Source organism: Streptomyces sp. NPDC002209, assembly GCF_042890265.1.
GTDB lineage: Bacteria > Actinomycetota > Actinomycetes > Streptomycetales > Streptomycetaceae > Streptomyces.
On record NZ_JBIARX010000003.1, the window covers coordinates 460,301 to 502,468 of the forward strand.

Annotated in this window: 33 protein-coding genes, 1 tRNA gene and 1 rRNA gene; 13 read left to right on the top strand and 22 right to left on the bottom strand. The window is 72.3% G+C overall.

Translation table 11 applies throughout. The features are described from left to right. The first annotated feature begins 295 nt into the window (after positions 1-295). A complete protein-coding gene (locus tag ACFYXK_RS09335) occupies positions 296-472 on the top strand; it encodes a hypothetical protein (RefSeq protein WP_389410530.1) in 177 nt (58 codons plus the stop codon). Positions 473-633: 161 nt separating this feature from the next. Here the strand turns inward: ACFYXK_RS09335 and ACFYXK_RS09340 are convergent, their stop codons facing one another. Then, positions 634-951, bottom strand: coding sequence for a hypothetical protein (locus ACFYXK_RS09340; RefSeq protein WP_389410531.1), 318 nt, complete (start codon positions 949-951; stop codon positions 634-636). 825 nt (positions 952-1,776) lie between these two features. Here ACFYXK_RS09340 and ACFYXK_RS09345 point away from each other — a divergent pair. The 4 genes from ACFYXK_RS09345 (at position 1,777) to ACFYXK_RS09360 (ending at position 4,485) form a co-directional block, all read left to right on the top strand. Next, positions 1,777-3,357, top strand: a complete 1,581-nt coding sequence (locus tag ACFYXK_RS09345) for an FAD-dependent monooxygenase (protein ID WP_389410532.1) — start codon at positions 1,777-1,779, stop codon at positions 3,355-3,357. A gap of 33 nt (positions 3,358-3,390) precedes the next feature. Continuing rightward, positions 3,391-3,477 carry a putative leader peptide gene (locus tag ACFYXK_RS09350; protein ID WP_311318651.1) on the top strand — a complete coding sequence of 29 codons (87 nt, stop codon included), beginning with the start codon at positions 3,391-3,393 and terminating at the stop codon, positions 3,475-3,477. A 61-nt stretch (positions 3,478-3,538) separates the two neighbouring features. After that, entirely contained in the window at positions 3,539-4,102 is a 564-nt protein-coding gene (locus ACFYXK_RS09355; protein WP_389410533.1) for a cysteine dioxygenase, read from the top strand. Continuing rightward, positions 4,093-4,485, top strand: a complete 393-nt coding sequence (locus ACFYXK_RS09360) for a rhodanese-like domain-containing protein (protein ID WP_389410560.1) — start codon at positions 4,093-4,095, stop codon at positions 4,483-4,485. The genes ACFYXK_RS09355 and ACFYXK_RS09360 overlap by 10 nt, the downstream gene beginning before the upstream one ends. Positions 4,486-4,696: 211 nt before the next feature. Here ACFYXK_RS09360 and ACFYXK_RS09365 read toward each other — a convergent pair whose 3' ends face one another. The 3 genes from ACFYXK_RS09365 to recA all read right to left on the bottom strand — a co-directional run bounded on the left by ACFYXK_RS09365 (position 4,697) and on the right by recA (position 9,091). Beyond that, positions 4,697-7,237: an FtsX-like permease family protein gene (locus tag ACFYXK_RS09365; protein WP_389410534.1), complete on the bottom strand. Its 2,541-nt coding sequence runs from the start codon at positions 7,235-7,237 to the stop codon at positions 4,697-4,699. A gap of 96 nt (positions 7,238-7,333) precedes the next feature. Further along, a complete protein-coding gene (gene recX / locus ACFYXK_RS09370; RefSeq protein WP_389410535.1) occupies positions 7,334-7,978 on the bottom strand; it encodes a recombination regulator RecX in 645 nt (214 codons plus the stop codon). 3 nt (positions 7,979-7,981) lie between these two features. Then, positions 7,982-9,091 (bottom strand): recombinase RecA, encoded by a 1,110-nt coding sequence (gene recA / locus ACFYXK_RS09375; protein ID WP_383509656.1) that lies wholly within the window; start codon positions 9,089-9,091, stop codon positions 7,982-7,984. 295 nt (positions 9,092-9,386) lie between these two features. On the opposite strand from recA, the gene ACFYXK_RS09380 reads away from it, so the two are divergent. Together ACFYXK_RS09380 and ACFYXK_RS09385 are read left to right on the top strand one after the other, a co-directional pair. Then, positions 9,387-10,208 (top strand): TIGR04222 domain-containing membrane protein, encoded by an 822-nt coding sequence (locus ACFYXK_RS09380; protein WP_389410536.1) that lies wholly within the window; start codon positions 9,387-9,389, stop codon positions 10,206-10,208. Between the two features lie 65 nt (positions 10,209-10,273). Further along, positions 10,274-11,032 (top strand): Clp protease N-terminal domain-containing protein, encoded by a 759-nt coding sequence (locus tag ACFYXK_RS09385; protein ID WP_389410537.1) that lies wholly within the window; start codon positions 10,274-10,276, stop codon positions 11,030-11,032. Here the strand turns inward: ACFYXK_RS09385 and ACFYXK_RS09390 are convergent. Then, entirely contained in the window at positions 10,983-12,101 is a 1,119-nt protein-coding gene (locus ACFYXK_RS09390) for an AI-2E family transporter (RefSeq protein WP_389410561.1), read from the bottom strand. The two genes, ACFYXK_RS09385 and ACFYXK_RS09390, sit on opposite strands and share 50 nt — an antisense overlap. 213 nt (positions 12,102-12,314) lie before the next feature. After that, a complete protein-coding gene (locus ACFYXK_RS09395) occupies positions 12,315-12,509 on the bottom strand; it encodes a DUF3046 domain-containing protein (RefSeq protein WP_030650223.1) in 195 nt (64 codons plus the stop codon). A gap of 82 nt (positions 12,510-12,591) precedes the next feature. Between ACFYXK_RS09395 and ACFYXK_RS09400 the strand changes: the two genes are divergently transcribed. Then, entirely contained in the window at positions 12,592-13,581 is a 990-nt protein-coding gene (locus ACFYXK_RS09400; RefSeq protein WP_389410538.1) for a hypothetical protein, read from the top strand. On the opposite strand, the gene ACFYXK_RS09405 is transcribed toward ACFYXK_RS09400, so the two are convergent. From ACFYXK_RS09405 to ACFYXK_RS09420, 4 genes are all read right to left on the bottom strand, one after another. Further along, the gene (locus ACFYXK_RS09405) at positions 13,550-13,858 is read right to left on the bottom strand and encodes an AzlD domain-containing protein (RefSeq protein ID WP_389410539.1); all 309 of its coding nucleotides are present in this window, start codon (positions 13,856-13,858) and stop codon (positions 13,550-13,552) included. The two genes, ACFYXK_RS09400 and ACFYXK_RS09405, sit on opposite strands and share 32 nt — an antisense overlap. After that, on the bottom strand, positions 13,855-14,553 hold the full coding sequence (locus ACFYXK_RS09410) for an AzlC family ABC transporter permease (protein WP_389410562.1): 699 nt from the start codon (positions 14,551-14,553) through the stop codon (positions 13,855-13,857). Before ACFYXK_RS09410 ends, ACFYXK_RS09405 begins: the two co-directional genes overlap by 4 nt. Before the next feature lie 84 nt (positions 14,554-14,637). Beyond that, positions 14,638-15,900, bottom strand: coding sequence for a DUF2716 domain-containing protein (locus ACFYXK_RS09415; protein ID WP_389410540.1), 1,263 nt, complete (start codon positions 15,898-15,900; stop codon positions 14,638-14,640). A gap of 9 nt (positions 15,901-15,909) precedes the next feature. After that, a complete protein-coding gene (locus tag ACFYXK_RS09420) occupies positions 15,910-16,746 on the bottom strand; it encodes an AraC family transcriptional regulator (RefSeq protein ID WP_389410541.1) in 837 nt (278 codons plus the stop codon). A 97-nt stretch (positions 16,747-16,843) separates the two neighbouring features. Between ACFYXK_RS09420 and ACFYXK_RS09425 the strand changes: the two genes are divergently transcribed. From ACFYXK_RS09425 to ACFYXK_RS09440, 4 genes are all read left to right on the top strand, one after another. After that, positions 16,844-21,433, top strand: a complete 4,590-nt coding sequence (locus tag ACFYXK_RS09425) for an ATP-dependent helicase (RefSeq protein WP_389410542.1) — start codon at positions 16,844-16,846, stop codon at positions 21,431-21,433. A 171-nt stretch (positions 21,434-21,604) separates the two neighbouring features. Further along, a complete protein-coding gene (locus ACFYXK_RS09430) occupies positions 21,605-22,294 on the top strand; it encodes a hypothetical protein (RefSeq protein ID WP_389410543.1) in 690 nt (229 codons plus the stop codon). Positions 22,295-22,430: 136 nt separating this feature from the next. Continuing rightward, the gene (locus ACFYXK_RS09435) at positions 22,431-23,228 is read left to right on the top strand and encodes an Fpg/Nei family DNA glycosylase (RefSeq protein WP_389410544.1); all 798 of its coding nucleotides are present in this window, start codon (positions 22,431-22,433) and stop codon (positions 23,226-23,228) included. A 36-nt stretch (positions 23,229-23,264) separates the two neighbouring features. Further along, positions 23,265-24,035: an SDR family NAD(P)-dependent oxidoreductase gene (locus tag ACFYXK_RS09440; protein ID WP_389410545.1), complete on the top strand. Its 771-nt coding sequence runs from the start codon at positions 23,265-23,267 to the stop codon at positions 24,033-24,035. On the opposite strand, the gene ACFYXK_RS09445 is transcribed toward ACFYXK_RS09440, so the two are convergent. The 9 genes from ACFYXK_RS09445 to ACFYXK_RS09485 all read right to left on the bottom strand — a co-directional run bounded on the left by ACFYXK_RS09445 (position 23,983) and on the right by ACFYXK_RS09485 (position 38,301). Beyond that, on the bottom strand, positions 23,983-24,231 hold the full coding sequence (locus ACFYXK_RS09445) for a hypothetical protein (protein WP_389410563.1): 249 nt from the start codon (positions 24,229-24,231) through the stop codon (positions 23,983-23,985). The two genes, ACFYXK_RS09440 and ACFYXK_RS09445, sit on opposite strands and share 53 nt — an antisense overlap. Positions 24,232-24,421: 190 nt before the next feature. Next, positions 24,422-24,802 (bottom strand): helix-turn-helix domain-containing protein, encoded by a 381-nt coding sequence (locus ACFYXK_RS09450; RefSeq protein ID WP_030301503.1) that lies wholly within the window; start codon positions 24,800-24,802, stop codon positions 24,422-24,424. A gap of 109 nt (positions 24,803-24,911) precedes the next feature. Further along, positions 24,912-25,412, bottom strand: coding sequence for a CinA family protein (locus ACFYXK_RS09455; protein ID WP_389410564.1), 501 nt, complete (start codon positions 25,410-25,412; stop codon positions 24,912-24,914). Between the two features lie 86 nt (positions 25,413-25,498). Next, positions 25,499-26,155, bottom strand: a complete 657-nt coding sequence (gene pgsA / locus ACFYXK_RS09460) for a CDP-diacylglycerol--glycerol-3-phosphate 3-phosphatidyltransferase (RefSeq protein ID WP_266636184.1) — start codon at positions 26,153-26,155, stop codon at positions 25,499-25,501. After that, positions 26,152-27,648, bottom strand: coding sequence for a 30S ribosomal protein S12 methylthiotransferase RimO (rimO, locus tag ACFYXK_RS09465; RefSeq protein WP_383509694.1), 1,497 nt, complete (start codon positions 27,646-27,648; stop codon positions 26,152-26,154). Before rimO ends, pgsA begins: the two co-directional genes overlap by 4 nt. 115 nt (positions 27,649-27,763) lie before the next feature. Next, on the bottom strand, positions 27,764-28,660 hold the full coding sequence (locus ACFYXK_RS09470) for a RodZ domain-containing protein (RefSeq protein ID WP_389410565.1): 897 nt from the start codon (positions 28,658-28,660) through the stop codon (positions 27,764-27,766). 217 nt (positions 28,661-28,877) lie between these two features. Next, the gene (locus ACFYXK_RS09475; RefSeq protein WP_389410546.1) at positions 28,878-31,652 is read right to left on the bottom strand and encodes a DNA translocase FtsK; all 2,775 of its coding nucleotides are present in this window, start codon (positions 31,650-31,652) and stop codon (positions 28,878-28,880) included. Positions 31,653-31,820: 168 nt separating this feature from the next. Beyond that, entirely contained in the window at positions 31,821-32,498 is a 678-nt protein-coding gene (locus ACFYXK_RS09480; RefSeq protein WP_383509703.1) for a two-component system response regulator, read from the bottom strand. Between the two features lie 277 nt (positions 32,499-32,775). Beyond that, entirely contained in the window at positions 32,776-38,301 is a 5,526-nt protein-coding gene (locus tag ACFYXK_RS09485; protein ID WP_389410547.1) for a HAMP domain-containing protein, read from the bottom strand. A 228-nt stretch (positions 38,302-38,529) separates the two neighbouring features. Between ACFYXK_RS09485 and ACFYXK_RS09490 the strand changes: the two genes are divergently transcribed. Continuing rightward, positions 38,530-41,055: a SpoIIE family protein phosphatase gene (locus ACFYXK_RS09490; RefSeq protein ID WP_389410548.1), complete on the top strand. Its 2,526-nt coding sequence runs from the start codon at positions 38,530-38,532 to the stop codon at positions 41,053-41,055. On the opposite strand, the gene ACFYXK_RS09495 is transcribed toward ACFYXK_RS09490, so the two are convergent. From ACFYXK_RS09495 to rrf, 3 genes are all read right to left on the bottom strand, one after another. Continuing rightward, positions 41,052-41,654 carry an HdeD family acid-resistance protein gene (locus ACFYXK_RS09495; protein WP_389410549.1) on the bottom strand — a complete coding sequence of 201 codons (603 nt, stop codon included), beginning with the start codon at positions 41,652-41,654 and terminating at the stop codon, positions 41,052-41,054. The two genes, ACFYXK_RS09490 and ACFYXK_RS09495, sit on opposite strands and share 4 nt — an antisense overlap. A gap of 175 nt (positions 41,655-41,829) precedes the next feature. After that, positions 41,830-41,905: transfer RNA gene (locus tag ACFYXK_RS09500), tRNA-Thr, on the bottom strand. A gap of 5 nt (positions 41,906-41,910) precedes the next feature. After that, a 5S ribosomal RNA gene (gene rrf / locus ACFYXK_RS09505) occupies positions 41,911-42,027 on the bottom strand. Between the last annotated feature and the right edge of the window lie 141 nt (positions 42,028-42,168).

Below are 42,168 nucleotides of genomic sequence, written 5' to 3' on the forward strand. Positions count from 1 at the left end.
GTGGTCTTCCTGGAGCAGGACGGCGGCACTCCTGCGCACCGATGTAGAGTTCGTGCCTCGTTGCCAACGCGAGGTGGCCTCCCTCGATGCGGAAGTGACCGCTCGTGATGAACGCGCTGCCGCCTCAGTCGCCCCCCCCCGCTTCCGACCATCACCCGTCAGCGGGTGGGGACCTCCAAGCCCCCCGTTACCGTTTTCATGTCTTCGCAATGGGGCCTTCGGGGCCGGCATGACTTCCCCCCTGCACCGAGGCGGCCGTGTTGATCGACCCGAGCCTCGCCGGAACCTTGCCGCCGTGCTCGACCAGCGGAAGCTGCTGGCGGAGCGGATCGAGGACTCCCTTCCCGAAACGTCAGATGTCCAGGCTCGGCGCCTCGACGTGGATCGAGAAACGCGGGCGCCCACGACAGCGGGCGTCGCTGCCGCCCTGGTGGCGCCTGGGCAAATGAAAGAAGAGGCCGCCGATCAATGATCGGCGGCCTCTTCTGTGATCGGTGAGGCTGGTAGCGCGGGTGAAGAACCGCACACATGGTCGGCCAGGCCGTCAGGAACCGACCGGCCGTGCGTCCGTGCGGTGAGCAGCCGCGCGACCACCCGCCCAGGCCAACGGGACTCGGCGGGTGGCTTGGCCTACTAGTAGGACCTGGTCCAGAAAGAGCCGCCCACGACAGTGGTCATCGGCGGGCAGAAAGCGAAGGACAGATTATTGCTGCTCCAAGACCCCGAATCGCGCTCGATGATCGCGTCGCCGCTCCAGGGCGCGCACTTGGCGGTCGCCTTCCACCTGCCGCCATTGCCACTGTCGCAGTAGGCTGCCCAACCATTACCGTCGGAAGCCTTGAAGCTCGTGCACCCCTCCGGCCAGCCCGTGGCGGCCGCGGTGGCCGTACCCTGGAGTCCGATTCCCGCCATCGCCGTGGCGGCGAGCAGAGCAACAAACGCCTTCTTCATTTCAGCTGATCCTCTCTCGGTCTATTCGGCAGCACTCAGGTGTTATTGCGGGGTGACGAATCAATTCCCGCAGAACTTGCCCGGTAGGATCCCTGGCAGTACGCGACGGAGGTCCCAAACTGCTTCCACGGCCCGTAGAACCACTCCACCCTCCCCGTCTCCCCGTCCTTGCATACGGCCAGCGCCCGGTAGGAGCCACCGTTGTGGCTGCTACACCAGGCGACCGCTCCCCAGTCTCCGGGAGCCTCATAGTGGCACCCTCCCGGGTGCGCCTGAGCGGCAGCCGATGCCGTGGTCGCGGCTCCGAGCGAGAAGATACCGGCCAGCAGCAGTCCGGCCGCCGGCGCGGCGGCAGCACGAAGGCGAGTTCTCTTCAGCAATTCTCCACCCACTTCCTCAATGACTGACGCTTTAAGCATCAGCCAAAAGCCCACGGGGATTACCGACATCGATCTCAATGCCACACTCCCCCTTCTGCGCGGAGGACACTTTCCACCCCCTGCACATCCATGACAATTCCATGCCCACCAAGACCAGGTCAACCGAATACCGACCTTTTTGAGGTTCGCTTGAGAATCGAAAATGAAAGGACTAATTCCGGCAATCCAAAGGCCGATAATTGCCGCACATTTACAGCCTCCACTGTCTGATACCGCATGGTTCTGACTGATCGTGCGCGAGGTCTTCAGCATTCCGCCGAAAGTGGCTCACATTCGGAATCTTTGCTTCCCTTTATCGCCCCGCCGGTGGGTGTCACTTGACGCAGGCACCTCCAGTGGGTTGCATACGTTCTGTGATCACATACCGGACATCGGGAGCCGCATCATGGACCCGGTGATCGTCGTCGGCTCGGGGCCCGTCGGACTGTCCCTGTCCCTGGCCCTGGCCGGCTCGGGCGTGCCCAGCGTCGTGCTCGACGAGGGACCCGGCAAGGACCTGCCCCGACCTGCCCGTACGGTCGTCCTGCACGAGGACACCTCGGCGATGGTCCACCGGCTGGGCTGTACGACGCTGCGCGACGAGGGCGCGCTCTTCGCCGCCTGGCGCACCATGCGGCGCCGCACCAACGACGCCCGGCGCATCACCTTCGAGGACCGCCAGGCCCCCCTGCACCTGCCGCAGCACGCCCTCACGCGCGGGCTGCGCGACGCCGCGGCCGCACATCCGCTGGTCCAGCTGGTCGCCGACAGCAAGCTGGACTCCCTCGAACAGGACGACCGCGGGGTCACCGCGCACACCCGGGGCGCCGAGACCACGTGGTGGCGCGGGAGTTACCTGGTCGGCTGCGACGGAGCCCGCTCCACCGTGCGCAAGCTGCTCGGCATCCGCTTCCCGGGCCGCACCGCCGTCGAACGGCACGCCGTGGCCGCGCTGCGCACCGACCTCCCCTGGCCCGGCGAGGCCCTGCTGCACCGCGCCCCCGCGCCCGGCGTGCCCGAGGTCAGCGCCCGGCCGCTGCCCGACGGGGTGTGGCGGCTGGACTGGCTGCTCCCGGCCCGCGGGGAACTGGTCACGCCCGACGCCCTCGTCACCCTGATCCGCGACACCCTGGCGGTGTGGTGCGGGGGCGCCACACCCCCGTACGACCTCCTCGACACCGGGGTCCACACGCTGCACCACCGGCTCGCCCGGCGCTGGCGCGACCGCCGCGCCTTCCTGGCCGGGGACGCCGCCCACCTGCTGGGCGCGCTCGGCACGCAGGGGGTCGACGAGGGGCTCCGGGACGCCGAGAACCTCGCCTGGAAGCTGTCCCTGGCCTGGCACCAGGGCGCCTCCGAGGCCCTGCTCGACAGCTACGAGGGCGAGCGCCGCACCGCCGTCGCGGCCCGGCTGCGCGCAGCCGACCAGGCCATGCCCGTACTGCGCGGGGGCGGCGGGCTGCGGACGTACCTGCCCGGCGCCACCCGCTCCGGCGAGCTGCTGCTGACCGACGGCCACTTGGGGCGGGGGCCGCTGGGCGCGGCACCGACGTACGCCCCGCCGGTGGCCGTGCGCGAGGTGCCGACGGACACGGAGCCGGGCGGTCAGGTGGCCAACGTTCCCGTCACCGCGCCCGACGGTTCGACGGTGCCGCTGCGCGACCTGCTGGGGCGGGGGCGCCTGCTGGTGGTGCTGGTCGCCCCGGGCACCGGGGTCTGGGACCGGCGGCACTGGCTGGGCGCCGGGCTGATGCCCCGGCTCGCGGCGGCGGTGAGCGCCCTCCCGGTCCGTACCGAACTGCTGGTCGCGGACGGCTACCCGGGGGCTCCGGCGCACACCGTCCTGCTGGTCAGGCCGGACGGGCACCTGGCGGCGACCTTCGCGGGCGTGCGGCCCGCCGAGCTGTACGAGGCGGCGGACACCGTCCGGCTGGGGGCGCCGGCCCCGCTCGAGTCGTCTTCGACTCATCCGGCCGTGATCGATTGACCGGTCTCCGGTCCGCATGCTTCACTCGCCGACATGACCGGCAACGACGTACGCCTGTGGCGGAGGGTCCATATGGACCTGCTCCGCTACGCGGGCTGCGTGTGTCGCCCTTCCTGCTGATTCGCCCATTCCTCCGCGCTCCGCGCGCACTTTCGCGAACCCCCAGGACGGTCACGCCCCCATGTCTGCGCCCCTTGCACCCAGTGCACCCAATGCGCCCCTCTCACCTCCGCACGCCCCCGCACGCGCCGGTGGCGTGACGGCTGCGGAACTCCTCGACTTCGCCCTGCGTACCGCTGCCGACCCGGCGGTCATCGACTCCCTCCCCCTCGACCCCGAGGGCCGCACCTGGATCCGCCTCGACGGGCCGGGCGGCAGCGAGGCCTGGGTGATCGGCTGGCCGCCGAGCACCGGCACCGGCTGGCACGACCACGCCGAGTCGCGGGGTGCGTTCGCCACCGCCCGGGGCCGGCTCCGGGAGCACTCCCTGGCGGTGCGCCTGCCGTCGGAGGGCTGGCGGAGCCTGGAGCTCGCCGCCGACCTGGACCGCAGCCGCAGCCTGGGCGCGGGGACGGGCCGGGCGTTCGGCGAGCACCACGTCCACGAGGTGCTCAACGAGTCGCGGACGGAGCACGCGGTCTCGGTGCACGCGTACTACCCGCCGCTGCCCCTGATCCGCCGCTACAGCCGCACCGGCCAGGTGCTGACGCTGGAGCAGGTCGAGCGCCCGGCGGACTGGCAGTGAGCGCCCCGATCGGCATCGACGCCCTGCTGGAACGGGTCCGCTCGGCGTACACCCGCATCGACCCGGCGCAGGCGTACGCCGCGTTCCGGGCGGGCGACGCCCTCCTGGTGGACATCCGCTACCAGGCGCTGCGCGAGCGCGACGGCCTGATCCCTGGTGCGCTGGTGGTCGAGCGCAACGAGCTGGAGTGGCGGCTGGACCCCCAGGGCTCGCACCGCGCCGCCGAGGCCACCTCGCACGACCTCCGGGTGGTGGTGATCTGCAACGAGGGCTACGCCTCCTCCTTGGCGGCCGCCTCCCTCCACACCCTGGGCCTCCACCGCGCCACGGACCTGACCGGCGGCTTCCAAGCCTGGAAGGCCGCAGGCCTCCCCGTCACCTGACCCCGACCCCGGCCCCCCTCCGGGACCTTCCCCTTCCACCCCGTCCGGCGCTCGAGGACCGGGTCCGGGCGGAGCCCGGGGAACGGTGGAAGGGCGGGCAGGTGACCAGCGCCGCAGGCCACGCCCACCACCCGGCCCGGGGGCCGCACCACCGAAGCGGTGCGCCCCCGGGCCGACGGCGGCGGGCGGCGTGCCCGAAGGCGGCGGGCCGCTACCGCGAGGTGGCCACCTCCACCGGAGGGACCCGCAGCGCAACCCGGCCCGGCAGGGCGGTGGCCGCGAGGGCCAGCAGCCCCGCCACCCCCAGCACCCCCACGTACACCACCGGCAGCACCGCCGGCGCAGCCGACCCCGTCATGCCCACACTGAACGCGGTCAGTACGGCCAGCGAGATCCCCGACCCCAGCACCGCCCCGATCAGCAGCACCGCCAGCGCCTCCGTCCGCAGCATCCGCAGCACCTGCCGCCGCTTCGCCCCCGCCAGCCTCAGCATCGCGAACTCCCTCAGCCGCTCCGCCGTCGACATCGCCAGCGTGTTGACCACCGCGATCGCGGTGAAGGCCAGCACCAGCCCCATCGCCAGCAGGTTGATCTCGGCGCCGGCCTGCTGCCGCTCCGCCCGCGCCTCGTCCGCGTCGCGCGCCGACAGCACCCCGACCCCCGGGAACTCCCGTACCGCCGCGGCCAGCTGCTGCCGCCCGGTCCCCGGCTCCGCCGCCACCAGCACGCTGCTCGCGAGCGGGTTGTCCACGTGCGCCGCGACCAGGTCGTGCGGCAGTGTCAGGTCCCCGAAGCCCAGCCCCCGCGCGTACACGGCCGAGACGGTCAGGGTGACCGGCGTCCCGTCGCCCAGCGCCAGCTTCAGCGGGCTCCCCGGCTTGAGCCCCAGCTGATCGGCGGCCAGTTCGCTCACCGCCACGTTCTTCTCGCCGAAGCCGTCCAGGCTCCCGCTCGTCACACCGGGGTCCCAGGTCCGGGTCAGCCCGGCCGGGGTCACCCCCTGCGCGCCGTACTTCGTCAGCCCCACTCGTACGGACGTGTGCACGATCTCGGTGGCCGCCGTGACCCCCGGGGTCCGGCGGATGTGCTCCGCGGCGGCGCCGGTGACACCCGGACCCTGGGCGGCCAGCACCCAGCCGGCCCGGACCCCGTCGCGGGCCTGCGTCCGGGCGGCGTTGCCCAGCGTCGGCGTGATGAACAGGACGGTGCAGGTCATGCCGATCAGCAGGGCGAGGGGGGTGACCGCGGAGGCCATCCGGGTGGCGTTGCCCCTCAGGTTCGCGGTGGCCAGGTGACCGCCCGCGCCGGCCAGCCTCAGCGGCCCGGCGAGCAGCGCGGTGGCGCCCCGTACGAGCAGCGGGCCGAGCAGCGAGACCGCCCCGGCGAGGACCACGACCGCCAGGAAGGTCACCGGGGTCGACGCCGGCTCGGTGCGCAGCACACTCAGCACGGCCACCAGCACCACACCGCCGGCGAGCAGCAGCATTCCGGTCGCGATCCGGATCCACCCGGGCCGCCCCCGCTCGACGGCGGCTTCGGCGAGCGCCTCGGCCGGGCGGATCCGGGCGATCCGCCGCCCCGTGATCCGGGCCGCGGCCCAGGCTCCGAGCAGGCTCGCGCCGACGGCGGCGAGCATCGGGAAGATCCCGGCGGTGCGCTCCAGGTTGGCGGGCACGACCCCGCTCGCGATGAACCGGCCGTGCAGCCAGGCGGCGAGCGGGAGTCCGGCGAGCGCCCCGGCGACACCGGCGGCCAGGCCCACGACCAGGGCCTCACGGCCGATCATGCGGCGCAGCTGCTTGGGCGTGGCGGCAATGGCGCGCAGCAGGGCGAGTTCGCGGTGGCGCTGCTGGACGGAGAGGGCGAAGGTGCCGACGACCACGAGGATCGCGACGAGCAGCGAGGTGCCGCCCATGGCCCCGCCCATGGAGACCAGCTTGATGCGTGCGCCGGCTGCGTCGAGGAACTCCACGGGCCCGCGTGCGTCGCCCACGGCGACCTGCGCGCCGGTGCCCCCCAGCGCCTGCTCGATGCGCGCGGCCAGCGCGCCGGGGTCGGTCCCGGCCGCCGGCAGTACCCCGATGGCGGTGACCTGTCCGTCGCGGGCGGCGATCCGCTGCGCCTCGGCGTCGCCGAAGAACAGCGCGTTCTGCCGTGCGAGATCTCCGCGGGCTGCCTGCGCGATCCCGCTGACGGTGTACGTCTTCGGCTCGCCGGTGGCCTGCACGGTGAGCGGGGCGCCGGTCTTCAGCCCCGCGCGGGCGGCCAGTTCACGGTCGACGACGACCTCGCCGCCGCCTTGGGGGGCGCGGCCCTCGGTGAGGGTGAAGGGGGTGAGCGCGGCGGAGGTCCAGGCGTGCCCGTACGAGGGCTTCGCACCGCCGGGGGCCTTGACCAGCGGGACGGCCTGGAAGCTGAGCTCCGGTACGGCCCGCTCGACGCCCGGCACGGACCGGACCGTGTCCACCGTGGAGGCGGGGAGCCACGCCCGCTCGGCGACGGGCTTGGCCTTGTGCTTCGTCTTGGCCTTGCCCTTCTTCTCCTTGACCGTGGTCTGGTGGACGTTCTGGTCGGCGGAGACGACGACCGGCGCGGCCGCGTAGCGCTCGGTGGCGATCTTTCCGCGGAGTCCGGTTTCCAGGAGCGTGCCGCAGGCGGTGATGAGGGCCGCCGCGCACAGGAGTGCGACGAAGGCGCCGAGGAAACCGGCCTTGCGGTCCCTGACGGTCTGGAGGGCGTAACGCAGCATCATGCGGGCAACTCTGCCGCCGTGCCTGCCGGTTGGCAGTGAAGCACCCTGGCGTCTGCACCCGGGGGCTATCCCCACCCCCGGGTCCGGCGGCACGGCTCAGAACCCGGGGTACCCCAGGCCGTCCGCGTCCGTGCCGTCGTCGCCCTCTTCTTCCAGCGCGCGCCGGACCACCCGCAGGGCCATGCCCTCCGGATACCCCTTGCGGGCGAGCATCCCGGCGAGCCGCCGGATCCGCTTGTCCCGCTCCAGGCCCCGGGTCGCGCGGAGCTTGCGCTCCACGAGCTCCCGGGCGGTCTGCTCCTCCTGGTCGGAGTCCAGCTGTTCCAGGGCCTCCTGGACGAGGGTGGCGTGCACGCCCTTGGTGCGCAGCTCCTGGGCGAGCGCCCGGCGGGCGAGGCCCCGGCCCCGGTGCCGGGACTCGACCCAGGCCCCGGCGAAGGCGGCGTCGTCGATCAGGCCGACCTCCTCGAACCGGGAGAGGACCTCCTGCGACACCTCCTCGGGGATGCCCCGCTTGTCGAGGGCGTCCGCGAGCTGGCGCCGGGTGCGCGGCATCCCGGTGAGCAGGCGCAGGCAGATCGCCCGCGCCTGCTCCTCGGGACTCTGGGGCGGCAGTTCCTGGCGGCCTTCGCCACGGCCTTCGCCGCGGCCTTCGCGTCGGCCGTCACGGCCGCGTGCGCGGCTGCCTTCGCGACGGCCCTCCCGGCCGCCGCTCCCGCCGCCCCTTTCCTGCTCCTGCACGGGTCAGCTCTTGGCGACGGCGGCCTTGGCCGTCGTCTTGGCCTTCGTTGCGGGGGCGGGCACGGCCGCTGCCTCGGCAGGCGCGCCTGCGGCCGCCTCGTCGGCGGCGGCGTCCTTGCGCACGCCCACGCCCAGCTTCTCCTTGATCTTCCGCTCGATCTCGTTGGCGAGGTCGGGGTTGTCCTTCAGGAAGTTGCGGGCGTTCTCCTTGCCCTGGCCGAGCTGGTCGCCCTCGTACGTGTACCAGGCGCCGGCCTTGCGCACGAAGCCGTGCTCCACGCCCATGTCGATCAGGCCGCCCTCGCGGCTGATGCCCTGGCCGTAGAGGATGTCGAACTCGGCCTGCTTGAACGGCGGCGCGACCTTGTTCTTGACGACCTTGACGCGGGTGCGGTTGCCGACCGCGTCGGTGCCGTCCTTGAGGGTCTCGATACGGCGGATGTCGAGGCGCACGGAGGCGTAGAACTTCAGCGCACGGCCACCGGTGGTGGTCTCCGGCGAGCCGAACATCACACCGATCTTCTCGCGGAGCTGGTTGATGAAGATCGCGGTGGTCTTGGACTGGTTGAGCGCACCGGTGATCTTCCGGAGCGCCTGGCTCATCAGACGGGCCTGGAGACCCACGTGCGAGTCGCCCATCTCGCCCTCGATCTCGGCACGCGGCACGAGGGCCGCCACGGAGTCGATGACGATCAGGTCGAGGGCACCGGAGCGGACGAGCATGTCCACGATCTCCAGCGCCTGCTCACCGGTGTCCGGCTGCGACAGGATGAGGTTGTCGGTGTCGACGCCGAGGGCCTTCGCGTACTCGGGGTCGAGCGCGTGCTCGGCGTCCACGAAGGCGACGGTGCCGCCGGCCTTCTGTGCGTTGGCCACGGCGTGCAGGGTCAGGGTCGTCTTGCCGGAGGACTCCGGGCCGTACACCTCGATCACGCGGCCGCGGGGCAGCCCGCCGACGCCGAGGGCGATGTCCAGCGCGGTCGACCCGGTGGGGATGACCTCGATGGGGTCGTTCGGCTTGTCGCCGAGGCGCATGACCGCACCCTTGCCGAATTGCCGTTCAATCTGTGCGAGCGCGGCGTCGAGAGCCTTCTCGCGGTCGGTGCCTGCCATGGGTTCCACCCGGTTTGCTTGAGTCGATCGCTTCACGCCATTGACGCTAACGCCTGCCACTGACAATGCGCTCCCACGTCCGGTTCGGCTGTGGATAACTCATCAGAATGGATGTTCGATTTTCCTGTCAAGCGAGCCACGCTCCACCCGGCGCGGGCCGCCCGGCGGGGCCGTCCCGCCCGCGGGCCGACGGGTCCGGTCCGACGCATTGCCCCGGCCCCCGGGCGGGCCCACACTCGGGCGGAACGGAGCTGAGCAGGGCAGGGCAGGGCAGGACGCGGAGTCGGGGGCGACGGTGTGGGTCTACATCTTCCTGGGTTCGGCCGTGCCGCTGCTCGGCGCGACCCTGGCCCGCATCCCGCTGCAGCGCGGGCTCGATCCCGGGGGCCGGGCGGACACCGGGGCGCTCGGCCTCTACGAGGCCGCGTACCTGGAGGGCGGCCGGCGGCGCGTCGCCGAGGTGGCGCTCACCGCGCTGCACCTGGCCGGGATGCTGCCGGTCGGCGCCGACGGCCGGGTCGGGGCCGGCGTACGGGGGCAGCCCCCACCGGCCGACCCCGTCCAGGCGGACGCCCTGCGCCGCGCGGCGGGGTCTCCGGCTCCGCGCGCGTACGGGCTCGGGAAGCTCGTCGCCGCCTCCCCCGCCACCGCCGCGGTCGGGAGGGGCCTGGCCGCACGGGGCCTGGCCGTCGACCCCGGGCGCCGCGAGCGGGCCGCGCGCGCCCAGGTCGCGCAGCAGGTGCTGCTGGCCCTCGCGGTGCCGGCGACGGTCGCGGCCTGCGCCGTCGACTCCGCCACCGGGCAGGGCGACGGCCTGGGGCCGTTCCTCGCGTTCGCCGCGCTCGGCGCGGTGACGGGGCTCATCACCCTGTTCGCCGGGCCGGTGCCCGACCACGCCACCGCGGCGGGCCGGCGCCGCAGCCGCGAGGTCTCCTCGGACGGGACATGGCCGCCGCGGATCCCCTGGCCGCTGCCCGGCGCCCCGGTCCCCGCGGAGGCCCGGTCGACGCTCGTCGCGGTCGTCCGGCACGGCATCTCCCGGGCCCCCGCCGCCCTGGCCCGGCCCGCGCCCGCACCCCCGCCCTCCTCCACACCGCCCCACGAGGCCCCGGGTTGACCCGACCCCCGCAACTGACAACCCAGGGTTGACAGTCCTTCGACTGTCAACCTACGGTTGCACTCATGACGAACCCTTCAGTGGAACCCGTTCGCATGACCAATCCGGTACGCCTCGACGACCTGATCGAGGCCATCAAGAAGGTCCACACCGACACCCTGGAGCAGCTCAGCGGCGCCGTCGTCGTCGCCGAGTCCCTCGGTGACGTCGCGGACCACCTCATCGGCCACTTCGTGGACCAGGCCCGCCGCTCCGGCGCCTCCTGGACGGACATCGGCCGCAGCATGGGCGTCACCCGCCAGGCCGCCCAGAAGCGCTTCGTCCCCAAGGCCGACAAGGAGGGCGACGCCGGCATGGACCCCAACCAGGGCTTCGGCCGCTTCACCCCCCGCGCCCGCAACGTCGTCGTCACCGCGCAGAACGAGGCCCGCGCCGCCGGCAACACCGAGATCCGCACCGAGCACCTCGTCCTCGGCCTGGTCGCCGAGTCGGAGGGCCTCGCCGGGCTCGCCCTGCACGCCCAGCAGGTCTCGGCGGACGACGTGCGCGCCGCCGCGACCGCCGCCCTGCCCCCGGCCGCCGAGGAGGTCCCCGAGCTCGTCCCCTTCGACGCCTCCGCCAAGAAGGCCCTGGAGCTCACCTTCCGCGAGGCCCTGCGCCTCGGCCACAACTACGTCGGCACCGAGCACATCCTGCTCGCGCTCCTCGAACTCGAGAACGGCGAGGGCGTCTTCAGCGGCCTCGGCGTGGACAAGGCCGCCGTCGAGGCGACCGTCACCGAGGCCCTGGCAGCCTTCCTCGCCAAGGCCGAGGAGAAGGAGTAGCCGGATCCCCGGCCGCCCCGGCGGACCCGGCCGCCGCCCCTTCCGTCACCTCGTACCGCTTCACGTACGCGCCGAGGAAGGCCTGCAGCGTGGCGACGGCCGGGATCGCGATCAGCGCCCCGACCGCGCCCAGCAGGGCGGTGCCCGCGATGACGGACCCGAAGGCCACCGCCGGGTGGATGTCGACCGTCCTCGCCGTCAGCTTCGGCTGCAGCACGTAGTTCTCGAACTGCTGGTAGACCACCACGAATCCGAGGACGTACAGCGCGTACCAGGGCGAGTCCGGGAAGGCGATCAGCATCGGCAGCGCGCCCGCCAGGTAGGTGCCGATGGTGGGGATGAACTGGGAGACCAGCCCCACCCACACCGCGAGCGCGGGCGCGTACGGCACGTCGAGGACCACGAAGACGATGTAGTGCGCGATGCCGGAGACCAGGGCCATCAGTCCGCGCGAGTAGAGGTAGCCGCCCGTCTTGGCGACGGCGATCTCCCAGGCGCGCAGCACCTCCGACTGCTTCGCAGGGGGCAGTACGGAGCACAGTGCGCGCCGCAGCCGCGGCCCGTCGGCGGCGAAGTAGAACGAGAAGAGCCCGATCGTCAGCAGTCTGAAGAGCCCGCCGAGCACGGTGGCGGACACGTCGAGCACGCCGGTCGCGCTGTTCTGCACGTACTTCTGGAGCCAGTCCGAGTGCAGCAGGCTGTCCTGGATCGCGAGCCGGGACAGCTTGGTGTGGAAGGTGGTGTTGATCGTGCCGATCACCGAGTCGAGATAGCCCGGGAAGCCCTGCACCATCGCCACGATCTGGCCGGCGAGCATCGAGCCGAGCAGGACGACGAAGCCGGCGGCCGCGACGAACACCCCGAGGAACACCAGGAAGGTGGCGAGCCCGCGGCGCATGCCGCGGGCCGACATCCGGGCCACGGCGGGTTCGATCGCGAGCGCGAGGAAGAACGCGATCAGGATGTTGACGAGCAGCCCGGTCAGCTGGTGGAAGGCCCAGCTGCCGAGCTGGAAGCAGGCGATGAGGGCCAGGACGAGGACGACGGCGCGCGGCAGCCAGCGCGGCATCCGGGCCCCGGGCGCCGCCTGGACGGTGGTGCCGCCGGGAGGCCCTGCGGGACCGGCGGGGCCCGGCCCGGTCCGGCGGGTCGCCGCCCCGGCCGGGGCGTCCGGGGCGGTGGTGTCGGCGGTGCCGGTCGTCGTCACGGTCGTCTCATCGGTGGCTGCCACGCGCCCCAGTCTGTCCCACCCGCCGCGCGGACGGGGAAACGGCCGCCCGCGTCAGCGCAGCGAGGCCGGCACGTCCATCGCCGAACACACCGCGCGCCACACGTCCTTGGCCTCCCAGCCCGCCTCGAGCGCCTGGTGGACGGTGCGTCCGCCGAGTTCCGTCATGACGTGGTCCCGCGCGAAGGAGTCCGCGTAGCCCGCACCGAAGTGCTCGGCCATCCGCTCCCAGAAAATCGTCAACCGCATGCCCCCAGTATCCCGCCCCGGGAGAGTGCACCGGCGCTGTTCGCCCCCCGTCCCCGCTCCGCCGCACCCTACGGTTTCACGCATGCCTGGAGACGAAGCTTCCTCGCTGGCCCCACCCACCCCACCGACCCCGCTGGCCCGCGCCGAGCAGTTCATCTGGCTCACGGCCAGGGTGCTGGAGCAGCGGCGGTTCGCGTTCCACTTCCTCGGCGGGGATCCCGACGCGGTGGACACCGCCCTCGGCTCGTACCTCAACGCCGACGGCGGCTACGGCCACGCCCTCGATCCCGATCTGCGCGGTCCGCTCAGCCAGCCGCTGCACACCGCGCACGCCCTGCGGATCCTTGACGGCCTGGGCCGCTGCGCCGGGCAGCGGATCGAGCGGCTCTGCCGTCACCTCACCCGGGTCTCGACCGCGGACGGCGCCCTTCCGGTGCTCCTCCCGGCCCCGCGCGGCTATCCCGGGGCCCCGTACCACCGGCTGTACGACGATCCGCCGGGCGAGCTGCTGACCACGGGCCCGGTCGTCGGCGTACTGCACCGCAACCGGATCTGGCACGCGTGGCTGTTCCGGGCCACGGACTTCTGCTGGGACCGGGTCGAGACGCTGCGCCGCGCGGACCCGTACGAGATCCAGAGCGCGGTGGCCTTCCTCGACGGCGCCCCCGACCGGCCGCGGGCGGTGGCGGCCGCGGACCGGCTGGGGCGGCTCGTACGCGAGCAGCGGCTCGTCGTGCTCGATCCGCGCCGCCGCCGGGAGTACCCGCCGTACCCCGGCCACGCGCCGGGCGAGCAGCTGTTCCCGCACGATGTCGCCCGGCGCCCCGAGTCGCTGGCGCGCGGCTGGTTCACCGACGAGGAGCTGCGGCGTTCGCTGGACTTCCTGGCCGCCGCGCAGCAGCCGGACGGCGGCTGGCCGGTGCGCCGCCTCGCCTGGGCGCCGGGCAGCTCGCTGGAGCGCCGCCCGATCGCCACCCTGGAGGCCCTGCTGACCCTGCGCGCGTACGGGCGCCCCCTGGCCGGCGATCCACCCGAAGCGGCTACCCGCCCAGAGCCCGGACGCCCGCGGTGACGACCACGGCGGCGCCGACCACGAGCAGGAACGGGGCCCGCAGCAGCAGCGCGAGCCCGGCGGCGGCCAGCCCGGCGGCGCGGGCGTCGAGCACGAGCTCCTGCCCGGCGCCGAAGGTCTGCTGTGCGGTGAGCGCGGCGAGCAGCGCGACCGGCAGCAGCGCGGCGAGCCTGCGCACGAGCGGCCGCTCCAGTGCACCGGCGGGTACGAGCAGCCCGGCGAGCTTGACGGCGTAGCAGCCGACGACGGTGAGCCCGATGGCGAGCCAGACGTTCACGAGCGGCGTCCCTTCAGCCAGAGGATCACGGGGGCGGCGAGAGCGGCGACGAGCACCGGCAACCCGACGGGCAGCACGGGGAGCAGGCCCAGCCCGAGGACGACGGCGAGCGCGGCGACGGCCCGCTCGGTGGCGGTCTTCAGCATCGGCGCGAGCAGCGCCAGGAAGACGGCCGGCCCGGCGGCGTCCAGCCCCCACGCGGCGGTGTCGCCGAGGGCTTCGGCGCCGAGTGCGCCGAGCAGGGTGGTGAGGTTCCACAGGACGTACAGGCTCAGCCCGGTCACGGTGAACCCGAGCCGCGCCGACCTCCGGTCGGGCTGCGCCAGAGCCACGGCGGTGGTCTCGTCGATCACCCAGTGGGCGGCGAGGGGCCGTACGGCCCGGGGCAGGTTGAGCAGCTGCGAGAGCCGCAGCCCGTAGAAGGCGTTGCGCGTGCCGAGGAAGAAGGCACCGGCGGCCGCGGTGAACGGGTTCCCGCCCGCGGCCAGCGCCCCGACCAGGGCGAACTGCGAGGCTCCGGTGAACACGAACAGGCTCAGCACACAGGCCTGGAGCACGCTGATCCCGGCCCCGGCGGCGGTCACCCCGAACGCGAACCCGGACAGCCCGACGGCCACCCCGACCCCGAGCGCGTCGCGTACGACGGCGCCGCGCGGCCGCCCGGCGGCCCCCTCGGGGGTCTTCTGCATCACCATCCGCTGTTCTCGCACCCGCCGAACGTACGCAGGGCGGGCAGGCCGGGTCTTGTACGTTCTTGCACGCGGGAGCCGTGGAGCGCCTCAGCCCCGGCGCCGCACCGGCTCCCCGAGCAGCGCGGTCAGCTCCGCCTCCACCCCGGCGAGCAGCCCGGCGCCGAAGACGGTCAGCGTGTGCTCCCAGGGGTGGCCGAAGGTGCCGAAGCGCAGCCCGGGGTCCACGTAGAGGTAGAAATCGCCGTCGGGATACGCCTGGCCCGGGCACTGCGGCTCGCCGGGGCCGCCGACCCTGTGGGGGTCGAAGGCGTAGCAGGGGTGCTGCCAGTCCAGCCAGCGCACCTGCTCCCCGGGCGCGGTGACGGCCCTCAGCCCGCGCAGGACGATCCGGTCCAGCGCGTCGACCAGCGCCTCCTGCGGGTCGCCGAGCGGCCAGGTGGCGGACGGGCCCGGGGCGGCGAAGCCGGGGATGTCCACGACCTTGGTCCGGAAGCCGAATTCGCCCCGCAGCCGGTCCCACAGCGCGTCGTCCTCCGCCGCTGCGAGTTCCCGGACGGGGCGGGTCCGGGCCGGGGCTTCGAGCGGGTCCAGCCGGAAGGTGCGTACGGTCGTGAGCTCGACGAAGCCCGCCGCGAGGAGTGCGGTGCGCAGCTCCCCGACCGCCTCGGCGACGCAGTACGCCACCGGGCCCGGCCGGTGGTGGTGCGCATCGCCGGGCGGCGCCCAGTGCCGTACGAAGGCGGCGGCCGTCGCGGGGTCGGTCAGGCCGCCGACCAGCATGAAGTCGGTGCCGCGGGCGACCTCCAGCCAGCCCGCGGCCACCACCTTGCCCTGCTCGATCAGCACGGAGACGTCCCCGGGGTCGCAGCGCCACCCGCGGTCGGCCTCGAACTCGGCGAGCGGCTTGGCGTGCGGCCCGCTCGCGGCGGCCAGGGCCTGCCACGGGGAATCCCCCTGCGGAGCGCCGTGGACCGAACGGACCCCGCTCTCCCGGCCCGGCGCGAGGTGCGCAAGGTCCGCGACGAGCAGGGAGCGCGGGGCGTCCGCCGTGAACCCGGCCGCGGCCAGCTCCTGTGCCAGATCCGGCGGGTCCAGGCCGTACACCTTCCACCGCAGGGGTTCGCCGCGCGCCGCGAAGGCCTCCTGCTGCCGCCGCACCAGCCCGGCCAGCTCGGCGTGCGGGACGTCCGTCAGCGGCCGGTGCCCGACCGTCCCGTGCGTGCCGTAGTGGGTCCGTACGAAGGGCCCGTCCTGCTCCACCACCGCGCCCGTCGGCGGCCACTCGGGCACCCGCCCGCGCACCTGCGCCGCGTACGCCCCCCACACCCCGGCCTGCTCCGCCCCGTCCACGGCGGGAGCCTAACCGCCCGCCCGCCCCCGCCGGTACGCGCCGGGCGGGACGCCGACGATCCGGGTGAAGTGCCGGTTCAGGTGCGGCTGGTCGGTGAAGCCGACGGCGACGGCGGCCTCCGCCGGCGGGGTCCCCGCGTCCAGCAGCCGGCGGGCCTCGCGGACCCGGGCGTCGGTCAGCCAGGTGTGCGGCGGCATCCCGTACCGCTCCCGGAAGGCCCGCAGCAGGGCGAACGGGCTGGTCCCCAGTTCCGCGGCCAGCCGTTCCAGCGACGGTGGATCCGCCATCCGCTCCTGGAGCACCGCCCGGGCCGCCGCGGCATCCGCGGCTGCGGCGCTGCGGACCGTACGGACGGGCAGCGGCCCCGCGTGCCGGGTCAGCATCCGCGCCACCGCTCGGCGCAGCAGCGTGTCGGCGGCCAGCGCGTTGCCCTCCTCGGCGGCCCGGTGCACCTCGGTGATCACGTGCGAGGTCTGCGGGTCGGTGACCGAGTCGGCGGTGAAGCCGGGGGTCCCGCGCAGGCTGCCGATCTCCGCGGCCACCTCGGCGATCAGCTCCCGGGAGGGGTACAGGGTGGCGTAGGCCCAGCCCTCCGGGACCCCGGCCCGCGCGGTGTGCGGCACCTCCGGGTTGATCAGGACCACGCTCCCGGGCCCGGCCCGCACGATGCCGCCGGGCAGGCCGACCTCCTCGATGCCGCCGGTGACCGCCGCGATGACGTACCCGTCGTGGGCGTGGCGCGGAAAGGTGTGGCGCACGTAGTGGGCGCGCAGCAGGTCCAGGCCGGGCAGTTCCGGGTACTGCCAGTGCCGGGCCCACTCCCGCTCGACCGCCTCGTCCGCCATGGCCCCATTCTGCGCCCCGCCCGCTTGCGCGCGCCGCCCGGTCCGGATGTTTCCCCAGGTCCGGGCCGTTGTCAGTGCCCGGGTGCAGGATGGGGGCATGTCCGGCTCTGCGCTCGATTCGTTCTCCCCCGCGACCCGCTCCTGGTTCACGGGGGCCTTCGCCTCGCCCACCTCGGCGCAGGAGGGAGCCTGGCGGGCCATCCGGGAGGGCTCCGACGTGCTCGTCGTGGCGCCGACCGGCTCCGGGAAGACCCTGGCCGCCTTCCTCTCCGCCCTCGACCAGCTCGCGTCCACCCCGCCGCCCGCCGAGCCGAAGAAGCGCTGCCGGGTGCTGTACGTGTCCCCGCTGAAGGCCCTCGCGGTCGACGTCGAGCGGAACCTGCGCAGCCCGCTGACCGGGATCCGCCAGGAGTCGGTCCGCCTGGGCCTGCCCGAGCCGGAGATCCGCGTCGGGATCCGCTCGGGAGACACCCCGCCGGCCGAGCGGCGGTCGCTGGCGACCCGGCCGCCGGACATCCTGATCACCACGCCCGAGTCGCTGTTCCTGATGCTGACGTCGGCGACGCGCGACGCACTGGCCGGGATCGAGACGGTGATCCTGGACGAGGTGCACGCGGTCGCGGGGACCAAGCGCGGCGCGCACCTGGCCCTGTCCCTGGAGCGGCTGGACGAGCTGCTGCCGCGCCCGGCGCGCCGGATCGGGCTGTCGGCGACGGTCCGGCCGGTGGACGAGGTGGCCCGGTACCTCGCGCCGCGCGGCAAGGTCGAGATCGTCCAGCCGCCCTCCGCCAAGGAGTTCGACCTGTCGGTGGTCGTCCCGGTGCAGGACATGGGCGAGTTGGGAGGATCGCCGGCCTCCGAGGGCAAGGACGGCGGGGACAAGCCCTCGATCTGGCCGCATGTGGAGGAGCGGATCGCGGACCTGGTCCAGGCGCACCGCTCCACGATCGTGTTCGCCAACTCGCGCCGCCTCGCCGAGCGGCTGTGCAACCGGCTGAACGAGATCGCGTACGAGCGCGCCATGGGCGAGAAGCTGCCCGAGGGCTCGCCGCCGGCCGAGATCATGGCTCAGTCGGGGGCCGCCCGGGGCGCCCCGGCGCTGCTGGCGCGGGCGCACCACGGCTCGGTCTCCAAGGAGCAGCGGGCGCTGGTGGAGGAGGATCTGAAGGCGGGCCGGCTGCCCGCCGTGGTCGCCACCTCCAGTCTGGAACTGGGCATCGACATGGGCGCCGTGGACCTGGTGGTGCAGGTGGAGTCCCCGCCCTCGGTGGCCTCCGGGCTCCAGCGCGTGGGCCGGGCCGGGCACCAGGTGGGCGCGGTCTCGACGGGGGTGGTGTTCCCCAAGTACCGCGGGGACCTGGTCCAGGCGGCCGTGGTCACCGAGCGGATGCGCACCGGGTCCATCGAGTCGCTGCGCATCCCGTCGAACCCGCTGGACGTGCTCGCGCAGCAGCTGGTCGCGATGACCGCGATGGACACGTGGCAGCTGGACGAGCTGCTGGCGCTGGTGCGGCGGGCGGCGCCGTTCGCGGCGCTGCCTGAGTCGGCGTTCACCGCCGTCCTGGACATGCTGGCGGGCCGCTATCCGTCCGATGCGTTCGCGGAGCTCAGGCCGCGGGTCGTCTGGGACCGGGTGGCGGGGACGATCACCGGCCGGCCGGGGGCGCAGCGGCTCGCGGTCACCTCCGGCGGCACGATCCCCGACCGCGGCCTGTTCGGCGTGTTCCTCGCCGGCGCGGACCCGAAGAAGGGCGGCGGCCGGGTCGGCGAGCTCGACGAGGAGATGGTCTACGAGTCCCGCGTGGGGGACGTGTTCACGCTGGGCACCACCTCGTGGCGGATCGAGGACATCACCCGCGACCGGGTCCTGGTCTCCCCCGCCCCCGGGGTCCCGGGCCGGCTGCCGTTCTGGAAGGGCGACCAGCTGGGCCGCCCCCTCGAACTGGGGCGCGCGGTGGGCGCGTTCCTGCGCGAGCTCGGCGGCCTGGCCGAGGAGGACGCCCGGCTGCGCCTGGTGGCCGCCGGCCTCGACGCGTGGGCCGCGGAGAACGTCCTCGCGTACCTCGCGGAGCAGCGCGAGGCCTGCGGCCACGTCCCGGACGACCGGACCATCGTGGTCGAGCGGTTCCGCGACGAGCTCGGTGACTGGCGGGTCGTGGTCCACTCCCCGTTCGGCGCCCAGGTGCACGCCCCGTGGGCGCTCGCCCTCGGCGCCCGCCTCGCCGAGAAGTACGGCATGGACGCACAGGTCATGCATGCCGACGACGGGATCGTGCTCCGGCTGCCCGACGCGGACCTGCTCTCCATGGACCTGCTCGACCACGACCCATCGGCCCCGCACGCCTTCGAGTTCGACGACGAACAGGCCCCGCTGGGCGCCGCGGACGTCGCCTTCGACCACGGCGAGATCAACCAGATCGTCACCGACCAGGTGGGCGGCTCCGCCCTGTTCGCCTCCCGGTTCCGCGAGTGCGCGGCGCGCGCCCTGCTGCTGCCGCGGCGCAGTCCGGGCAAGCGGACCCCGCTGTGGCAGCAGCGCCAGCGTGCCTCCCAACTGCTCCAGGTGGCCTCGGAGTTCGGATCCTTCCCGATCGTGCTGGAAGCCGTACGGGAATGCCTCCAGGACGTGTTCGACGTACCGGGCCTGACGGAGCTGATGGGGGACATCGAGGCGCGCCGGGTCCGCCTGGTCGAGGTCACCACCGCCGAACCGTCCCCGTTCGCCCGGTCGCTGCTCTTCGGGTACGTCGCCCAGTTCCTGTACGAGGGTGACTCGCCGCTCGCCGAGCGCAGGGCGGCCGCCCTCTCGCTGGACTCCCGCCTGCTCGCCGAGCTGCTCGGCCAGGCCGAGCTGCGCGAACTGCTCGACGCGGAGGTACTGGAGGAGCTGGAGCGGGAGCTCCAGTGGCTGACCGGGGACCGGCGGGCCAAGGACGCCGAGTCCGTCGCCGACCTGCTGCGCCTGCTCGGCCCGCTGACCACGGCCGAACTGGCCGAACGCGGCGCCGACCCGGCCTGGCCGAAGGCCCTGGCCCGGGCCCGCCGGGCCGTCTCGGTCCGGATCGGCGGCGCGGACCACTGGGCGGCGATCGAGGACGCGGGCCGGCTGCGCGACGCGCTGGGCACGGCGCTCCCGGTCGGGGTCCCGGAGGTGTTCACCGAGCCGGTCAAGGACCCGCTCGGCGACCTCCTGGCCCGGTACGCCCGCACCCACGGGCCGTTCACCACGACCGCCGTGGCCGCCCGCTTCGGCCTCGGCGCGGCGGTGACCGAGGGCGCCCTGCACCGGCTCGCGGCGGCGGGCCGGGTGGTGCAGGGCGAGTTCCACCCGGCCGGCATCGGCCAGGAGTGGTGCGACGCGACCGTGCTGCGCCGGCTGCGCCGCCGCTCCCTGGCCGCGCTGCGCCAGGAGCTGGAGCCGGTGCCGCCGGCCTCCCTGGCCACGTTCCTGCCGCAGTGGCAGCACCTGGGCGGTGCCCTGCGCGGCATCGACGGCCTGGCCCGGGCCGTGGAACAGCTCCAGGGCGCCCCGGTGCCCGCATCGGCGCTGGAGCGGCTGATCCTGCCCTCTCGGGTCTCGGGGTACTCCCCGACCCTGCTGGACGAGCTCACCACCACCGGGGAGGTGGTGTGGGCGGGCGCCGGGGCCCTTCCGGGCAAGGACGGCTGGGTCTCGCTCTACCTGGCGGACGCGGCCCCGCTGCTGCTGCCCCCGCCGCACCCGCTGGAGCTGACGCCCCTTCACCAGGCGGTCCTGGACACCCTGTCCGGCGGGTACGGCCTGTTCTTCCGCCAGCTCGCGGAATCGGTGCGCGCCAAGTGGTCCGAGGCCACCGACCTCGAACTGTCCGAGGCCGTCTGGGACCTGGCCTGGTCGGGCCGGCTGACGAACGACACGCTGTCCCCGCTGCGCTCCCTGCTCGGCTCGGGCCGTACGGCGGGCGCCACCGCCCACCGCGCCCGGCGCACGATCCCGCGCGGCCGGTACGGGACGCTCAGCGCGCAGGTGTCCCGCCCGGGCCCGCCCACGGTCTCCGGCCGCTGGTCGCTGCTGCCCTCCCAGGCCCCCGACCCCACCCACCGCGCGCACGCACTGGCCCGGACCCTGCTGGACCGGCACGGCGTGGTCACGCGGGGCGCGGTGGCCGCCGAGGGCGTGGAGGGCGGCTTCAGTGCGGTGTACCGCGTCCTGTCGGCCTTCGAGGACAGCGGCCAGGCCCGCCGGGGCTATGTGGTGGAGGGCCTGGGCGCGGCCCAGTTCGCGATGGACGGCGCGGTGGACCGGCTGCGGTCGGCCGAGCGGAACCCGCCCCCGCTGGCGGCGGTGGTCCTGGCCGCCGCGGATCCGGCGAACGCGTACGGGGCGGCCCTGCCCTGGCCGGAGCCCCCCGCCGGTGCCACCCACAAGCCGGGCCGCAAGGCGGGCTCGCTGGTGGTCCTGGTCGACGGCGAGCTCATCCTCTACCTCGAGCGGGGCGGCAAGACGCTCCTGGCCTGGCCCCCGGCGGACGACCCCCGCCTCGCGGCGGCCACCGCGGCCCTGGCGGCCGGGTCCCGGATCGGCACCCTGCCGGCGCTCACGGTGGAACGCATCAACGCCGCCCCGGCGTTGACCTCCCCGCTGGGCCGGGTCCTCGAGACCGCCGGCTTCCATGCCACCCCGCGCGGCCTGCGGCTTCGTTCCTGAATCCGGCAGTCCGGTCCCGAGCGTTGCACTTACGTACCGCTTATGTACGGAGCATGTCACGAAGCCGCTCTCGGCTGGCATCCCCCGACCTTTCTGGACTATCAAGATCCCCGCAGGCATCGAACGTGACGATGCCACGTCACACAATGAACACTCATGGGGGACCAGAAAATGAGCACCAACGGTATGCGGCGAGCGGCAACGGGCGTCATCGGTCTGGCAGTTGCCGGCACCCTCACCCTCACCGGCTGCAAGAACGGCAACGAGGAGGCGGCGGCGCCGTCCACCGCGCCGAGCTCGCCCGCCGCCGCGCCGAGCTCCGCGGACGGTTACGGCTCCGCGGCGCCCAGCGCCGCCGCCAGCGCCGGCTCGACCGGCGGCGGCAGCGCCCCGGCCGGCGGCACCGCGAAGGCCGGCCAGACGTTCAAGTTCGGCGAGGCCGCGCAGTTCCCGTTCAAGAGCGGAAGCACCACGGGTGAGATCGCCCTCACCGTGACCGCGGTCGAGCAGGGTCAGGCCTCCGACCTGGACGCCCTCAAGCTCGGCGACAAGGTCAAGGGCATGGTGCCCTACTTCGTCCGCTACACCGTCAAGAACGTCGGCTCCACGGACCTGTCCTTCACCTCGGTGGGCCACATCAAGGGCACGCTCAGCGACGGCAGCGAGGCGCAGGAGGTGTCGGTCATCGGCAACTACGAGAAGTGCCCGCACGAGTCGCTGCCGAAGGGCTTCACCAACGGCAAGACGCAGACCGGCTGCGCGATCGCGCTGGCCCCGTCCGCGCAGACGAAGGTCGCCGGCGCCATGTACTGGGGCGACCCGTTCGGCCTGGCCCAGGGCAAGGCCCTGTACTGGAAGTAGTGGCGCACCGGAAGCAGTGGCGGTTCCCTCCGCGCCTTCCCTCCCGACCGGGCCCCTGCCGCGCCACAGCGCGGCGGGGGCTCCGGCCGTCCCGCCCCCTGCGCACCGCCGGCCCCCGCGGGGCGACAATGGCGCCATGCCCGAAGGAGACAGCGTCTGGCGCGTGGCGGCCCGGCTGCACACGGCCCTGGCCGGCCGTGAGCTGACCCGCTGCGACCTGCGCGTCCCCCGCTTCGCGACCTCCGACCTCACCGGCCGCACCACCCTGGACGTCACCCCGCGCGGCAAACACCTCCTCGCCCGCTTCGAAGGCGGCCTCACCCTCCACACCCACCTGGGCATGGACGGCGCCTGGCGCGTCTTCGCCGCGCACGAGAAGTGGCACGGCGGCCCCGCCCACGAGATCCGCGCCGTCCTCGCCACCGCCGGACACACGGCCGTCGGCTACCGCCTTCCCGTCGTCGAACTGCTCCGCACCGCCGACGAGGGCCGCGCCGTCGGCCACCTCGGCCCCGATCTCCTCGGCCCGGACTGGGACGCCGACGAGGCCGCCGCCCGCCTCCTCGCCGCCCCCGGGCGCCCCCTCGGCGAGGCCCTGCTCGACCAGCGCAACCTGGCCGGCATCGGCAACATCTACAAGAGCGAGCTCTGCTTCCTGGCCCAGGTCACCCCCTGGACCCCCGTCGGCGACCTCCCCGACCCCCCGACCACCGCCGTCCGTCTCGCCGGCGCCGCCCACCGTCTGCTGCGCGCCAACACCGGCGACCGGGGGATCCGCAACACCACCGGCAGCCGCCGCCCCGGCCAGGAGCTCTTCGTCTACGGCCGCACCCACCGCCCCTGCCTGCGCTGCGGCACCCCCGTCCGCGAGGCCCCGCAGAACGACCGCCCGACCTACTGGTGCCCGCGCTGCCAACCCGGCCCGACAGCCTAGTTGACGCTCCGTCAGATCCGGTCGTACGGTCCCGGCATGCCCACACCCAGAGCCCCGTACGACCTCACCGGCCGGACCGCCCTGATCACCGGCGCCGCGAGCGGCATAGGCCGCGCCACCGCCGTCCTCCTCGCCGAGGCGGGCGCCGCCGTGCACTGCGCGGACCGCGACGGGCCCGGCCTCGCCGAGACGGCGGACCTGGTCGCCAAGGCCGGCGGATCCGCCACCGTCCACCCCCTCGACGTCACCGACCGCGCCGCCCTGCGCGCCGCCGTCGCAGCCGCCGGACCGCTCGACATCACCGCCGCCATCGCCGGGATCATACACACCAGCAGCGTCCTGGAGACGGCCGACGAGGACCTCGACCGGGTCCTGGACATCAACTTCAAAGGGGTCCTGCGCACCTGCCAGGAGGCGGCCCGCGCCATGATCGCGGCCGGCCGCCCCGGCTCGATCGTCACCATGGCCTCCGGCGCCGTGGACGCCGCCCAGCCCGGCCTGCTCTGCTACAGCGCCGCCAAGGCCGCCGTCGTCCAGCTCACCAGGACCCTCGCCACCGAGGCCGGCCCCCACGGCATCCGCGTCAACGCCGTCGCCCCGGGCTGGATCCGCACCCCGATGACCGGCCGGCACAGCCCCGAGGTCCAGGAGCAGACCGAGGCCGCGATGGTCCGGATGTCCCCCCTGCGCCGCGTCGGCGAGCCCGAGGACATCGCCCAGGCCGTGCTCTACCTCGCTTCGGACGCCTCGTCCTTCATGACGGGCCAGATCCTCCGCCCGAACGGGGGAGTGTCGATGCCCTGGTAGCCGCCCGGCCGGCCGCCGCACCATCGGACGCGACGTCGCCCGCCGCCCGCCGGGCACTGCGCACGGGCCGCGGCGTGCAGTGCACCGGAAGCAGGCCCAGCCCCCAGCCGCCCACGGCCACCGCGCCCTCCACCGGCCCCGACTCGCCCGGCGCCAGCGCCAGCCGCAGCACGGCCCACCACCACAGCAGGCCCATCGCCAGCGCGAGGGGTATCAGTAACCGCCGCACGGCTACCTCCCAGCGGCCGGGGACCCGGACGGGACCATCGTCCCGCAACCCCTCCGCCCCCGCACCCAGAACAGCACGGCAAGGAGCCCCGGCCGGTGCATCACGCACCGACCGGGGCTCCGGCCACGCTCATTTCTTCACAGCTCGCGCATCGAGCTCACGCGGCTACGACATTCACCGCTTCCGCAGGCGCCTTGATGGTCACCCGCTCCGGGCCACCCGCGACCGAAGTCACGGAGACCGAATTGAGCATCGGGCGGACCGGCACCGTCACCGGTTCGCTTGCCGCGGCCGACTGCGCCAGCTCAGCCAGCGACAGCTCGTCACTGACTTCGCGCATCAGCTCGGACATCCGTACGTCCAACGCGTCGCAGATCGCGGAGAGCAGCTCGGAGGATGCCTCCTTCTGCCCCCGCTCCACCTCGGAAAGATAGCCGAGAGAAACTCGGGCGGACGAGGAGACTTCGCGCAGAGTACGGCCCTGGCGCTGGCGCTGCCGACGCAGCACGTCACCCAGCAGGCGACGGAGCAGAATCATCGGTGGCTCCCTCCTCTGACCGTGTAGCCGCATCCTTCACGCCCCACCGTACCGCCTCGCGCCGCGGCCGTGCGGGGAGCTATGTCGTGTTCACTCAGGGCTGCAAACATCAAATCCCCCCGTTCTGTTCCGTATCCTGCCCCCGCACATTCTCGCGGAGTTCGCTCGAGAGCAGTTCGAGCACTGTCCGTGCACTCTCCCTACGGATTTCCGTACGGGAGCCGTTCAACCTCAGCGGGACGGTTTTCCTGCCCATCGGACCCGCCACGGCGATGAAAACGGTGCCCACCGGCTGTCCGTCCTGCGGGTCCGGGCCGGCCACCCCGGTGGTCGCGATCCCCCACGAAGCCCCCAGCACGCGCCGTACCCCGGCCGCCATCTCGGCCGCGACCTGCGCGTTCACCGCGCCTTCGGCGGCCAGCAGGTCGGCGTCCACCCCCAGGAGCCGGTGCTTCAGCTCCGTCGCGTACGCCGTGACCGAACCGCGGAAGGACCGTGAGGCCCCGGCAACGGCCGTGAGCTCCGCGGCGACCATCCCGCCCGTCAGCGACTCGGCGACGGCGAGGGTCTGGTCACTCTCCGCAAGCAGACGCAGCACCTCCGCGGCGATCGCGGCAGTGCCCCCGGTCCCGGCCGCCGCCCCCGCGACGTCCGGAGCGGCCCCACCGGCCACCGGAGATCCCCCCACCGGTTGTGTCACCTTGCGGCCTGCTCCGCGGCCAGACCCTTGCGCCGCAGCACCACGGCCTGACGGATGTAATCCAAACCGGTGACCAACGTCAGCACGACGGCGACCGCCATCACCCAGAAGCGCATGGTCGCCAGCGCCCCGGTCAGGGCGAGCACGTACATTCCCACCGCCGTCCCCTGGGCCAGGGTCTTGAGCTTGCCGCCCCGGCTGGCGGGAATCACTCCGTACCTGATGACCCAGAAACGCATGAGCGTGATCCCGAGTTCCCGCCCGAGGATCAGCCCGGTCACCCACCAGGGCAGGTCACCCAGCCAGGAGAGACAGATCAAAGCCGACCCCATGATCGCCTTGTCGGCGATGGGGTCGGCGATCTTCCCGAAGTCCGTGACCAGGTTGTACGTACGGGCCAGGTGCCCGTCGAAGATGTCCGTGATCATGGCGACGGCGAACGCGGCCCAGGCCCACGCGCGCCACACCGGGTCGTACCCGCCGTCGGCGAGGAGGAGCAACACGAATCCCGGCACCAGGACGAGCCGGATCATCGTCAGGATGTTGGCGATGTTCCACAGGCTGGCCTGATCGACCGCCGCAGCCCCCAGCTTCGCGCCGGGCGCGGGCCGGCGGCCGGTCCCGCCCGCCGCAGATGCCGGGACTCCGGTCATCCGGCCGCCTCCTCGAGATGCAGGGGCTCGGCCACCAGGTCCACGCCCAGCGTGCCGACCACCTTGGCGGTCACGATACGGCCGGGCACCAGGCCGGTGCTGTCCGTGAAGACGACCTGGCCGTCGGTCTCGGGGGCCTGGTGCGCGGCACGCCCGTAGGCGCCGTCACCCTCGTCGTCGACCGCCTCGACGGACTCGACGAGTACCTCCAGGGTCTCTCCGATCCGCTCCTCCGCGCGCTGCGAGGTGAGTTCCTCGGCGAGCCGCTGCATGTGGGCGAGCCGCTCGGCGATCGTGTCCTCGTCCAGCTTGCCGTCGTACGTGACGGCCTCGGTGCCGTCCTCGTCGGAGTAGCCGAAGACGCCGATCGCGTCGAGGCGCGCGTGGGTGAGGAACCGCTCCAGCTCGGCGAAGTCCGACTCCTTCTCGCCGGGGAAGCCGACGATGAAGTTGGACCGGACGCCGGCCTGCGGGGCCTTGCTGCGGATGGTGTCCAGCAGTTCCAGGAACCGGTCGGTGTCACCGAAGCGGCGCATGGCGCGCAGCACGTCGGGCGCCGAGTGCTGGAAGGACAGGTCGAAGTACGGCACGACCTTGGGGGTCGAGGTCAGCACGTCGATCAGGCCGGGCCGCATCTCGGCGGGCTGGAGGTAGCTGACGCGGACGCGCTCGATGCCGTCCACCTCGGCCAGCTCGGGCAGCAGGGTCTCCAGCAGGCGGATGTCGCCGAGGTCCTTGCCGTACGAGGTGTTGTTCTCGGAGACCAGCATGATCTCCTTGACGCCCTGCTCGGCGAGCCAGCGCGTCTCGCCCAGCACGTCGCTGGGGCGGCGGGAGATGAAGGAGCCGCGGAACGACGGGATGGCGCAGAAGGAGCAGCGGCGGTCGCAGCCGGAGGCGAGCTTGACCGAGGCGACCGGGCTCTTGTCCAGGCGGCGGCGCAGCGGTGCGCGCGGCCCGGAGGCGGGCGCGACCCCGTCCGGCAGGTCTGCGGGGGCTTCGGCCGGTTCCTCGGCGGGCGCCGACTGCGCGTGGCCGGGCAGTGCCACCTCGGTGTCCTGGCGGGCCGCGGGGCTGATCGGGAGCAGCTTGCGCCGGTCGCGCGGGGTGTGGGAGGCGTGGATGCCGCCGTTGAGGATGGTCTGCAGGCGGTCGGAGATGTCGGCGTAGTCGTCGAAGCCGAGCACGCCGTCGGCCTCGGGGAGCGCCTCGGCGAGCTCCTTGCCGTAGCGCTCGGCCATGCAGCCGACGGCGACGACGGCCTGGGTCTTGCCGTGATCCTTGAGATCGTTGGCTTCCAGCAGGGCGTCTACGGAGTCCTTTTTGGCGGCTTCGACGAAGCCGCAGGTGTTGACGACGGCTACGTCCGCATCGGCGGCGTCCTCGACGAGCTCCCAGCCATCCGCCGCCAAGCGGCCTGCGAGCTCCTCCGAGTCCACCTCGTTACGGGCGCAGCCAAGAGTGACAAGGGCGACGGTACGGCGTTCGGGCATGGACTCAAGACTACTTTGTCCAAACGCCGACCCCTGCCCCAAGTCCCGGTAAACCAAGATCCCCGGAGTGCGGCGCAGCACCCCGGGGACCCGGAATCACGGATTCAGCGCCATATCAGCCCGCCTGTGCGGCTCCCTGGCGGGGGTCGTCCTTGGTGTATGTGAGGCGTTCCACCTGACCGGGCTGGAAATCGTCCTTGATCTCCTTGCCGTTCACGAAGAGCTTCACGACCCCGGCGTCGCCGAGGACGAGGTCGATGGATTCCTTGTCCGTGAAGGTCTTGGACTGGCCCGGCGTCAGCGTTCCGTCGAACAGCAGCCGGCCGCTGTGGTCCTTCGCGGAGATCCAGCTCTCGCCCTCGTTGGCCGTCAGGACGACCGTGACGAGGTCCTTGGGCGCGGCGGCGATGGCACTGTCCGAGGGCTCCGGCTGGGGCGCCTTCGGGGTCTGCGGGGGCTGGGCGGCCGGCTTGCCGGCCGACTGCTTGGGTGCGGCCTGCGGGGAGGCGGAACCTTCCGCCACCGGCCGCTTGTCCTTCGCGTCGCCGCCGCCGAAGGCGGTGAAGCCCACGAAGCCGATGACGGCGACGATGGCGGCGACCATGGCCGCGGTCCAGTTGGGCCGCTGCCGCTCGGGACGGATCCGCTCGGCATCGAACATCGGCGCGGCGGGCGTGGGTGCCGGCCGGCCGCCGTGGGCGGCGTCGTAGGCCTCGACCAGGGGTTCCGGATCGAGGTGGACGGCGCGGGCGAGCGTACGGATGTGACCGCGGGCGTAGACGTCGCCGCCGCACCGCGTGAAATCGTCAGCTTCGATCGCGTGCACGATCGGGATGCGCACGCGGGTGGTGGAACTGACCTCGTCGACAGTGAGCCCGGCGGCGATCCGGGCCTTCTTCAGGGCCGTCCCGATGGACGGTCCTTCGACTGTGGGTTCGATGATGCGGTCCTCGGACCGGTCGTCGGTCGAAGGCCGCTCATCTTCGGGGGAGTTGGAGTTGCCGATGGACACGAGGGCGCCTTTCGAGCGTGTAGCCACCTGCTGGATGTCCAGTCTAGGGGGGTGACGAAAGGGTGGAGCAACCGGAGGGTGGACTTCCTACGCCATCCGAATGGCAATCCGAACAGTGCAGGAAGTCCGGGTGCTGCGGCGGACCGGCACCGGGTGCGGTACCGCCACCTCCCTCAACTTGACGCGGACCCAAGGGAAACGGTTGCCCGCCCACGAATTACGGTTGGGTCTCTCCTCGGATGACGGCGAGGACCCCGTCCAGCTCGTCCGCCTTCACCAGCACGTCGCGCGCCTTCGACCCCTCGCTCGGGCCGACGATCCCCCGCGACTCCATCAGGTCCATGAGCCGCCCGGCCTTCGCGAAGCCCACGCGGAGCTTGCGCTGGAGCATCGAGGTCGACCCGAACTGGGTGGAGACCACCAGCTCGGCCGCCTGGCACAGCAGGTCCAGGTCGTCGCCGATCTCCTCGTCGATCTCCTTCTTCTGCTTCTGCCCGACGGTGACGTCGTCCCGGAAGACGGGCGCCATCTGGTCCTTGCAGTGCTGCACGATCCCGGCGATCTCGTCCTCGGTGACGAAGGCGCCCTGGAGGCGGACCGGCTTGTTCGCCCCCATCGGCAGGAACAGCCCGTCACCCTTGCCGATCAGCTTCTCGGCGCCCGGCTGGTCGAGGATGACCCGGCTGTCGGCGAGCGAGGAGGTGGCGAACGCGAGCCGCGAGGGCACGTTCGCCTTGATCAGACCGGTGACCACGTCCACCGAGGGCCGCTGGGTGGCGAGCACCAGGTGGATGCCGGCCGCGCGGGCCAGCTGGGTGATCCGGACGATCGAGTCCTCGACGTCGCGCGGGGCGACCATCATCAGGTCGGCGAGCTCGTCGACGATCACGAGCAGGTACGGGTACGGGCTGAGCTCCCGCTCGCTGCCCGGCGGCAGCTTGATCTTGCCGTCCCGGATGGCCTGGTTGAAGTCGTCGATGTGGCGGTAGCCGAAGGCGGCCAGGTCGTCGTAGCGCAGGTCCATCTCGCGCACCACCCACTGGAGCGCCTCGGCGGCCCGCTTGGGGTTGGTGATGATCGGCGTGATCAGGTGCGGGATGCCCTCGTACGCCGTCAGCTCCACCCGCTTGGGGTCGACGAGCACCATCCGGACGTCCTCCGGGGTGGCCCGCACCATCACCGAGGTGATCAGGCAGTTGATGCACGAGGACTTTCCGGAGCCGGTGGCGCCGGCGACGAGCACGTGCGGCATCTTCGCGAGGTTGGCCATGACGTAGCCGCCCTCGACGTCCTTGCCGAGCGCCACGAGCATCGGGTGGTCGTCCTCGGCGGCGTCCGCCAGGCGGAGCACGTCCCCCAGGTTGACCATCTCGCGGTCGGTGTTCGGGATCTCGATGCCGACCGCCGACTTCCCCGGGATCGGGCTGATGATCCGGACGTCCGGCGAGGCCACGGCGTACGCGATGTTCTTGGTCAGCGCGGTGATGCGCTCGACCTTGACCGCCGCGCCCAGGGTGACCTCGTACCGGGTGACCGTCGGCCCCCGGGTGAAGCCGGTCACGTCCGCGTCGACCTTGAACTCGGTGAACACGTTGCGCAGCGAGGCGACCACGGCGTCGTTGGCGGCACTGCGGGTCTTGCCGGGCCCGCCCTTCTCCAGCAGGTCGAGCGAGGGCAGTGCGTACGTGATGTCCCCGCGCAGCTGGAGCTGCTCGGCGCGGGGCGGCAGCGGCTGGGTCGGCGGAGGGGCTTTGGTGAGGTCCGGCACGGACAGGGTCCCGGAAGCCGCGGCGGTGGTGTCGTGCGGCGCCTCGGCCGGTTCCGGGGCGGCGGCCGCGGGCCGCTCTTCACGGGCGGGCGGCACCGGAGCGGTGATCTCCGCGCCCGCGCGGTCGGCGGCGATGCCGTGCGTCAGGTCGGCCACCAGCGGGGACGGCGGCATCCCGCCGTAGACCACCCCGTCCAGCGCGGCGGCGGCCGCCGCGGCCACGTCGACGGCGTCCATCTCCCGGTCGCGGGCCGGCCGGGCCGGGGTCCGCCGCGGGCGCCGCCGCCGGGCGAGGGCCTGCTCCTCGGCGGTGTCGGCGGAATCGGCGAGGTCGGCAGGATCACCGGAGTCGGCGGCGCCGGAGCGGGCCCGCCACTGCTCGGGGTCGTGCCGGCCGGCGGCGCCGTCCTCCCCGAAGCCCTCGTCGTATTCGTTCGGGGCGATGATCCCGAGCCGGATGCCGAGCCGCCGCAGCCGCTGCGGGATCGCGTTCACCGGGGTCGCCGTGACCACGAGCAGCCCGAAGATCGTGAGCAGCACGAGCATCGGCACGGCCAGCGGCGCACCCATGGTGAAGATCAGCGGCTTCGAGGCGCCCCAGCCGATCAGCCCGCCCGCGTTCTGCATGGCCGTGGTGCCCTCGTCCCGGCCCGGGGCCCCGCAGGCGATGTGCACGAGGCCGAGCACACCGATGACGAGCGCGGAGAGGCCGACACCGATCCTGCCGTTGGCGTCGGGCTGTTCGGGATGGCGGATGAAACGTACCGCCATGACGCCGAGCAGGATCGGCACGAGCAGATCCAGTCGCCCGAAGGCGCCGGTGACCAGCATGGTGACCAGATCCCCGACGGGGCCGCTCAGGTTCGACCAGGTACCGGCGGCGACGATCAGCGCGAGGGCGAGCAGCAGCAGCGCGACGCCGTCCTTGCGATGGGCGGGGTCGAGGTTCTTGGCCCCCTGGCCGATCCCGCGGAACACCGCGCCGACCGCGTGCGCACAGCCCAGCCACACGGCGCGCACCAGCCGCACCACGCCCCCGGTCGGGGACGGCGCGGGCTTGGGCGCCACCTTCTTGACGGGCGCGCGCCGGGGCGCCGCGGCTTTCTTCGCGGCGGGCTTGCGGGCGGGGGCCGCCTTCTTCGCCGGCGCCGTCGTCCGGCCGCTGCGGCCCTTCGCGGTGCCCGCAGTGCTCTGGGAACCCTTGCCGGACGTACGTGAGGCCATGGGGCCGAGGTTACCGGTGCGCGCGCCGGTGGACACGCGTGCCCACCCCTTCACCCGTTCGTGTCGCGTGCCGTGTCGGTGCTTTGACGCACCGCCAGACCTGGCGTCCGCCCGGACGGGCCGGTACGGCGCTGCGTACGGCGGCCCGTACACCGGCCCGCGGAGCGGTCAGTTCTGCGCGGGCAGCACCGGCGCTCCCCCGCCGGTGCCGGGCTCGAGCGCATCGAGCGCCCGCCGCAGACCGGTGAGCTTGCGCTCCAGATGGGCCGCGGTCGCCACGACCGCGGCATCGGCCGATTCCTCGCCGAGCTGCTTGGTCAGCGCCTCGGCCTGTTCCTCGACCGCCGCGAGGCGTGCGGAGAGCTCGGCCAGCAGGCCGGCCGTCTCCTTGCTGTCGCCGCCCGAGCCGCTGCCCTCCAGCTGGAGCCGCAGCAGCGCCGCCTGCTCCCTGAGCTGGCAGTTCTTGGTGTACAGCTCCACGAACACCGAGACCTTGGCCCGCAGCACCCACGGGTCGAAGGGCTTGGAGATGTAGTCCACCGCGCCGGCGGCGTAGCCGCGGAACGTGTGGTGCGGACCGTGGTTGATCGCGGTGAGGAAGATGATCGGGATGTCCCGGGTCCGTTCACGCCGCTTGATGTGCGCGGCCGTCTCGAATCCATCCATCCCGGGCATCTGCACATCCAGCAGGATGACCGCGAAATCGTCCGTCAGCAGCGCCTTGAGCGCTTCCTCCCCCGACGACGCCCGGACCAGTGTCTGATCGAGCGCGGAGAGGATGGCCTCCAGCGCCAGCAGATTCTCCGGCCGGTCATCGACCAGGAGGATCTTGGCCTTCTGCACCATGCCCTGTCCTCCTCGCCCCGGCATGGGGCCTCCCCGGCTCCTGGCACCGGCCTGTACGCCGGGCCCCGCCCCAGAAGAGGACGACATCCTTACGCCGTCCGCCCTTGTGCCGGTCATCGTAGCCCCAGTCCCGAGATCGCCACACCCTGTCACCAAGATGTCACTGTGCACGAAGCAGAAACGGTGTGGGAGAGCAGAAGGTTCCCCGTCTCCCGCCCTTCCACACCGTTTTCGCCACAGTCAGTCAGCAATTGGTATCAGAGCGCTCCGCAGTCGATCACTTGCCGCGCATCCACTGCTCCATCACCGACAGCAGATAGTCCGGGTCGACCGGCTTGGTGACATAGTCGGAGGCGCCGGAATCGATCGCCTTCTCCCGGTCCCCCTTCATCGCCTTCGCCGTCAGCGCGATGATCGGCAACCCGGCGAACTGCGGCATCCGCCGGATCGCCGAGGTCGTCGCGTACCCGTCCATCTCGGGCATCATGATGTCCATCAGCACGACGGTCACATCGTCGTGCTGCTCCAGGACTTCGATGCCCTCCCGGCCGTTCTCCGCGTACAGCACGGCCAGCCCGTGCTGCTCCAGCACACTAGTGAGCGCGAAGACGTTCCGGACGTCGTCGTCCACGATGAGCACCTTCTCACCGTGGAAGTCATACGTCCGGGGCACCACCGGAAGCTCCTCTTCCGGATTGGCCCAACCGTCCTCGGACCCCTGCGCGTTCGGCTGCCCCGGCACCGCCGTACGCGGCTCCAGGTCGCTCAGCGCCTTGCGCCGTCGCCGGAACAGCGCAGCGCCGCCCTGCCCCTGACCGGCCGTCTCGGCGGCCGCCGCCCCGGGCCGTACGTGCTGCGGCTGGACCTGGGCGACGGGCGCCGCCGGGGTCGCCGGCAGCGCGGGCCGCGGCCCCTCGACCTGCCTGCGGTACACCTCGCCGCGCCCGCCGCCGGGCGTGGGCGGCGCGTACCCCTGCGGCGGCAGCTCGCTCGGGTGCAGCGGCAGGTACAGGGTGAACGTGGACCCGCGGCCGGGCTCGCTCGCCGCGTGGATCTCCCCGCCCAGCAGCCGGGCGATCTCCCGGCTGATGGACAGGCCCAGGCCCGTACCGCCGTACTTCCTGCTCGTGGTCCCGTCGGCCTGCTTGAACGCCTCGAAGATCACCAGCATCTTGCTCGCCGCGATCCCGATCCCGGTGTCCGTCACCGAGAACGCGATCAGGTCCCCGTCCGCCTCCCGCAGCGAACCGGCCTCCAGCAACTGCTCCCGGATCGCCGTCGGCACGTCCGACCCCGCGGGCCGGATCACCAGCTCCACCGCCCCGGTGTCGGTGAACTTCACCGCGTTCGACAGCAGGTTGCGCAGCACCTGCAGGAGGCGCTGCTCGTCCGTGTGCAGCGTCGCGGGCAGCTCCGGGGAGACCCGCACCGAGAAGTCCAGGCCCTTCTCCGCGGTCAGCGGCCGGAACGTGGCCTCCACGTAGTCCACGAGCTGGACCAGCGCGATCCGGGTCGGCGAGACGTCCATCTTCCCCGCCTCGACCTTCGACAGGTCCAGGATGTCGTTGATCAGCTGCAACAGGTCGGAGCCCGCACCGTGGATGGTCTCCGCGAACTCCACCTGCTTCGGCGACAGGTTCTCGTCCGCGTTGTCGGCGAGCAGCTTGGCCAGGATCAGCAGCGAGTTGAGCGGCGTACGCAGCTCGTGCGACATGTTCGCCAGGAACTCGGACTTGTAGCGCATCGAGACCGCGAGCTGCTCGGCGCGCTCCTCTAGGACCTGCCGGGCCTCCTCGATCTCGGTGTTCTTCACCTCGATGTCCCGGTTCTGCTGGGCCAGCAGCTCGGCCTTCTCCTCCAGTTCGGCGTTGGCCGCCTGGAGCGCCTTCTGCCGGTTCTCCAGCTCGTCGGACCGCTCGCGCAGCTGCTCGGTCATCTCCTGCGACTGCTTGAGCAGCATCTCCGTCTTGGAGTTGACGCTGATCGTGTTGACGCTCGTGCCGATCATCTCGGCGATCTGGCTCAGGAAGTCCTTCTGGATCTGCGTGAACGGCTGGAAGGACGCCAGCTCGATGACGCCGAGCACCTTCCCCTCGAACAGCACCGGCAGCACGATCACATGCGCCGGCGGCGCCTCCCCGAGCCCCGAGGAGATCTTCAGGTAGCCGGGCGGGGTGTTCTCGACGAGGATCGTCCGCTTCTCCTCGGCGACGGTCCCGATCAGCCCCTCCCCCGGCCGGAAGGAGGTGGGCATCTGACCGCCCGCGTACGCGTAACTCCCGCGCATCCGCAGCTCGTACGCACCGTCGGGACCGCCCTCGGTCCCGATCTCGGTGGTACCGCCCGACGGAAGCGCCAGGAAGAACGCCCCGTGCTGGGCCGAGACCACCGGGGTCAGCTCGCTCATGATCAGCGAAGCCACGTCGTCCAGCTCGCGGCGGCCCTGCATCAGGGCGGAGATCCGGGCGAGGTTGCCCTTCAGCCAGTCCTGCTCCTTGTTGGCCAAGGTGGTGTCGCGCAGGTTCGCGATCATCGTGTTGATGTTGTCCTGGAGGACCTGGATCTCGCCCGCCGCGTCCACGTCGATCTTCAGGTTGAGATCGCCGCGGGTCACCGCGGTGGCCACGGCCGCGATCGCGCGGACCTGCCGGGTGAGGTTCCCGGCCATCTCGTTCACGGACTCCGTGAGGTCGCGCCAGGTGCCGTCCACGTCGCGGACCCGCGCCTGGCCGCCCAGGATCCCCTCGGTACCCACCTCGCGGGCCACCCGCGTGACCTGGTCGGCGAACGACGACAGCTGGTCGACCATCGTGTTGATCGTGGTCTTGAGCTCCAGGATCTCGCCGCGGGCATCGATATCGATCTTCTTGGTCATGTCGCCCTTGGCGATGGCGGTCGTGACCATGGCGATCTGCCGCACCTGGCCGGTGAGGTTCGAGGCCATGAAGTTCACCGAATCGGTGAGGTCCTTCCACGTCCCGGAGACCCCCGGCACGTGCGCCTGACCGCCGAGCCTGCCCTCCGTACCCACCTCGCGGGCGACTCGCGTCACCTCGTCGGCGAACGAGGACAGGGTCTTGACCATCGTGTTGACCGTGTCGGCGAGCTGCGCGACCTCGCCGCGCGCCTCGACCGTGACCTTCTTCGTCAGATCACCGTTGGCGACCGCCGCCGAGACCTGCGAGATGTTGCGCACCTGCGAGGTCAGGTTGTTGGCCATCAGGTTGACGTTGTCGGTCAGGTCCTTCCAGATGCCCGTCACCCCGCGCACCCGGGCCTGGCCGCCGAGGATGCCCTCGGAACCCACCTCGCGGGCCACCCGCGTCACCTGCTCCGCGAACGAGGACAGCTGGTCGACCATCGTGTTGACGGTCGTGACCAGCTCGAGGATCTCGCCCTTGGCGTCCACGGTGATCTTCTTGGAAAGATCGCCCATGGCGACCGCCGTCGTCACCTCGGCGATGTTGCGCACCTGAGAGGTCAGGTTGTTCGCCATGAAGTTGACGGACTGGGTGAGGTCCTTCCAGGTGCCGGAGACCCCCTTCACCTCCGCCTGGCCGCCCAGGATGCCCTCGGTGCCCACCTCGCGGGCCACCCGGGTCACCTGCTCCGCGAAGTTCGAGAGCTGGTCCACCATCGTGTTGAGGGTGTTCTTCAGCTCCAGGATCTCGCCGCGCGCATCCACGTCGATCTTCTGCGACAGGTCACCACGGGCCACCGCCGTCGCGACCTGCGCGATGTTGCGCACCTGAGAGGTCAGGTTCCCGGCCATGCCGTTCACGGAATCGGTCAGGTCGCGCCAGACGCCGGCCACCCCGGGCACCTGCGCCTGACCGCCGAGCCGGCCCTCCGTACCCACGTCCCGGGCCACCCGGGTCACCTGCTCGGCGAACGCCGAGAGCTGGTCGACCATCGTGTTGATGGTGTTCTTCAGCTCCAGGATCTCGCCGCGCGCATCCACGTCGATCTTCTGCGACAGGTCACCACGGGCCACCGCCGTCGTCACCTGCGCGATCTGGCGCACCTGGGAGGTCAGGTTGCCGGCCATGAAGTTGACGGAGTCGGTGAGCTCCTTCCACGTCCCGGACACCCCCTCCACCCGGGCCTGACCGCCCAGGCGGCCCTCCGTACCCACGTCCCGCGCCATCCGCGTGACCTGGTCGGCGAAGCTCGACAGCTGGTCCACCATCGTGTTCACGGTGTTCTTCAGCTGGAGCATCTCGCCCGAGACGTCCACGGTGACCTTCTGCGACAGGTCTCCGTTGGCCACCGCCGTCGTCACCTGCGCGATGTTGCGCACCTGGCCGGTGAGGTTGCGGAAGGCGGTGTTCACCGAATCGGTGAGGTCCTTCCACGTACCCGCCGCACCCGGCACCTGCGCCTGACCGCCCAGCTCACCCTCGACGCCGACCTCACGGGCCACTCGCGTCACTTCCGCACCGAAGGACTGGAGCTGGTCCACCATCGTGTTGACGGTGTTCTTCAACTCCAGCATCTCGCCGGCCACGTCGACCGTGACCTTCTGCGACAGGTCGCCGTTGGCCACGGCGGTCGTCACCTGCGCGATGTCACGCACCTGCGTGGTGAGGTTGCGGAAGACCGTGTTCACCGAATCGGTGAGGTCCTTCCACGTACCCGCCGCACCCGGCACCTGCGCCTGACCGCCGAGCAGACCCTTCGCCCCGACCTCGCTCGCCACACGCGTGACCTCGTCCGCGAAGGTCCGCAGGGTCTCCGTCATCTGATTGATCGTTTCGGCCAGCTGCGCCACCTCGCCGCGCGCGCTGACCCGTACCTTCTGCGACAGATCACCGTTGGCGACAGCCGTCGTGACCTGTGCGATCCCGCGCACCTGGGCCGTCAGGTTGCCCGCCATCGTGTTGACGGAGTCGGTCAGGTCCTTCCACACACCCGCGACCCCGGGCACCTTCGCCTGGCCGCCGAGCTCACCCTCGGTACCCACCTCACGGGCGACCCTCGTCACCTCCGAGGAGAACGACGACAGCTGGTCCACCATCGTGTTCACGGTGTTCTTCAGCTGGAGCATCTCACCGGCCACGTGCACCGTGACCTTGCGCGACAGATCGCCCTTCGCGACCGCCGTCGTGACGAGAGCGATGTCACGCACCTGAGCGGTGAGCCGGTACGCCATCGTGTTGACGGAGTCGGTCAGATCCTTCCAAGAACCCGACATTCCGCGCACTTGGGCCTGACCGCCGAGCTTGCCCTCGGTACCCACCTCCAGCGCCACGCGCGTCACCTCGTCGGTGAACGCGGACAGCTGGTCGACCAGGTTGTTGACCGTACGCCCGACCTTCAGGAACTCACCGCGCAGCGGATGCCCGGACCCGTCCGCCGTCTGCGTCCGCAGGTCCATCCGCTGGTCCAGATCACCCTCGGCGACCGCCGACAGCACCCGGCCCACCTCGGACACCGGCCGGGCCAGATCGTCCACCAGCTGGTTCGAGGCATCGATCGCGGCCGCCCAGGAGCCCTCGCAGGCACCTGTTTCCAGCCGTTCGCTCAGCTTCCCCTCGCGGCCCACCATCCGCCGCACCCGGGAGAGCTCTCCCGTCAGATGGAGATTGCGGTCGGCGACCTCGTTGTAGACGGCGGCGATCTCCGCCATCACGCCCTCGCCGGACACCGTCAGCCGCTTGCGGAAATTCCCGTCCCGCATCGACACCAGGGCCGTGAGCAGCCGGTTCAGGGCGGCGGTATCGACTTCCGTCGTGCCGTTCCGGCGGGACCTCCCGCCTTTCGGGCGCGTTCCCGTACGCCGCACCGCTGCGCCAGACTCCACCGTGTCCCTCCCGAAAGGGTCGACCGCTGTTCCACCGACACCCGGCGAGTCGCACGCCCGGCTATCCGATCCTGCCCAGTGTTTCACCCTGGCCGAACCCGGCCATAACACTCCGGCACCATCGCACACCGGCCGCACCCTGCGGGTGGAATCCCTGACGACGGCACCAAGCCGACCGCGAAGGTAAGTAACCTGGCATCCGATGTCCAACCGCGTCGAAGGAGACTCGTGATCACGGCTCGGGCGGCTGCCAGCTTCGACCCCCTCGGGCGCTCGGTCGCCGCGGCCCGCGCGTTCGTCCGCGACACCCTCCAGGGCTGGGGCTTCGCGGACATCGTCGACGACGCCGTGGTCCTCACCAGCGAGCTCGTCACCAACGCCGTGGTCCACGCCGGCACCAAGGCCGAGGTCCTGTGCCTGCGCTCCGGGGACGGCGTGCGGGTCGAGATCGCCGACCGGTACCCGGAGCGCGAGCTCCCGCTCCAGCACCCCGGCGAGCGCCCCTACGCCGACCCCGACCGCGAGAACGGCCGCGGGCTGATGCTCTGCGCCGCCCTCGCCACCCGCTGGGGCGTCGAGTACACCGCCACCCACAAACACGTGTGGTTCCGGCTCGACCTGCCAGACCGTCCGGTCGGTACCCGCTCCGCCGGCCCCGTCGTCCCGGACCGGCTCCTCCCGCTCGCCGACAGCCGGGTCCGCGTCGCCGTCCTCCAGATCGACGCCTCCGACTCCATCTCCGCCTGGAACGAGGACGCCGAGCACGTCTTCGGCTACTCCGCCGAGAAGGTCGTCGGCCGCCCCCTCGCCGAGCTCGCCGCCTGGCCCCAGACCCCCGGCACCGGCACCGGCATCGCCGAGGCCCTGCGCCTGTCCCGCTGGGAGGGCAGCTACGGCATCCGCGGCGCCGACGGCCGCGTGATCCCCGTGTACGCCTCCCACCTGCGGGTCCGCGATGCCCACGGAGAGCCCTCCATCGTCTGCCTGCTGGTCCACGACGACGAGCGGGCCCTGCTCCAGACCCCCGTGCGGGTGGCGCCCTCCGACAGCCTCCAGCTCACCGAGCCCCGTCCCGCGGACCCCTTCGAGGTCTTCATCGGCTCCCCCGCCCCCGACGACCTCGACGGACTCCTCCAGCGCACCGTCGAACGCGCCCGCGACATGCTCGACGCCGACGCCGCCTTCCTGCTGCTGGCCACCGACGACGAGACGGAGCTCGAGGTCCGCGCCACCACCGGGCTCCCCTCCACGCGCCAGCGCTTCGCCCGAGTCCCCGTCGAGGCCGGCACCAACCGGTACGGCTCCGCCCGCATGCCCGCCGTCCACGACGACCTCGCCGCCGTCCCGGGAGCCGTTCCGCTCCTCGAGGCCACCGGCATGCGCTCGGTGATCACCGTCCCGCTCAAGGTCGAGGGCCGGCTCACCGGTTCGCTCGGCGTCGCCACCGAGAACCCCGGCCGCTACTCGAACGCCGAGGCCCTGCGCCTCCAGTTCGCCGCGGACCGCATCGCCCTGGCCGTGGAATCCGCCCGCCTCGGCGAGCTCGAACGCCTGCGCCGCGGCTCCCTGTCCTTCCTCGTCGAGGCCTCCGACCTGCTCGCCGGCACCCTCGACCGGGACCAGACCCTGGCCCTCATGGCCCAGATGACCGTCCCGACCCTCGCCACGTGGTGCGCCGTCTACACCATCGCCGACCAGTCCTCCGATCCGTACCTCTCGTACGTCCTGCACGAGGACGAGGAACGCATCGACGGCCTCAAGGCCCTGCTCTCCCGTGTCAGCCCGCCCGAACCGGTCCGCGAGGCCGGCGCCCGCCCCTGGCCCGCGACGACCTCGGCGGTCGGCGGGGAGACCGTCGTCCTCCCCCTCCTGGCCCGCAACCGCGTGATCGGCATGCTCACCCTCGGCAAGCCGTCCGAGGAGCACTTCCGCCAGGAGATCCTCGAACTCGCCGAGGACCTCTCACGCCGGGCCGCCCTCGCCCTCGACAACGCCCGCCTCTACTCCGAGCGCACCGCCATCAGCCGCTCCCTGCAGCGCAGCCTGCTCCCGCCCGGCTCCCCCGCCATCCCCGGCATGGAGGTCGAGGTCATCTACCGCGCTGCCGGCGAGGGCAACGAGGTGGGCGGCGACTTCTACGACGTCTTCCCGATCCGCGACGGGGCGTACGGCTTCGCCATCGGCGACGTCTGCGGTACGGGCCCCGAGGCCGCCGCCGTCACGGGCCTGGCCCGGCACGCCCTGCGCCTCCTCGCCCGCGAGGGCCTCGGCGGTCCCGCGGTACTGGAGCGGCTCAACGCGGCCATCCTCGACGAGGGCGCCCGCAGCCGCTTCCTCACCCTCCTGTACGGCGAGCTCCACCCCCAGCCGGACGGCGGCGCCCTGATGAAGGTCGTCTGCGCCGGCCACCCGCTGCCGCTCCGGCTGCGCCCGGACGGCCGGGTCACCCCGGCCGCGGACCCGCAGCCCCTGCTCGGCGTGATCGACGACCTCGACCTCTACGAGCAGACCCTCACCCTGGACCCGGGCGACGTCCTCCTGTGCGTCACGGACGGCGTGACGGAACGCCGCGAGGGCACCCGCATGCTGGGCGACGACGGCCTCACGGAGGTCCTCACCACCTGCACGGGCCTGACCGCCGGCGCCGTCGCCGCCCGCGTCCTGCGCGCGGTGGAACGCTTCGCGGCCGAACCCGCCTCGGACGACATGGCCATCCTGGCCTTCCGCGTCCCCCACCAGCGCGAGGGCGACTAGTCGGGCCGCATGTGGCGGGCGGCGGAGCGCAGCGCGAAGGCCATCACGACTTCGAACACGCCCAGCAGGACGAGCCAGAGTCCCAGCAGCCGTGTCAGCGCGACCGCGGAATCCACCGGGAAGCAGAGCACGACGATTCCGGCGACGGTCCCCAGAACGCCCAGGCCGAAGAGCAGGCCCCGGTGCGGCTGCGCACGATCTGTGATCGCGGTGAATGCCGTGAGCACTCCGGACAGCAGCCAGAACACCCCGAGGATCAGGGACAGCGCGCCGATCGTCTGCATCGGATGCCGCAGAACCAGGACGCCCGCCAGGAACGCCAGCATGGAGACCAGGACGGCGGCCAGTCTGCCGCCGCCGTCGCTGCTGTGCGAGAAGGCCGTGACGAAACGGAAGACACCCGCCACCAGGAGCTGCAGACCGATGATGACGGCCAGGATGTGCAGCGTCTCGTCGGGCCAGACGAGTACCAGGATGCCGGGGATCAGGGTCGCTAGGGCGAAGCCGAGTGCCCAGTGCCAGGTACTTCCGACCTGCTTGAGGACGTCTTCGGGGTCGCTCTGCGTGTGCTGCGGTGCCGCGTCAGAGGGTACGGTCATCACGCCTCCCAGACCTGCCGGGCGCCCCTCAAGGAGCGCCTCGAAACCGCCGGTCGTGCCTTGTCCACCCTTGCCGCTCATCTTAGAGAGGTGTGCTGCAGCCCGCCCGTCCAGCGGAAGAGCGAACCCCCGGAAACGCAAAAAGGCCCCCGCCATGAGGCGGGGGCCTTTTCTTTGGAGCCCTTTAACGGAATCGAACCGTTGACCTTCTCCTTACCATGGAGACGCTCTACCGACTGAGCTAAAAGGGCGGGTTGTTCGGCGGCGTCCTACTCTCCCACAGGGTCCCCCCTGCAGTACCATCGGCGCTGAAAGGCTTAGCTTCCGGGTTCGGAATGTAACCGGGCGTTTCCCTAACGCTATGACCACCGAAACACTATGAAATTTGAACGCTGGCTGTCATCACAGCTGTTCGTTATTTCAGAACTAACACAGTGGACGCGAGCAACTGAGGACAAGCCCTCGGCCTATTAGTACCAGTCAGCTCCACCCGTTACCGGGCTTCCACATCTGG

What these genes read in the sequence shown, in the direction of transcription:
- ACFYXK_RS09355 (WP_389410533.1), top strand. Translation starts at nt 3,539, where the DNA reads ATGTCTGCGCCCCTTGCACCCAGTGCACCCAATGCGCCCCTCTCACCT.
- ACFYXK_RS09430 (WP_389410543.1), top strand. Translation starts at nt 21,605, where the DNA reads ATGAGCACCAACGGTATGCGGCGAGCGGCAACGGGCGTCATCGGTCTG.
- ACFYXK_RS09400 (WP_389410538.1), top strand. Translation starts at nt 12,592, where the DNA reads ATGCCTGGAGACGAAGCTTCCTCGCTGGCCCCACCCACCCCACCGACC.
- ACFYXK_RS09365 (WP_389410534.1), bottom strand. Translation starts at nt 7,237, where the DNA reads ATGATGCTGCGTTACGCCCTCCAGACCGTCAGGGACCGCAAGGCCGGT.
- recA (WP_383509656.1), bottom strand. Translation starts at nt 9,091, where the DNA reads ATGGCAGGCACCGACCGCGAGAAGGCTCTCGACGCCGCGCTCGCACAG.
- ACFYXK_RS09475 (WP_389410546.1), bottom strand. Translation starts at nt 31,652, where the DNA reads ATGGCCTCACGTACGTCCGGCAAGGGTTCCCAGAGCACTGCGGGCACC.
- pgsA (WP_266636184.1), bottom strand. Translation starts at nt 26,155, where the DNA reads ATGACCGGAGTCCCGGCATCTGCGGCGGGCGGGACCGGCCGCCGGCCC.
- ACFYXK_RS09390 (WP_389410561.1), bottom strand. Translation starts at nt 12,101, where the DNA reads ATGCCGCGCTGGCTGCCGCGCGCCGTCGTCCTCGTCCTGGCCCTCATC.
- ACFYXK_RS09480 (WP_383509703.1), bottom strand. Translation starts at nt 32,498, where the DNA reads ATGGTGCAGAAGGCCAAGATCCTCCTGGTCGATGACCGGCCGGAGAAT.
- ACFYXK_RS09395 (WP_030650223.1), bottom strand. Translation starts at nt 12,509, where the DNA reads ATGCGGTTGACGATTTTCTGGGAGCGGATGGCCGAGCACTTCGGTGCG.
- ACFYXK_RS09425 (WP_389410542.1), top strand. Translation starts at nt 16,844, where the DNA reads ATGTCCGGCTCTGCGCTCGATTCGTTCTCCCCCGCGACCCGCTCCTGG.
- ACFYXK_RS09340 (WP_389410531.1), bottom strand. Translation starts at nt 951, where the DNA reads ATGAAGAAGGCGTTTGTTGCTCTGCTCGCCGCCACGGCGATGGCGGGA.
- ACFYXK_RS09385 (WP_389410537.1), top strand. Translation starts at nt 10,274, where the DNA reads ATGACGAACCCTTCAGTGGAACCCGTTCGCATGACCAATCCGGTACGC.
- ACFYXK_RS09445 (WP_389410563.1), bottom strand. Translation starts at nt 24,231, where the DNA reads ATGGGCCTGCTGTGGTGGTGGGCCGTGCTGCGGCTGGCGCTGGCGCCG.
- ACFYXK_RS09435 (WP_389410544.1), top strand. Translation starts at nt 22,431, where the DNA reads ATGCCCGAAGGAGACAGCGTCTGGCGCGTGGCGGCCCGGCTGCACACG.
- ACFYXK_RS09410 (WP_389410562.1), bottom strand. Translation starts at nt 14,553, where the DNA reads ATGGTGATGCAGAAGACCCCCGAGGGGGCCGCCGGGCGGCCGCGCGGC.
- ACFYXK_RS09450 (WP_030301503.1), bottom strand. Translation starts at nt 24,802, where the DNA reads ATGATTCTGCTCCGTCGCCTGCTGGGTGACGTGCTGCGTCGGCAGCGC.
- ACFYXK_RS09420 (WP_389410541.1), bottom strand. Translation starts at nt 16,746, where the DNA reads ATGGCGGACGAGGCGGTCGAGCGGGAGTGGGCCCGGCACTGGCAGTAC.
- ACFYXK_RS09350 (WP_311318651.1), top strand. Translation starts at nt 3,391, where the DNA reads ATGACCGGCAACGACGTACGCCTGTGGCGGAGGGTCCATATGGACCTG.
- rimO (WP_383509694.1), bottom strand. Translation starts at nt 27,648, where the DNA reads ATGCCCGAACGCCGTACCGTCGCCCTTGTCACTCTTGGCTGCGCCCGT.
- ACFYXK_RS09345 (WP_389410532.1), top strand. Translation starts at nt 1,777, where the DNA reads ATGGACCCGGTGATCGTCGTCGGCTCGGGGCCCGTCGGACTGTCCCTG.
- ACFYXK_RS09440 (WP_389410545.1), top strand. Translation starts at nt 23,265, where the DNA reads ATGCCCACACCCAGAGCCCCGTACGACCTCACCGGCCGGACCGCCCTG.
- ACFYXK_RS09495 (WP_389410549.1), bottom strand. Translation starts at nt 41,654, where the DNA reads ATGACCGTACCCTCTGACGCGGCACCGCAGCACACGCAGAGCGACCCC.